The 55,730-nt window shown below is 72.6% G+C and carries 52 protein-coding genes and 1 riboswitch (2 of these 53 running past the window's edge); of the genes, 22 read left to right on the top strand and 30 right to left on the bottom strand.

What is annotated here, in order from left to right; genetic code table 11:
• Together IE207_RS06755 and IE207_RS06750 are read right to left on the bottom strand one after the other, a co-directional pair.
• On the bottom strand, positions 1–839 hold the 5' portion of the coding sequence (locus IE207_RS06755; RefSeq protein WP_190183103.1) for a hypothetical protein. It extends 187 nt beyond the left edge of the window; 839 of the gene's 1,026 nt are visible here — the first part of the coding sequence; the start codon lies at positions 837–839; the stop codon falls past the left edge of the window.
• A complete protein-coding gene (locus tag IE207_RS06750; RefSeq protein WP_190183599.1) occupies positions 839–1,606 on the bottom strand; it encodes an RNA polymerase sigma factor in 768 nt (255 codons plus the stop codon). Before IE207_RS06750 ends, IE207_RS06755 begins: the two co-directional genes overlap by 1 nt.
• A 410-nt stretch (positions 1,607–2,016) precedes the next feature.
• Between IE207_RS06750 and IE207_RS06745 the strand changes: the two genes are divergently transcribed.
• The 6 genes from IE207_RS06745 to IE207_RS06720 all read left to right on the top strand — a co-directional run bounded on the left by IE207_RS06745 (position 2,017) and on the right by IE207_RS06720 (position 7,041).
• Positions 2,017–2,631 carry a 2-oxo-4-hydroxy-4-carboxy-5-ureidoimidazoline decarboxylase gene (locus IE207_RS06745; RefSeq protein ID WP_268250177.1) on the top strand — a complete coding sequence of 205 codons (615 nt, stop codon included), beginning with the start codon at positions 2,017–2,019 and terminating at the stop codon, positions 2,629–2,631.
• Positions 2,632–2,783: 152 nt separating this feature from the next.
• Positions 2,784–3,164 carry a succinate dehydrogenase, cytochrome b556 subunit gene (gene sdhC, locus IE207_RS06740; RefSeq protein ID WP_190183101.1) on the top strand — a complete coding sequence of 127 codons (381 nt, stop codon included), beginning with the start codon at positions 2,784–2,786 and terminating at the stop codon, positions 3,162–3,164.
• Between the two features lie 5 nt (positions 3,165–3,169).
• Entirely contained in the window at positions 3,170–3,652 is a 483-nt protein-coding gene (locus tag IE207_RS06735; RefSeq protein WP_190183100.1) for a succinate dehydrogenase hydrophobic membrane anchor subunit, read from the top strand.
• A 24-nt stretch (positions 3,653–3,676) separates the two neighbouring features.
• A complete protein-coding gene (gene sdhA, locus IE207_RS06730; RefSeq protein WP_190183099.1) occupies positions 3,677–5,431 on the top strand; it encodes a succinate dehydrogenase flavoprotein subunit in 1,755 nt (584 codons plus the stop codon).
• The gene (locus IE207_RS06725) at positions 5,431–6,198 is read left to right on the top strand and encodes a succinate dehydrogenase iron-sulfur subunit (protein WP_190183098.1); all 768 of its coding nucleotides are present in this window, start codon (positions 5,431–5,433) and stop codon (positions 6,196–6,198) included. The genes sdhA and IE207_RS06725 overlap by 1 nt, the downstream gene beginning before the upstream one ends.
• A 237-nt stretch (positions 6,199–6,435) precedes the next feature.
• On the top strand, positions 6,436–7,041 hold the full coding sequence (locus IE207_RS06720; protein ID WP_190183097.1) for a Uma2 family endonuclease: 606 nt from the start codon (positions 6,436–6,438) through the stop codon (positions 7,039–7,041).
• Positions 7,042–7,346: 305 nt separating this feature from the next.
• On the opposite strand, the gene IE207_RS06715 is transcribed toward IE207_RS06720, so the two are convergent.
• Positions 7,347–7,586 carry a DUF397 domain-containing protein gene (locus tag IE207_RS06715; RefSeq protein WP_190183096.1) on the bottom strand — a complete coding sequence of 80 codons (240 nt, stop codon included), beginning with the start codon at positions 7,584–7,586 and terminating at the stop codon, positions 7,347–7,349.
• Entirely contained in the window at positions 7,583–8,410 is an 828-nt protein-coding gene (locus IE207_RS06710; RefSeq protein WP_190183095.1) for a helix-turn-helix domain-containing protein, read from the bottom strand. Before IE207_RS06710 ends, IE207_RS06715 begins: the two co-directional genes overlap by 4 nt.
• Positions 8,411–8,493: 83 nt before the next feature.
• Between IE207_RS06710 and IE207_RS06705 the strand changes: the two genes are divergently transcribed.
• The 4 genes from IE207_RS06705 (at position 8,494) to IE207_RS06690 (ending at position 10,564) form a co-directional block, all read left to right on the top strand.
• On the top strand, positions 8,494–8,907 hold the full coding sequence (locus IE207_RS06705) for a hypothetical protein (RefSeq protein WP_190183094.1): 414 nt from the start codon (positions 8,494–8,496) through the stop codon (positions 8,905–8,907).
• An 80-nt stretch (positions 8,908–8,987) separates the two neighbouring features.
• Positions 8,988–9,392, top strand: a complete 405-nt coding sequence (locus IE207_RS06700) for a hypothetical protein (protein WP_190183093.1) — start codon at positions 8,988–8,990, stop codon at positions 9,390–9,392.
• 6 nt (positions 9,393–9,398) lie between these two features.
• On the top strand, positions 9,399–9,818 hold the full coding sequence (locus IE207_RS06695; RefSeq protein ID WP_190183092.1) for a thiol-disulfide oxidoreductase DCC family protein: 420 nt from the start codon (positions 9,399–9,401) through the stop codon (positions 9,816–9,818).
• An 11-nt stretch (positions 9,819–9,829) separates the two neighbouring features.
• Positions 9,830–10,564, top strand: coding sequence for a TetR family transcriptional regulator (locus tag IE207_RS06690; RefSeq protein ID WP_190183091.1), 735 nt, complete (start codon positions 9,830–9,832; stop codon positions 10,562–10,564).
• Positions 10,565–10,583: 19 nt separating this feature from the next.
• Here the strand turns inward: IE207_RS06690 and IE207_RS06685 are convergent, their stop codons facing one another.
• The 3 genes from IE207_RS06685 to IE207_RS32965 form a co-directional block, all read right to left on the bottom strand.
• Positions 10,584–12,140, bottom strand: coding sequence for an ABC transporter substrate-binding protein (locus IE207_RS06685; protein ID WP_190183090.1), 1,557 nt, complete (start codon positions 12,138–12,140; stop codon positions 10,584–10,586).
• Positions 12,141–12,228: 88 nt separating this feature from the next.
• Positions 12,229–13,506, bottom strand: coding sequence for a metallophosphoesterase (locus tag IE207_RS06680; RefSeq protein WP_190183089.1), 1,278 nt, complete (start codon positions 13,504–13,506; stop codon positions 12,229–12,231).
• Positions 13,503–13,748 carry an SCO4848 family membrane protein gene (locus tag IE207_RS32965; protein ID WP_229873412.1) on the bottom strand — a complete coding sequence of 82 codons (246 nt, stop codon included), beginning with the start codon at positions 13,746–13,748 and terminating at the stop codon, positions 13,503–13,505. Before IE207_RS32965 ends, IE207_RS06680 begins: the two co-directional genes overlap by 4 nt.
• A 121-nt stretch (positions 13,749–13,869) precedes the next feature.
• Between IE207_RS32965 and IE207_RS06675 the strand changes: the two genes are divergently transcribed.
• On the top strand, positions 13,870–15,126 hold the full coding sequence (locus tag IE207_RS06675) for a D-alanyl-D-alanine carboxypeptidase family protein (protein ID WP_308433561.1): 1,257 nt from the start codon (positions 13,870–13,872) through the stop codon (positions 15,124–15,126).
• Positions 15,127–15,141: 15 nt separating this feature from the next.
• Here IE207_RS06675 and IE207_RS06670 read toward each other — a convergent pair whose 3' ends face one another.
• The 4 genes from IE207_RS06670 to glyA form a co-directional block, all read right to left on the bottom strand.
• Positions 15,142–16,047, bottom strand: a complete 906-nt coding sequence (locus IE207_RS06670) for a YihY/virulence factor BrkB family protein (RefSeq protein WP_190183088.1) — start codon at positions 16,045–16,047, stop codon at positions 15,142–15,144.
• 166 nt (positions 16,048–16,213) lie between these two features.
• The gene (locus tag IE207_RS06665) at positions 16,214–16,810 is read right to left on the bottom strand and encodes a 2'-5' RNA ligase family protein (RefSeq protein ID WP_190183087.1); all 597 of its coding nucleotides are present in this window, start codon (positions 16,808–16,810) and stop codon (positions 16,214–16,216) included.
• A 125-nt stretch (positions 16,811–16,935) separates the two neighbouring features.
• Positions 16,936–17,949 carry a tryptophan--tRNA ligase gene (gene trpS / locus IE207_RS06660; protein WP_190183086.1) on the bottom strand — a complete coding sequence of 338 codons (1,014 nt, stop codon included), beginning with the start codon at positions 17,947–17,949 and terminating at the stop codon, positions 16,936–16,938.
• Positions 17,950–18,304: 355 nt separating this feature from the next.
• Positions 18,305–19,573, bottom strand: coding sequence for a serine hydroxymethyltransferase (gene glyA, locus IE207_RS06655; RefSeq protein WP_190183085.1), 1,269 nt, complete (start codon positions 19,571–19,573; stop codon positions 18,305–18,307).
• Between the two features lie 34 nt (positions 19,574–19,607).
• Positions 19,608–19,698, bottom strand: a riboswitch (ZMP/ZTP riboswitch).
• A gap of 109 nt (positions 19,699–19,807) precedes the next feature.
• Here glyA and rocD point away from each other — a divergent pair.
• Positions 19,808–21,013 carry an ornithine--oxo-acid transaminase gene (rocD, locus tag IE207_RS06650; protein ID WP_190183084.1) on the top strand — a complete coding sequence of 402 codons (1,206 nt, stop codon included), beginning with the start codon at positions 19,808–19,810 and terminating at the stop codon, positions 21,011–21,013.
• 11 nt (positions 21,014–21,024) lie between these two features.
• Here the strand turns inward: rocD and IE207_RS06645 are convergent, their stop codons facing one another.
• A complete protein-coding gene (locus tag IE207_RS06645; protein WP_190183083.1) occupies positions 21,025–22,215 on the bottom strand; it encodes a glutathionylspermidine synthase family protein in 1,191 nt (396 codons plus the stop codon).
• A 14-nt stretch (positions 22,216–22,229) separates the two neighbouring features.
• Positions 22,230–22,529 (bottom strand): hypothetical protein, encoded by a 300-nt coding sequence (locus IE207_RS06640; protein ID WP_190183082.1) that lies wholly within the window; start codon positions 22,527–22,529, stop codon positions 22,230–22,232.
• 126 nt (positions 22,530–22,655) lie between these two features.
• Between IE207_RS06640 and IE207_RS06635 the strand changes: the two genes are divergently transcribed.
• Positions 22,656–23,456, top strand: a complete 801-nt coding sequence (locus tag IE207_RS06635; protein WP_190183597.1) for a DMT family protein — start codon at positions 22,656–22,658, stop codon at positions 23,454–23,456.
• A 1,223-nt stretch (positions 23,457–24,679) separates the two neighbouring features.
• Here IE207_RS06635 and pdxR read toward each other — a convergent pair.
• Complete coding sequence (pdxR, locus tag IE207_RS06630; RefSeq protein ID WP_190183081.1) at positions 24,680–26,092, bottom strand: MocR-like pyridoxine biosynthesis transcription factor PdxR; 1,413 nt, start codon at positions 26,090–26,092, stop codon at positions 24,680–24,682.
• Between the two features lie 46 nt (positions 26,093–26,138).
• On the opposite strand from pdxR, the gene IE207_RS06625 reads away from it, so the two are divergent.
• Positions 26,139–26,642 carry a carboxymuconolactone decarboxylase family protein gene (locus IE207_RS06625; protein WP_190183080.1) on the top strand — a complete coding sequence of 168 codons (504 nt, stop codon included), beginning with the start codon at positions 26,139–26,141 and terminating at the stop codon, positions 26,640–26,642.
• 1 nt (position 26,643) lies between these two features.
• On the opposite strand, the gene IE207_RS06620 is transcribed toward IE207_RS06625, so the two are convergent.
• The 6 genes from IE207_RS06620 to IE207_RS06595 form a co-directional block, all read right to left on the bottom strand.
• Positions 26,644–27,600 (bottom strand): serine/threonine kinase C-terminal domain-containing protein, encoded by a 957-nt coding sequence (locus IE207_RS06620; RefSeq protein ID WP_190183079.1) that lies wholly within the window; start codon positions 27,598–27,600, stop codon positions 26,644–26,646.
• Positions 27,601–27,603: 3 nt separating this feature from the next.
• On the bottom strand, positions 27,604–28,005 hold the full coding sequence (locus IE207_RS06615) for a hypothetical protein (RefSeq protein WP_190183078.1): 402 nt from the start codon (positions 28,003–28,005) through the stop codon (positions 27,604–27,606).
• Positions 27,995–29,725, bottom strand: a complete 1,731-nt coding sequence (locus IE207_RS06610; protein WP_190183077.1) for an AbeC-like domain-containing protein — start codon at positions 29,723–29,725, stop codon at positions 27,995–27,997. Before IE207_RS06610 ends, IE207_RS06615 begins: the two co-directional genes overlap by 11 nt.
• Positions 29,726–29,862: 137 nt before the next feature.
• Positions 29,863–30,852 carry a malate dehydrogenase gene (locus IE207_RS06605; protein WP_190183076.1) on the bottom strand — a complete coding sequence of 330 codons (990 nt, stop codon included), beginning with the start codon at positions 30,850–30,852 and terminating at the stop codon, positions 29,863–29,865.
• Positions 30,853–31,127: 275 nt separating this feature from the next.
• Positions 31,128–31,586, bottom strand: coding sequence for a DUF3017 domain-containing protein (locus IE207_RS06600; protein ID WP_308433559.1), 459 nt, complete (start codon positions 31,584–31,586; stop codon positions 31,128–31,130).
• A 4-nt stretch (positions 31,587–31,590) separates the two neighbouring features.
• Positions 31,591–32,451, bottom strand: a complete 861-nt coding sequence (locus IE207_RS06595; RefSeq protein ID WP_190183074.1) for a bifunctional methylenetetrahydrofolate dehydrogenase/methenyltetrahydrofolate cyclohydrolase — start codon at positions 32,449–32,451, stop codon at positions 31,591–31,593.
• A gap of 269 nt (positions 32,452–32,720) precedes the next feature.
• Between IE207_RS06595 and IE207_RS06590 the strand changes: the two genes are divergently transcribed.
• Positions 32,721–33,467, top strand: coding sequence for an RDD family protein (locus IE207_RS06590; RefSeq protein WP_190183073.1), 747 nt, complete (start codon positions 32,721–32,723; stop codon positions 33,465–33,467).
• A 79-nt stretch (positions 33,468–33,546) separates the two neighbouring features.
• On the opposite strand, the gene purH is transcribed toward IE207_RS06590, so the two are convergent.
• On the bottom strand, positions 33,547–35,142 hold the full coding sequence (gene purH, locus IE207_RS06585) for a bifunctional phosphoribosylaminoimidazolecarboxamide formyltransferase/IMP cyclohydrolase (RefSeq protein WP_190183072.1): 1,596 nt from the start codon (positions 35,140–35,142) through the stop codon (positions 33,547–33,549).
• Entirely contained in the window at positions 35,139–35,762 is a 624-nt protein-coding gene (gene purN / locus IE207_RS06580; protein ID WP_190183071.1) for a phosphoribosylglycinamide formyltransferase, read from the bottom strand. Before purN ends, purH begins: the two co-directional genes overlap by 4 nt.
• Before the next feature lie 231 nt (positions 35,763–35,993).
• Between purN and IE207_RS06575 the strand changes: the two genes are divergently transcribed.
• Positions 35,994–36,533: a hypothetical protein gene (locus IE207_RS06575; protein WP_190183070.1), complete on the top strand. Its 540-nt coding sequence runs from the start codon at positions 35,994–35,996 to the stop codon at positions 36,531–36,533.
• A 289-nt stretch (positions 36,534–36,822) separates the two neighbouring features.
• Here IE207_RS06575 and IE207_RS06570 read toward each other — a convergent pair whose 3' ends face one another.
• On the bottom strand, positions 36,823–38,427 hold the full coding sequence (locus IE207_RS06570) for a cell division protein PerM (protein WP_190183069.1): 1,605 nt from the start codon (positions 38,425–38,427) through the stop codon (positions 36,823–36,825).
• A 119-nt stretch (positions 38,428–38,546) separates the two neighbouring features.
• On the opposite strand from IE207_RS06570, the gene IE207_RS06565 reads away from it, so the two are divergent.
• Positions 38,547–40,103, top strand: a complete 1,557-nt coding sequence (locus IE207_RS06565; protein ID WP_190183068.1) for a helix-turn-helix domain-containing protein — start codon at positions 38,547–38,549, stop codon at positions 40,101–40,103.
• Between the two features lie 85 nt (positions 40,104–40,188).
• Here the strand turns inward: IE207_RS06565 and sucD are convergent, their stop codons facing one another.
• The 5 genes from sucD to IE207_RS06540 form a co-directional block, all read right to left on the bottom strand.
• The gene (sucD, locus tag IE207_RS06560; RefSeq protein WP_190183067.1) at positions 40,189–41,079 is read right to left on the bottom strand and encodes a succinate--CoA ligase subunit alpha; all 891 of its coding nucleotides are present in this window, start codon (positions 41,077–41,079) and stop codon (positions 40,189–40,191) included.
• 21 nt (positions 41,080–41,100) lie between these two features.
• Entirely contained in the window at positions 41,101–42,279 is a 1,179-nt protein-coding gene (gene sucC / locus IE207_RS06555; protein WP_190183066.1) for an ADP-forming succinate--CoA ligase subunit beta, read from the bottom strand.
• A gap of 276 nt (positions 42,280–42,555) precedes the next feature.
• Positions 42,556–43,722, bottom strand: coding sequence for a VWA domain-containing protein (locus tag IE207_RS06550; protein ID WP_190183065.1), 1,167 nt, complete (start codon positions 43,720–43,722; stop codon positions 42,556–42,558).
• 115 nt (positions 43,723–43,837) lie between these two features.
• Positions 43,838–46,120: a DUF5682 family protein gene (locus IE207_RS06545; protein ID WP_190183064.1), complete on the bottom strand. Its 2,283-nt coding sequence runs from the start codon at positions 46,118–46,120 to the stop codon at positions 43,838–43,840.
• Positions 46,117–47,223 (bottom strand): ATP-binding protein, encoded by a 1,107-nt coding sequence (locus IE207_RS06540; protein ID WP_190183063.1) that lies wholly within the window; start codon positions 47,221–47,223, stop codon positions 46,117–46,119. The genes IE207_RS06545 and IE207_RS06540 overlap by 4 nt, the downstream gene beginning before the upstream one ends.
• 134 nt (positions 47,224–47,357) lie before the next feature.
• Here IE207_RS06540 and IE207_RS06535 point away from each other — a divergent pair, with 134 nt between their 5' ends.
• A complete protein-coding gene (locus IE207_RS06535; protein ID WP_190183062.1) occupies positions 47,358–48,695 on the top strand; it encodes an SWIM zinc finger family protein in 1,338 nt (445 codons plus the stop codon).
• 250 nt (positions 48,696–48,945) lie between these two features.
• Positions 48,946–50,565, top strand: coding sequence for a DUF5691 domain-containing protein (locus IE207_RS06530; protein WP_229873406.1), 1,620 nt, complete (start codon positions 48,946–48,948; stop codon positions 50,563–50,565).
• Positions 50,566–50,604: 39 nt separating this feature from the next.
• On the opposite strand, the gene icmB is transcribed toward IE207_RS06530, so the two are convergent.
• Positions 50,605–51,009, bottom strand: coding sequence for a coenzyme B12-dependent isobutyryl CoA mutase small subunit (icmB, locus tag IE207_RS06525; protein WP_190183061.1), 405 nt, complete (start codon positions 51,007–51,009; stop codon positions 50,605–50,607).
• Between the two features lie 245 nt (positions 51,010–51,254).
• Between icmB and IE207_RS06520 the strand changes: the two genes are divergently transcribed.
• The 3 genes from IE207_RS06520 to IE207_RS06510 all read left to right on the top strand — a co-directional run bounded on the left by IE207_RS06520 (position 51,255) and on the right by IE207_RS06510 (position 55,042).
• Positions 51,255–52,082: an alpha/beta fold hydrolase gene (locus IE207_RS06520; RefSeq protein ID WP_190183060.1), complete on the top strand. Its 828-nt coding sequence runs from the start codon at positions 51,255–51,257 to the stop codon at positions 52,080–52,082.
• Positions 52,083–52,205: 123 nt separating this feature from the next.
• Entirely contained in the window at positions 52,206–53,876 is a 1,671-nt protein-coding gene (locus IE207_RS06515; RefSeq protein ID WP_190183059.1) for a M23 family metallopeptidase, read from the top strand.
• Between the two features lie 83 nt (positions 53,877–53,959).
• Positions 53,960–55,042, top strand: a complete 1,083-nt coding sequence (locus IE207_RS06510; protein WP_190183058.1) for a DNA polymerase III subunit beta family protein — start codon at positions 53,960–53,962, stop codon at positions 55,040–55,042.
• 65 nt (positions 55,043–55,107) lie between these two features.
• On the opposite strand, the gene pcrA is transcribed toward IE207_RS06510, so the two are convergent.
• Positions 55,108–55,730, bottom strand: partial view of a DNA helicase PcrA gene (gene pcrA / locus IE207_RS06505; RefSeq protein WP_190183057.1) — the 3' portion only. The gene runs 1,873 nt beyond the window's last position; only the last 623 of its 2,496 coding nucleotides appear in the window; its start codon lies beyond the right edge, outside the window; its stop codon occupies positions 55,108–55,110.

The raw sequence follows: 55,730 nt of genomic DNA, 5'->3' as shown, positions 1-55,730 counted from the left end.
ATCAGCCTCTCCCGGCGGTCGCCGGTGAGCCGGCCCGCGCGGTAGTCGCCGCACAGGTCCTTCCCCTGGAGCCGCAGCTCCCGGTCCTTCTTGTCCTTGTCCTTGTCACCGCCGTCGGCGGAGCCCCCGTCGGGGGCCCCGGACGTGCCGCCGGTGAAGTCGTTCTGGCTGCCGGAGCCGTCCGTGCCCGTGCCCGAGGTGCCGGTGCCCGCCGGCCCCGGGGTGGACGCGGGGACGCCGGGGTCCTTGCGCCCGTCCGTGCCGGGGAACCGCGAGGCGCCCGGGGAGGGCGAGACGCCGCCCTGGTCCCGTAGCGGGGTCGGCTGCGGCTGCGGGCCGAGCGTGGGGTCCGAGACGTCGCCGGACGGTGTCGGATCCGCGTCGGCGCTGACCGAGACGGCCGGGCCCGGAGCGGCGGAATCGTGCGTGGACCCGTCCAGCAGGCCGCTGGCCGCCGCCGCCAGGCCGCCGACCGCGACGCTCGCCAAAGCGGCCGCGAGGCCGAGGCGCACCGGGGCGGACCGCCGCCGCTGCGCGGGTATCCGCACCAGCGGCGCGGGCGAGAGGTCGACCAGGGGTTCGCGGGCGTCGGCCGCCCGCACGTCCGGCTCCGCGGGCCGCACCGGGGTGGCGCGGGCCGTGCGGAAGGCGGCCAGCGCGGCGGCCTCGCCGGGCAGCTCCTGCCGGGCGGGCGACGGGGCCAGCGCCGCGAGGGCAGCGCGCAGCCGTGCGGCGTCGGCCCCGGCCTGCTGGTCGGCGTCCGGCCCGACCGGCCGTTCGCCGCGCAGCAGTCGCTCCGCCGCGGCTCTGTCCAGCCACCTGTTGCGCTCGTCGGCCATCACATGTCCTTCTGCGTCCGCCAACGTGAATGCGTCACACCGGTTTGTTCCACGAGGCCCGCGCCCCGGCCGCGCTGCGCCGGTACGGCGTCGAGATCGCGCACGCCCGCGCCGCCCCGTGGCGGGCTCCCGGCATTATGACCGACGGGCAGGGCCTCCTCGGTGTCCGCCGCACCCCGGCCGGCCCCGCCGCCGTTCCCGTCGGCGGTGGCGGCGAGCTCCGTGCCCAGCAGTTCCGCCAGTTTCTTGAGCCCCCGGTGCGCTGCGGTGCGGACGGCCCCGGGGCGCTTGCCGAGCGTCTCGGCGGCGCTCTTCGCGTCCAGGCCGACGACGACGCGCAGGACGACGGCCTCGGCCTGGTCCTGCGGGAGCTGGGCTATCAGCGCCATGGTCGAGCTGGTGGACAGGGACTCCATCGCCGCGACCGCGGTGTCGCTGTCGGCGGCGTGGCCGGTGAGTTCGCTGTCGTCCCCGCCGATCGCGGGGCGGCGGCCGCGCATGCGGATGTGGTCGAGTGCCCGGTTGCGGGCGATCCGGGCGGCCCAGCCGCGGAACCGGTCGGCGTCGCCGGTGAAGGAGTCGAGGTCGCGGGCGATCTGCAGCCAGGCCTCGGAGGTGACGTCCTCCGCGTCGCCGTCCCCGACGAGCGTGCGTACGTATCCGAGCAGGCGCGGGTGCACGGCGCGGTACACAGTACGGAACGCGTTCTCGTCGCCGTCTTGTGCCGCGAGCACCGCGGCGGTCAGCTCCGCGTCGTCCCCCAGCAAAGTCCCCAACCCGTTCACTGTCCTGTACGTGTGGCGCAAATCCGCACGTTACGGCTTTCGAGCACGTCTCGTCCACGCGTTGTACAACCAGCAACCATCCCTGCGCGGAGCGGGGTGTGACAGAAAACGCATCCAGGGCGCTGACATGAGTACGGGCTTGTCGCACGAGCCCGTGTCGGACGGCGACCGGGGCCTCTCCTGTGGGGGGTGGCGGCCTCGGTCGTCTTCCCCTCTTCCTCCTGGTCATGCATGCCCGGCGTCATCCTTTCGGCTCACTTCCGGGTGAAATCCGCGAATCGGTACGCCACACGCTGCCCCGCATCGCTAGCGTTGCGGTACACCCGCGCCGCGCCCCGAGGAGCCCCCCGCTGTCCAGCCACTTTCCGGCACAGGCCAAAGGGAGCACCTCCTTGGGGGCCCCTCCCGGAGGGAGCCCGGGGGAGAAGTCTCGGGGAAGCTCCGGCGTTGCGGTACCCGGCGGCGACCACGGCTCGGGTCTCGCGCGGTTCAACTCCCTGGCGCACGACACGGCCCAGGCCGCCCTGCTGCACTGCTGCGGCAGCGGGCGCTGGGCGCACCGGCTGGCCACCCACCGCCCCTACCCGGACCGCGCCGCGCTGCTGGCCGCGGCCGACGAGGCCTCGTACGACCTCTCCCAGAGCGACCTGACGGGTGCGTTGGCGCGCGAGTGCTCGGCGGAACTGGCGCACGGCGCCCCGTACGCCGCGCTCCTCGCACTGGACGCGGCGCGGGCGGAGTACGAGCGGACCTTCGGCCACGCCTTCGTGATCTGTCTGGACGGACATCCGCCGGAGGAGCGGGCGGACGTGCTGCTGGCGGCGATCCGGCGGCGGATGGCCCACGAGACGGACGAGGAGCGCGCGATCTCCGCGGACGAGCTGCGGCGTCTCGCGCAGGCCCGGCTGGTGCGGCTGCTGGACCGGTTGCCCGCCCTGATGAGCCGGCCGGTCCCGCCCGAGGGCCTGTCGGCGGACGATTTCGGGCTATTTGCCCCTGTGGGATAGCCCGTCCGTGCCTGTTTGATCACACCGATGGACCCGGCGCAAGGGAACCGACAAAGCGTCGCTACGATGTCCGGGGCCGGTGGACCGTACCCGGCCGGGCCCGACCGACAAAGAAGCCGGCTGGCCCCCGCCCCGCTTCCGGAGGGTTTTCCGTGCCGGCTGGAACGTTGTACCGCGGCCGGGAAGGAATGTGGTCCTGGGTGGCTCATCGAGTCACCGGCGTCCTCATCTTCTTCTTCCTGTTCGTACACGTCCTCGACACCGCTCTCGTCCGCGTCTCCCCCGAGGCGTACGACGATGTCGTGGCTACCTACAAGACTCCGATCGTCGCGCTGCTGGAGTACGGCCTCGTGGCCGCAATCCTCTTCCACGCGCTCAACGGTCTGCGTGTGATCGCCGTGGACTTCTGGTCCAAGGGCCCCCGTTACCAGAAGACGATGTTCTGGTGGGTCGGCGGCATCTGGATCGTGCTGATGGGCGGGGCCGTTTACCCGGTCCTGCACCACGCCTACCTTGAACTGTTCGGGAAGTGACACGCATGTCTTCTGACACTTCTTCCGCCCAGGCCATCGGCGCCGTAGAGGGCGTCTCCCTCTACGACGTCGAGAACCCGGCGCCGTACATCGAGGCCCCGCGCAAGCGCACCGGCAAGACGCCGCGCTCGACCCGCGGCAACTTCGAGATGGCCGCGTGGCTCTTCATGCGCCTGTCGGGCATCGTCCTGGTGGTGCTGGTCATCGGCCACCTGCTCATCCAGCTGGTGCTGGACGGCGGCGTCACCAAGATCGGCTTCGCCTTCGTGGCGGGCCGCTGGGCGTCCCCGTTCTGGCAGGTCTGGGACCTGCTGATGCTGTGGCTGGCCATGCTGCACGGCTCCAACGGTCTGCGTACGGTCATCAACGACTACGCGGAACGCCCGGGCACGCGGCTGTGGCTGAAGGGCCTGCTCTACACCGCCACGGTGTTCACCATCCTTCTGGGCACGCTGGTGATCTTCACCTTCGACCCGAACATCCGCTAGGCACGGGCTGAGGCGAATCGACTCATGAAGATCCACAAGTACGACACCGTCATCGTCGGCGCCGGTGGCGCCGGCATGCGCGCCGCCATCGAGGCGACGAAGCTCAGCCGCACCGCCGTGCTGACGAAGCTCTACCCCACCCGCTCCCACACGGGCGCCGCGCAGGGCGGCATGGCCGCCGCGCTCGCCAACGTGGAGGACGACAACTGGGAGTGGCACACCTTCGACACGGTCAAGGGCGGTGACTACCTGGTCGACCAGGACGCCGCCGAGATCCTGGCGAAGGAGGCCATCGACGCGGTCCTCGACCTGGAGAAGATGGGCCTGCCGTTCAACCGGACCCCGGACGGCACCATCGACCAGCGCCGCTTCGGCGGGCACTCCCGCAACCACGGCGAGGCGCCGGTCCGCCGGTCCTGCTACGCCGCGGACCGCACCGGTCACATGATCCTCCAGACGCTCTACCAGAACTGCGTCAAGGAGGGCGTGGAGTTCTTCAACGAGTTCTACGTCCTGGACCAGCTCCTGGTCGAGGAGGACGGCGTCAAGAAGTCGGCCGGCGTGGTCGCGTACGAGCTCGCAACCGGCGAGATCCACGTGTTCCAGGCGAAGTCCGTCATCTACGCCTCCGGCGGCACCGGCAAGTTCTTCAAGGTGACCTCCAACGCGCACACCCTCACGGGTGACGGCCAGGCGGCCTGCTACCGCCGCGGCCTGCCGCTGGAGGACATGGAGTTCTTCCAGTTCCACCCGACGGGCATCTGGCGCATGGGCATCCTGCTGACGGAGGGCGCCCGCGGTGAGGGCGGCATCCTCCGCAACAAGGACGGCGAGCGCTTCATGGAGAAGTACGCGCCGGTCATGAAGGACCTCGCGTCCCGTGACGTCGTCTCGCGCTCCATCTACACCGAGATCCGTGAGGGCCGCGGCTGCGGTCCGGCCGGTGACCACGTGTACCTGGACCTGACGCACCTGCCGCCGGAGCAGCTCGACGCGAAGCTCCCGGACATCACCGAGTTCGCGCGCACCTACCTCGGCATCGAGCCGTACACGGACCCGATCCCGATCCAGCCCACCGCGCACTACGCCATGGGCGGCATCCCGACCAACGTCGAGGGTGAGGTCCTCGCGGACAACACCACCGTCGTCCCGGGCCTGTACGCGGCCGGCGAGGTCGCCTGTGTCTCCGTGCACGGCGCGAACCGTCTGGGCACCAACTCGCTGCTGGACATCAACGTCTTCGGCAAGCGCTCGGGCATCGCCGCGGCCAAGTACGCGCACGCGAACGACTACGTCGCGCTGCCCGAGAACCCGGCGCAGCAAGTCATCGACCTGGTCGAGCGGCTGCGCGACTCCACGGGCAACGAGCGGGTCGCGGACCTGCGCCTGGAGCTCCAGGAGACGATGGACGCGTGCGTGATGGTGTTCCGTACGGAGCAGACCATCAAGACCGCGGTCGAGAAGATCGCGGAGCTGCGCGAGCGCTACAAGAACGTGTCCGTCCAGGACAAGGGCAAGCGCTTCAACACGGACCTGCTGGAAGCCATCGAGCTGGGCAACCTGCTCGACCTGGCCGAGGTCATGGCCGTGTCCGCGCTGGCGCGCAAGGAGTCCCGCGGCGGCCACTACCGCGAGGACTACCCGAACCGCGACGACGTCAACTTCATGCGCCACACCATGGCGTACCGCGAGGTCGGCGACGACGGCAAGGACTCCGTCCGGCTGGACTACAAGCCCGTCGTCGTCACCCGCTACCAGCCGATGGAGCGTAAGTACTGATGGCCACCCCGACCCTGTCCAAGACGGACGCGATGGAGGCCGCGGCCGCGGCCTCGCCCTTCATCACGGTCACGTTCCGGATCCGCCGCTTCAACCCCGAGATCTCGGACGAGGCGCAGTGGCAGGACTTCCAGATCGAGATCGACCCGAAGGAGCGCGTGCTCGACGGTCTCCACAAGATCAAGTGGGACCTCGACGGCACGCTGACCTTCCGCCGCTCGTGCGCGCACGGCATCTGCGGCTCCGACGCGATGCGGATCAACGGCAAGAACAGGCTCGCCTGCAAGACGCTGATCAAGGACATCAACCCGGAGAAGCCGATCACCATCGAGGCCATCAAGGGCCTCACGGTGATGAAGGACCTCGTCGTCGACATGGAGCCCTTCTTCCAGGCCTACCGCGACGTGATGCCGTTCCTGGTGACGACGGGCAACGAGCCGACGCGCGAGCGCCTGCAGTCCGCCGAGGACCGCGAGCGCTTCGACGACACCACCAAGTGCATCCTGTGCGCCGCGTGCACGTCCTCGTGCCCGGTGTTCTGGAACGACGGCCAGTACTTCGGCCCGGCGGCGATCGTCAACGCGCACCGCTTCATCTTCGACTCGCGTGACGAGGCCGGCGAGCAGCGGCTGGAGATCCTGAACGACAAGGACGGCGTGTGGCGCTGCCGCACCACGTTCAACTGCACCGACGCGTGCCCGCGTGGCATCGAGGTCACGAAGGCGATCCAGGAAGTCAAGCGGGCCCTCATCACCCGCCGCTTCTGATCCTTTGACGCGCCGGACTCCGTCCGGCGGTCTCGGCTGAGGCCCGTACCCCTTGGGGTGCGGGCCTCAGCCGTGTTCCGGGGCATCCACGTTCACCCCCGTTCACCCCCGGGGGTGAACGGGCGGCCGGAAGAACCTTTCATCAGACGGATGGCGCCCCGGACGGCGGTACCGTCACCGGCGTCGCTTGAACCGGAGCGCCGTCCGCACCCACACTGAGCGAAGGAGGTGCTTTCCATGTCCGCTCTCGCCCATGAGGCGCCGTGCGACCCAGGTCTCGACGAAGTCCTCTGGCAGGCCTGGAAGGCGATGGACCTTCCGGAGGGCTACCGGGCCGAGATCATCGAAGGGTCCATCGAGGTGTCTCCCACCGGCCGTCGCCGCCACGGCGTACTCACCAACCGTCTGCGCTGGCTCCTGGAGGCCCACATGACGGGCAGTGAGCTCAAGGTCTTCCAGGACATCAACATCATCCACGGCCGGAAGGTCTGCATCCCCGACCTCTTCGTGGGCCCCGAGGACCTGGACGAGATCGCCGACGAGGAGGGCCTCGGCGTGGACGCCACCCGTGTCTCCTTGGTTGCCGAGATCGTCTCCCCCGGCAAGGAGGCCCACCGGCGTGACCACATCCGCAAGCGCCGGTGGTACGCCCAGGCCGGGATCCCCGTCTATGTCGTCATCGACGACTTCGACGGCCTGGGCACGGTGACGGTCTTCAGCGGACCGGACGCCGACGGGGGCACGTACGCCACCAAGACCACCGTCTCCTACGGCACGCCGGTCACGATCCCCGAGGGACCGGCGAAGGGTGTGGAGCTCGACGGCACCCTGACGCGCCCGTAGGCACCGGGAGTAGTGCACGATGCCGGAGCTTGCCGGGCCCGGTGCCGTTCACGGCCTACGATGATGCCCTCGACCCAGCCCACGGGAGGCCCGGAATGTCCGCCGGGGTTCTGCTCCGTGAGCCGGGCGGCCTCTTCGAGGGAGCACGGGCCTGACTGCAAGAGCCACCGTATCCACGCCGCAGGAGAGCTGGCGACCCTGCCCGACACGCTGGGCGCCAAGGTCACCCTCGACGTGGCCGACCTCTTGGACGCGGGCCGGCCGGCCAAGAGGCGGCCCGCGCCGTCCGAGGGGAAGACGGACGCTCAGGCCGCCGCGAAGTCGGTGAACGCCGCCCAGGCCGAGGGGGTGAGCGTGAGGGCGGGGCGGGCGGTGTCCTTGGAGTCGCGGACATGCACGGCGGACGGGCAGGCCGCGACCTCCACACACTGACCGCCGTCACCACCGCTGTAGCTGCTCTTCTGCCAGGCCATGGCCACCTCGACGCACTCGCCGCCGGAGCCGCCGCTGTAACTGCTCTTGAACCAGGCCAGTTCCGTGTTCATCGCTCTCCTAGCAGCCGCTGGATCCGCCGGGCCGAGTCCTTCGGGCTCAGCGCCATCCCACGAATGTTCGCATGGCGTTGGACCATTTCGCTGACCACTGCCCGGTCGGAGATCACCCAGCTCTGGCCCTGCCCCTCGACATAGCCCAGCATCCGGTGCTGCGAAGTCTCCGCGACTGTCATCGACCCCTCGGATCCCAGTGCCTCCTCGCATTCAAGCGGGATCAGTTGGATGCTCACATGCGGTAGGCGACCGCATTCCAGCAAGTGGTGCAGTTGTTCCCGCCAGATCAGGTCGCCACCAACCTTGCGCCGCAGGAAGGTCTCCTCCAGTACGAAGCACAGCACCGGCGGCGGGTCCCGGTACAGAAGCGCTTGGCGGTCCAAGCGGGCAGTCAGCCGATTCTCTATCTCCTCGGCAGCGACGGGCGGCCAGTGGTCCACGAACACCTGGCGCGCGTACGCCTCCGTCTGGAGCAGGCCATGCAGCACGTGCGTGGAGTAGACCCACAGGCTCACCGCCTTCGCCTCGATCGGCGCAAAGTTCCGGAACTGCGGCGCGTACCGCTCCTCCTCCAGGTACGGCACCGTCGCCTTCAGCAGGCCCTCGCCGCCCAGGACGTCGTCCACCTTCTCGATCGTCTCGGCGTCCATCGCCCGCTCGCCCCGCTCGAACGCCCCGATGGTCGACGGCGAGAAGTTCGTGTCCCCGCCCAACTGCTGTCGCGAGACCCCCCGTTTCTCACGGAGCGTGCGCATCTGGGCGCCCAGGCCGCGCCGGAGCGCCGACGGGAGGGGTTCACTCGGGTTCACAGGCTCGGTCATCCGCTTCACTGCCCTTCACAGATCGCCGTCTGTGACGGCACGACCACTGTTCAGGCTAGCTCCGGGCCGTCACCCTCTGTGGTGTGAACGACGAAATCTCCCCCCGCGCGTGGGCCCCGGACTGGGTCCCCGAGTCCGGCTTCCGCCTCCGGCTCGCCGGCGTGCACTTCGATGCCGTCCGCATTCAGGGCCAGCTCGGCGAGGACATCGCCAAGCAGCTCAGCCGGCTCACCGACCACGACCCCGGACCCATCGTCTACGAGCTCAACGGCTTCCGCTGGATGTACTTCCTGCTCCCGCCCGGGGCCGCGCGGGAGCGGAGCTGGCCCTCGTACGCCCAGCGGTACAGCTCGCGCACCCGGTCCGCCGCCGCCTACGTCGGGGTGCCCGCGCTGTACGGGGCGACATGGCCACTGGCCTGGCGGTCGCTGCCGACGCCCGACGCTCCGCACGTCGATCCGGAGTTGCTGGAGAAGGCGATCGGGATGACACCTTGAACCGAACGCTTGAACCTGTTCAAAAAGAGGTCTACAGTCAGCCCTGTCAGCAGTTGAACACGTTCAAAGGGGGCTGGGGCATGGACCTCACCGTGGTCGCGTACGTCATCTACCTGGTCATCAGCATCGGGCTCACCGTCTGGGTCGCCCGCACCCTCACCCGCAACGGCCGCGTCTTCATCGCCGACGTCCTCCAGGGCAACGAGAAGCTCGCGGACGCCGTCAACCACCTCCTGGTCGTCGGCTTCTACCTGGTGAACATCGGCTTCGTGACCCTCTACCTGCGCTCGGCCGAGACCATCACCGCAGCCCGCGGGCTCTTCGAGGCGCTCTCGGTGAAGCTCGGCGTCGTCCTGCTCGTCCTCGGCGTGATGCACCTCGGCAACGTGTGGGTGCTCAACAAGATGCGCCGCCGCGGCATCATGGAGCGCCAGCAGATCCCGCCGGTCGCCCCCCAGGGGTGGACCGCCCCGGCCGGGGCCTGAACCCCGATGGCCGCGGCGGCCCTCCGGCACCTGACCGTCCTCTACGACGCGAACTGCCCGCTCTGCGTGCACATCCGGCACTGGCTCCTCGGACAGCGGTGGCTCGTACCGCTGCGGCTGGTCCCCGCCGGATCGTACGAGGCGCAGCAGCGGTTCCCGGGCCTGGACCACGCGGCGACGCTGCGCCGGATCACCGTGGTCGGGAACGCGGGCCAGGTCTGGACCGACACCGATGCCTTCATCGTGTGCCTGTGGGCCCTGGCCGAGCACCGGCCGAGGGCCAACTGGCTCGCCACCCCGGCGGGCCGGCCCTTCGCCCGGGCCGCCATGTACACCGCCTCCGCCTGGCGGGCCGCGGTCCGTACCGACGGCGCGGCGGGGGCGGAAGAACCGGCCTGTGGCGACCAGTGCGCAGCACCCCGATAGGGTCGTACACCGTGACCGATCAGAAGGCTCCGAAGAGCGAACAGACCCGCACCCTCATCCTCGAAACCGCCCTCCGCCTGTTCCAGGAGCGCGGGTTCGACAAGACGACCATGCGGGCCATCGCCAAGGAGGCCGGGGTTTCGGTCGGGAACGCGTACTACTACTTCGCTTCGAAGGAACACCTGGTCCAGGGGTTCTACGACCGGATCGGCGCCGCTCACCAGGCGGCGGTCCGGCCGATCCTGGACAGCGAGACCGACTTGCAGAAGCGCCTCGCGGGCGTGCTGACGAGCTGGCTGGACATCGCGGCGCCGTACCACGAGTTCGCGTCGCAGTTCTTCAAGAACGCGGCCGACCCGGAGAGCCCGCTGAGCCCCTTCTCGCCCGAGTCGGAACCCGCCCGCAAGGCGGCGATCGACATGCACCGCGAGGTGCTGGCCGGTGCGAAGACGAAGGTGCCGGAGGAACTGGCCGACGTGCTGCCCGAGCTGATGTGGCTCTCGCAGATGGGACTCGTCCTGTACTGGGTCTTCGACCGCTCGCCCGACAGCGAGAAGACCCGCCGGCTCGCCGAGCGCGGCGCGCAGCTCACGACGCGGGGCATCGTCCTCGCCCGGTTCCGGGTGCTGCGGCCGCTGGTGCGGGAGGTCCACGAACTGTTCGCGGACTTCCTGCCGGGCATGGCGCAGACCGCGGTCTCCCGCCGGAAGCGCGCCTCCGACCCGCACCCCGGGGAGGGGGCGTAGGCGCAGGCGGGCCGCTGCGTCAGAGCCAGTTGAGCTCCGACAGCCGCCAGACGCCCGTACCGTCGGAGAGGTACTGCGCTCCGCCGACGGCCTCGCGGGACATCACGTAGTCCTTCTTCTGCCAGATCGGCAGGATCGGGATCTGCTGGGCGACCAGCTTCTGGAGCTCGCGGAAGTCGGCGGCCGCCTCGCCGCGGGCCGAGTGGCCACGGGTGCGGGCGATCAGGTCGTCGACCGTCTTGTCGGAGTAGCCGTTGTTCATGCTGGAGCCGGTGGCCACGAGCGGGGCGATGAAGTTGTCCGCGTCCGGGAAGTCGGCGATCCAGCCCAGGGTGTAGGCGTCGAACTCGCCGGCCGCGTACCGCTTCTGGTAGTCCTGGAACGTGGCGACCGTCTTGATCTTCACCTGGAACAGGCCGCTGGCGGTGAGCTGCTTGGCGATGGCGTCGGCTTCCTCGACGTTGGCGCCCCGCTCGTTGACCCCCAGGGTCAGCGACACCGGAGCATCGATCCCGGCGTCCTTGAGGATCTTCTTGGCCGTCGCCCCGTCGGGCTTGGGGTAGGTGTCGAAGAACGGCGTGCTGTGTCCGGCGACCCCGGCCGGGACGAGGGAGTAGAGCGGGGTGACCGTGCCCTTGTGGATCTCGGCGGCCAGCTTGGAGCGGTCCAGGACGGCGGCCACGGCCTGGCGCACGGCGGGCTTGGCGACGGTCGATCCGGGCCGGACGTTGAAGATCATGATGCGGGTCTCGGTGCCGCCGGAGACCTGGTAGTGGGTGTCCGTCAGGCCCGGGCCGAGGCCCGCGAGCACCCCGGGCGGCATGTCGCGGTGGGCGACGTCGATCTTCCGGTCCGTCCAGGCCTTGTTGAGTTCGTCCGAGCCCTTGAAGTACTTGACGGTGACGGGGGCGAGGGCGGGCTTGGCCTGCCCCTTGTACGCCGGGTTGGGTTTGAGCTCGGCGCTCGCGCCGGCCTCGTACCCGGCCAGGGTGAAGGGTCCCGAGCCGTCGGCCTTGGTGCCCTCGCGCAGCGCCTTGGCCGGGTACACGCCCTTGTCGACGATCGAGGCCGCGCCGGTCGCGATCTTGAAGGGGAAGGTGGCGTCGGGGGCCTTGAGGTTGAAGGTGACCGTACCGGCGTCGGCCTTGACCGACTCCAGGGTGTCGAAGAGCGAGGCCGGACCCTGGTCGGCGTTGATCGCCTTGATCCGGTCGAAGGAGTACTTCACGTCGTCGGCGGTGACGGCGCGCCCGCCCGAGAACTTCACGTCCGGGCGGAGTCGGCACTGGTACGTGGTGAGCTTCTGCCCGACGAACGCGCACTCGGAGGCGGCGTCCGGCACCGGCGTGTCCGAGCCGGGCTTGATGGTCAGCAGCGACTGGTAGACGTTGCTGAACAGCGCCCAGGAGCCCGCGTCGTACGCCCCGGCCGGGTCGAGGCTGGAGACGGAGTCGCTCGTGCCGACCCTGATGGCGCCGCGGCCCTCGCCGTCGGGCAGCAACTGCCACGCCGCGACACCACCGGCCGCCGCGAGGACGAGACCGGCCGCGATGATCTTAGGTCTGACAGACCCCATCCCCTGACCCCGCTATTCACATGAGGAGCTCCGATTATCGGTCAGCCAATCACGGAATATCAGCCACCGGAAGGCCCGCGATGCCTGCTCAGGCCTGGTATGAGGCGAGTTCGACCACAGTGATGTCCGACGGAGCGCCCACCCGCACGGGCGGCCCCCACGCGCCCGCACCGCGCGACACGTACAGCTGTGTGTCCCCGTAGCGCTCGAGTCCGGCGACGGTGGGGTTGGCGAGTTCGGCGATGTAATTTCCCGGCCAGAGCTGGCCGCCGTGGGTGTGGCCGGAGAGCTGGAGGTCGACGCCGTGCCGGACGGCGTCGTGGATGACGATCGGCTGGTGGGCGAGGAGCACGGCGGTACGGGTACGGTCGCGGTCGCCGAGGGCCGCCTGGAAGTCGGGGCCGTGGCCCTCGCTCCGCCCCTGGACGTCGTTGACCCCGGCGAGGTCGAAGTACGGCAGGGCGCGGCGGGCGTTCTCCAGGGGCTGGAGTCCGAGTTCGCGTACGTGGTCGATCCACTGCTGCGCGCCCGAGAAGTACTCGTGGTTACCGGTGACGAAGAAGGAACCGTGCCGGGCCCTGAGTCCGCGCAGCGGTTCGGCGGCCGGGCCGAGATCGTGCACGCTGCCGTCGACGAGGTCGCCGACGATGGCGATGAGGTCGGGCTGGGTGCGGTTGACGGTCTCGACGATGCGGGCGGTGTGGGCCCGGCCGAGGATCGGACCGAGGTGGACGTCGCTGACGACCGCGATCCGGAAACCGTGCGCTGCGCGGGGCAGCCGGGCGAGCGGCACCTGCACGCGCTTGACGCGCGGGCCGCGCAGCACCCCGTACGTCCCGAGCCCGACCGTCCCGAGCGCCGCGGCGGCCGCGGTCCCGCCGACGGTACGGGCGACGAACCGACGCCGGGTGGGGCCGGCGGCCGCCGGCCCGTCGGCCCGCCCCGGCTCCGAAGGCACGGGGGCGGCCGGCTGCGGCTCGGGCCCCGCCGGCGCGGCGGCCGGTGCGGGCGCCGCGGCCGGTACGGGTACGGGCGCCGGCTCGGGGGCCGCGGTCCGGCGCAGCCACAGCCGGCGCACCGGCTCGGCCACCAGCATCGCCATCGTCAGGTACAGCAGCACCGCCAGCCACATGAACCCCGGCCAGGCCACCGCCCGCTGGAGCCAGAACGGCGCCCCCGCGTGCCCCGCCACCAGCGCCGCGAGCGCCAGCAACGGCAGGGCGAACGCGAGCACGGTCCCCGCCGTGCGCGCCGGTCCACCCGGCCGGGTGGTGTCACGGACGAGCCGGGCCCACAGCCACCGGTGCACCAGGGCCAACAGGAGCAGTACCGCGAGCGCGACCACCGCGAGGACCAATACGGTCATCGTGACTCACGCCGCAGCGCCCGCAGACCGCGCAGCCCGATCACCCCAACGGCCGTCCCCAGGAGAAAGGACGTGACCGCGAGGAGAAGGTGGACCCAGAAGTACGCAGTAGGGTCGCCGGCCGCGTCGAAGGACAGGCCGCTTCCGTTCTTCCACAAATTCCGGACGAAGGTCACCCAGATGAACCAGCTCCACACTCCGAAGGCGAGCAGGAACCAGGAGACGGCGCGGCTGAGTTTCATGCCCTCAGTATCGGTTTCGTCGCCAGGACGGACCCGCCGGGGTGGGCTGTACCGGCGGCGGCTGCGGCGGGTTGACCTTTCCGGGGCTGCGGTCGGCCCATCGGGATGTACTTTCACCTGCGTGTCTGCCAAGAAGACCGCGCTGACGGTCCTTTCCGCCGCGCTCATGGTTCCCGCGATGCTCGGGGTCCCCGCGTACGCCCGTCCGGTGGTGCCCTCGCCGCCGCCGGCGGACGGGAAGGGCAGGCTTCCCAGGTCCGCCGCGCCCCCCTCGTCGATGTCCAGCGTGGGCGGCGCCGCACTGGGGCAGCCCGGCACCCAGGTGAACCTGCTGCCCGGGGCCCCGGCCCTGCCGGCGAACCTCACGGGGCGGTCGTGGATCGTGGCGGACGCCGATACGGGTGAGGTGCTGGCCGCGCACAACGCGCACTGGCGGCTCCCGCCGGCCTCGACGATGAAGATGCTGTTCGCGGACACGGTGCTGCCGACCCTGCCCAAGGACCAGGTGCACAAGGTGACCGAGGAGGAGATGGCCGACGTCGGGGCGGGCAGCAGTCTGGTCGGGGTCAAGGAGGACGCCGAGTACACCGTCCACGACCTGTGGCTCGGGGTCTTCCTGCGTTCGGGCAACGACGCCGTGCACGTGCTGTCGGCCATGAACGGCGGCATCGAGAAGACCGTCAAGGACATGCAGGCGCACGCCGAGGAGCTCCAGGCCCTCGACACCCACGTGGTCTCCCCTGACGGGTACGACGCCCCCGGTCAGGTGTCGAGCGCCTACGACCTCACCCTCATCGCCCGCTCCGGCCTCCAGAAGCAGGACTTCCGGGAGTACTGCGGCACGGCGAGCGCACAGTTCCCCGGCGGGCACCAGACGGGCAAGCCGCGCGATTCCTTCGAGATCCAGAACACCAACCGGCTGATGACGGGCGCGGGCGGGATCTCCCCGTACAAGGGGATCGCCGGAGTGAAGAACGGCAACACCAGCATGGCCGGTGCCACCTTCACCGGCGCGGCGCAGCGCGGCAACAGGAAGCTGCTGGTCACGGTGATGGACCCGGGCGCCGGCGGGATCAACTCGGTGTACGAGGAGACCGCCGAGCTCTTCGACTGGGGTTTCGCGGCGGCCGGAAAGGTCAAGCCGGTCGGTGAGCTGGTTCCGCCGAAGAGCGCGGACACCAAGTCGAAGGGCGCACCCGCCCAGTCGCACGAGCAGAGCCGGGCGGCGGCCGGCGGTGATCCCGGCGACAGCGGACTGGGTACCGCGCTGGGCATCGCGGGCGGGGTGCTGGCCGCGCTGGCGGGCGGCACCTTCGCCTTCAACCGTCGGTGGCCCGGCCGGCGCGGGCGCCGCCCGGCGGACGAGGACCTCGTGTGAGGCGGTCGGCGGCCGTCAGAGCTGCTTCGCCGCGGGCCCGTCGTGCTCGTCGCCCGGCTGCCCGGCGCGGTCGTCGCCCCGGGCGGCCGTCCACGCGGCGCAGAACAGCAGCAGCTTGGCCGTGAAGTTGATCCAGAGCAGCAGGGCGATGGGCACGCCGAAGGCCCCGTACATGCTCTTCCCGGCGACCTCCCGTATGTAGCCGCTGAGCAGCAGTTTCAGCAGCTCGAAGCCGGCCGCGCCGATCAGGGCCGCCTGGATCAGGCGGCCGCGCGGCGGCTGGACCCCGGGGAGCAGCGTCAGGAGGTAGAGCAGCAGCAGGAAGGCGGCGAGGACGCCGACGAGGAAGGCGCCCGTCCGCAGGACAGCGCCGCCCGCGCCGTGCTGCGGGACGCCGAGCAGGTTGCCGAACTTGCCGACCGCGCTGGAGCCGACGATCGAGGCGGCGGCCGAGGCCAGGACCGCGCCGCCGAGGCCGAGCAGTACCAGCGCGTCCTTGCCCTTGCGGACGACGGGGTTGCCCTGGTCCTCGTCGTCCTTGCGCCACACGGCGCGCAGGCAGTCCCGCATCGAGCCGACCCACCCGATGCCGGTGAAGAGCAGCAGGCCGCCCGCCACGAGTCCGACGGTGCCCGCGTTCGCGACGAGTGCGTTGAGGTCGAGCTGGTCGGAGATGCCGGGGACCTGCTGGGCGAGGGTCTTCTGGAGCCGGTCCAGCTGCTCCTGGCTGAGGAGCGCCGCGCCGACGGCGGCGGCCACCGTGATCAGCGGGAACAGCGCGAGGAAGCTGATGAAGGTGATCGCGGCGCCGAGCCGGGTCCAGTGGACGCGGTCGAGCCGTTCGTACGAGTGCCAGGCGTGCGTCCGCATCAGGACGGCCACCAGCGGCCCGATCACCGGGATCTTCGTCAGCCAGTCCATGGGGTCACCGTAATTGGGATGCCGTAAATGGCCGGAATTGCACCACTTTGGTACTACGGTCGTCGATTGTGACTTTTCGCCAAGCGCACTCGATGGGGCGTCCGTTTCACGCCCTTGTCCTACGGAGGCTCAGGTTCCGCACGTTCCAGGCCCTGCGGCCCCTCCGTCAGGAGCGCCGTATGACCGCCTCGGCCGCCTCGTTCGCCGGGGAACCCGACTGCGTGGGGAGGCCCGCCGGGCCGGGCCCGAAAGGGTACTCGCGCAGCTTCCGCCAGACGCCGTCCGAGCCCTGCTCGTAGAGCGCGAACCCCTCGCACAGCCACTCGGCGCAGTAGTCGGCCAGCGCGGCGAACGCCAGGTCCATCGCTTCCTCGGAGATCCCGTGGGCGACGGTGACGTGGGGGTGGTACGGGAACGCCAGCTCGCGCTCCAGCGGCCCCTCGGGGTCGCGGAGCCGGCCCTGGAGGAGGGTGCAGCCGTAGCCACCCTCCACGACCTTGACGAAGACGACCGGCGAGAGCGGGCGGAAGGTTCCCGTGCCCTCCAGCCGCATCGCGAAGGCGCGGAAGCCCGCCGCGACCTCGGCGAGGTGGGCCCGGATGGCCGGGAGCCGGGCGGCGTCGACCTCGGTGGGCGGGACGAGGGTGACGTGCGTGGGGATGCCGTGCGCGGCGGCGTCCCCGAAGCCCGCGCGCAGCTCCTGGAGGCGGCTGCCGTACGGCTCCGGGACCGCGATCGAAACGCCGAGCGTTACGGTCCCCACGTTTGTCTCCTCCGTCTGTCGCTTGCGTCCGTCGCTTGCGTCCGCCGCTTGCGTCTGTCCCCCGATGGGGTGCTGCCGCCTCAGTGTGGCGGCACCACCCCCCGGACCGCCAGCGCTCTCGTCGGTCAGTGCTTGGCGGGCAGGAAACCGAGCCGGTCGTACGCCTGGGCCAGGGTCTCGGCGGCGACCGCGCGGGCCTTCTCCGCGCCCTTGGCCAGGATGGAGTCCAGCGTCTCCGGGTCGTCCAGGTATTCCTGCGTCCGCTGGCGGAACGGTGTGACGAAGTCGACCATCACGGCGGCGAGGTCCGTCTTGAGGGCGCCGTACCCCTTGCCCTCGTACGAGGCTTCCAGGGCCGGGATCGACTCGCCCGTGAGGGTGGAGTAGATCGTGAGCAGGTTGCTGACGCCGGGCTTTTCCGCCGTGTCGAAGCGGATCTCGGCCTCGGTGTCGGTGACCGCGCTCTTGATCTTCTTCTCGGTGACCTTGGGCTCGTCGAGGAGGTTGATCAGGCCCTTGGGGGACGACGCGGACTTCGACATCTTGCTGGCCGGGTCCTGGAGGTCGTAGATCTTCGCGACCTCCTTGACGATGTGCGCGGCGGGCAGCGTGAAGGTCGGGCCGAACCGCTGGTTGAAGCGCTCGGCCAGGTCGCGGGTGAGCTCGATGTGCTGGCGCTGGTCCTCGCCGACGGGGACGGCGTTCGCCTGGTAGAGCAGGATGTCAGCGACCTGGAGGATCGGGTACGTGAACAGGCCGACGGTGGCGTTGTTGACGCCGCCCTTGGCGGACTTGTCCTTGAACTGGGTCATCCGGCTGGCCTCGCCGAAGCCGGTGATGCAGTTCATGACCCAGCCGAGCTGCGCGTGCTCGGGCACGTGGCTCTGGATGAAGAGCGTGCAGCGCTCGGGGTCCAGGCCGGCGGCGAGCAGCTGCGCGGCGGAGAGCCGGGTGTTCGCGCGGAGGTCCTTCGGATCCTGGGGCATGGTGATCGCGTGCAGGTCGACGACCATGTAGAAGGCGTCGTGCGTTTCCTGCAGGGCGACGTACTGGCGGATGGCTCCGAGGTAGTTCCCGAGGTGGAACGAACCGGAGGTGGGCTGGATGCCGGAGAGCGCGCGAGGACGATCAGAAGCCATGGGTCCATTCTCTCAGGTGCGGGGGCGGGCTCGGGCCCGCCGCTGGCCGGAACCTTCCGGGGCCGCACCCCCGCCGCTGCGGGCCCGCCCCGGTACCGGGCAGTAGCGCCCCGGCCGAATCCCGCCCCGTCCGAGCGACCGCTTTTCCTGCCTCGCCGGCACAGCCCAGCCTCGTGGGGGCACCTCCCAGCGGTAGCCGGGGGCGTTTGAGGCGCGGGTCCGGGCAGAGCCCGGTGCGCGGCGGAGCCGGGTTCCCTGGGGCTCCGCCCCGGACCCCGCGCCTCAAACGCCGGCGAGGCCGAGAGGTGGCGGACGCCGTCCGGCAGGCCGGGGCGCACCCGCCGGGACGGGGGGGTCAGGAGAGGGGCAGGCCCGGGGCCGGGAAGGTGGAGAGGAGGGACGAGACCTCGCCGCGGATCGCGGTCAGCGTCCGCTCGTCCGCGGAGCCGGCCGCGGCCACCGCGCGGGAGATCCAGTCCGCCACCACCGGCATGTGCTCCACCGACAGCCCCCGCGAGGTCAGCGACGGCGTCCCGAGCCGGATCCCCGACGGGTCGAACGGCTTGCGCGGATCGAACGGCACCGTGTTGTAGTTCACCACGATCCCCGCCCGGTCCAGTGCCTTCGCCGCCACCTTCCCGGGCACCCCCCGCGAGGTCAGGTCCACCAGGATCAGGTGGTTGTCCGTACCCCCCGACACCAGGTCGAACCCGCGCTCCAGCAACGCCGCGGCCAGCGCCTTCGCATTGGCGACGACCGCGTGCGCGTACGTGACGAACGCCGGCTGCGCCGCCTCGTGCAGGGCCACCGCGATGCCCGCCGTCGTCTGGTTGTGCGGGCCGCCCTGGAGACCCGGGAAGACCGCCTTGTCAATCGCCTTCGCGTGCTCCTCCCGGCACATCAGCATCGCGCCGCGCGGTCCGCGCAGGGTCTTGTGGGTGGTCGTGGAGATGACGTCCACGTGGCCCGCCGGGCTGGGGTGCGCCCCGCCCGCGATCAGGCCCGCGATGTGCGCCACGTCCGCGACCAGGATCGAGCCCGCCTCCTTGGCGATCGACGCGAAGGCCCCGAAGTCGATCGTGCGCGGCAGCGCGGTACCACCACAGAAGATGATCTTCGGCCGCTCGGCGAGGGCGAGCTCGCGGACCGCGTCGTAGTCGATGCGCCCGGAGTCGGCGCGGACCCCGTACTGCACGCCCCGGAACCAGGATCCCGTCGCCGAGACGCCCCAGCCGTGCGTGAGGTGCCCGCCCATCGGCAGGGCCATGCCCATCACCGTGTCGCCCGGCTCCGCGAAGGCCAGGTACACGGCGAGGTTCGCCGGGGAGCCGGAGTACGGCTGCACGTTCGCGTGGTCCACGCCGAACAGGCCCTTGGCCCGCTCTACGGCGAGGGCCTCGACGCGGTCGATGTTCTGCTGGCCCTCGTAGTAACGGCGGCCCGGGTAGCCCTCGCTGTACTTGTTCTGCAGGACGGTGCCGGAAGCCTCCAGCACTGCCGCGGACACGTAGTTCTCGCTCGGGATGAGGCGGAGCGTCTCCGCCTGGAGGGTTTCCTCGGCCGCGACGAACGACGCCAGCTCGGGGTCGGTCGCGGAAAGGGCGGGATGGCGGCGCGCTGTCATGGCGGTCCTCCGGGGTCGATGTCTGGTCTCGTCCCCGCGAGGCCCAGGCGAGCGGCCCTGTGTGCGGTCCTGCCCGCACGACTCCCCCGGAGTCGTTTCCCCGTGCGCCAGTCGCCGTGCGTGCGGCCCACCTTAGCGGGCGCGCCACGAGAAAGGTTTCTCCGTCCGGTATACGAGCGAACATGGAAAGTGACGCCACCCTCGTCGACTGCCTGACGGACGATCGGAGACCCCGTGTCGAAGACTGCTGATGCCATCCGCACCGCCGACGCGCACAGCGCGCACAACTACCACCCGCTCCCCATCGTCGTCTCGTCGGCGGAGGGCGCGTGGATGACCGACGTGGAGGGCCGCAGGTACCTCGACATGCTCGCCGGCTACTCGGCGCTCAACTTCGGTCACGGCAACCGCCGTCTGATCGACGCCGCCCGCGCCCAGCTGGAGCGGGTCACGCTCACCTCCCGCGCCTTCCACCACGACCGCTTCGCGGACTTCTGCACCGAACTCGCCGCCCTGTGCGGCAAGGAGATGGTGCTGCCGATGAACACGGGCGCGGAGGCGGTGGAGACGGCGGTCAAGACCGCCCGCAAGTGGGGCTACGAGGTCAAGGGCGTCCCGGACGGTCACGCCAAGATCGTCGTCGCGGCCGACAACTTCCACGGCCGGACCACCACCATCGTGTCCTTCTCGACGGACCACGAAGCCCGCGACCACTTCGGGCCCTACACCCCCGGCTTCGAGATCGTCCCGTACGGGGACCTCACCGCGCTCTCCCACGCCCTGACCCCGAACACCGTGGCCGTCCTGCTGGAGCCGATCCAGGGCGAGGCGGGCGTCCTCGTACCCCCGGCCGGCTACCTCCAGGGCGTACGGGAACTCACGCGCGAGCGGAACGTCCTGTTCATGGCGGACGAGATCCAGTCGGGCCTCGGCCGTACCGGCGAGACCTTCGCGTGCGCGCACGAGGGGGTCGTGCCGGACGTGTACGTCCTCGGCAAGGCGCTGGGCGGCGGCGTCGTCCCCGTCTCCGCCGTCGTCGCCGACCGGGACGTGCTCGGGGTGTTCCGGCCCGGCGAGCACGGGTCCACCTTCGGCGGGAACCCGCTGGCCTGCGCCGTCGCACTGGAGGTGATCGCGATGCTGCGGACCGGCGAGTTCCAGCAGCGCGCCACCGAGCTCGGCGACCACCTGCACCGGGAACTGAACCTGCTGGTGGGCGGCGGCGCCGTGACCGCCGTACGGGGGCGCGGCCTGTGGGCGGGCGTCGACATCGACCCGGCGCACGGCACGGGCCGGGAGATCTCCGAGAAGCTGATGGAGCTCGGGGTGCTGGTGAAGGACACCCACGGCTCGACCATCCGGATCGCCCCGCCCCTGGTGATCAGCAAGGAGGACCTGGACTGGGGCCTGGACCAGCTCCGCACGGTGCTGGCGGTCTGACGGCCCGGCCGCTACAGGATGACGTGGGGCAGGAAGCGGGCGTACTCGTCCGTGACCGGCCCCGCCGATTCCCTGATGCCCAGCCCCGCCGCCTCCTCCTCGACGACCCACGCGCCGAGCACCACCCGGTTGCCGTCGAAGTCCGGCAGCGGGGCCAGGCCCTGGAAGACGTACGTCTCGCCCTCCTCCGGCGCGAACGGTGCCCCGCCCACCGGGTGCAGGGTGACCCCCGCGCCCTCGCGGCCCAGCAGCGGCTTGGCCGCGTACCCGGTGGTGTCCGCGAGCTCGCGCGGCCCGACGAGGTAGGCGGGCAGCAGGTTCGGGTGCTCGGGGAACAGCTCCCACAAGATCGCCAGCAGCGCCTTGTTGGCGAGGAGCATCTTCCACAGCGGCTCGATCCAGCAGGTGCTGCCGGAGCCGCCGCCGTGGTCGTACGTGTCGAGGACCTGCGGGCCGAATGCGTCCCCGGCCAGCCACTCCCACGGGTAGAGCTTGAAGCAGCTGCGGATGAAGCGCAGCCTGTCGTCCACGAACCGGCCGGACAGGCTGTCCCAGCCGATCTGTTCCACCGACAGGGCGTGCGTGGCCAGTCCCGCCTGCTCGGCGGTCTCCTTGAGGTAGGCGACCGTCATCAGGTCCTCGCCCAGCTCGTCGGTCTCGGAGTGCGCGAAGTGGACGGGCCCGGGCGGCAGCAGCTCCGCCTGCCGGCGCCACGCTTCGACGAGGCGCTCGTGCAGGGAGTTCCACTGGTCGGCGCCGGGGAAGCGTTCCTCCATCCAGAACCACTGCGGGCTCGCCGCCTCGACCAGGGAGGTGGGGGTGTCTGCGTTGTACTCCAGCAGCTTGGCGGGCGCTCCGGAGTCGTCGTAGCGCAGGTCGAAACGGCCGTACAGGGACGGCTGTTCCGCGCGGCGCCGCCAGGACTCGGCGATACGGGCGGCGAGCCGGGGGTCCTTGATGCCGAGGTCCGCGAAGCGTTCGTGCTCGACGATGTGGGCGGCCGCGGCGAGGCACATGGCGTGCAGTTCCTCGACGACGTTCTCCAGCGCCTCGACCTCGGGGAGGGAGAAGGAGTAGTACGCGCTCTCGTCCCAGTAGGGGCGCAGGGAGTCGTCGGGGTAGCGGGTCAGGGGGTAGATCAGGCCCTGTTCCTCGACGGTCTTCTGCCAGTCGGGGCGGGGCTCGATGGTGTGCCGCTTCACGTGGCCGCCTTTCCTCAGCCGCCGCTGGAGCCGCTGTGGCCGCCGATGCCGCCGCGGGTGACGGCGGACTTGTCGAAGCTGCCGCCCTTGACCTTGCCGCTGCTGGTGCTGCCGCCGTAGTAGTACGCGCCGTGGCCGCCGCTCCTGCACTCCTTCTCGTTCAGCTTCTGCAAGGTGGCGCGGTCGGCGCAGCGCTTGTCGGGCTCGCTGCTGCCGCAGGCCACGAGGGTGGCGGCGAGCAGGCCCATGCCGCCGAGGGCGACGGCGCCGGAACGCATGCGGCGCCGGGTGGTGGTGGTGTCGGTGGTGTCCATGTACGGGTTCGCTCCCCCTGGGTGGCGTTGGCCGACAGCCTAGAGCGGGGTGGCGGGGGGACGGAATCCGGCCGTCGTCACGCCCTCGTCACGACGCTGGCCTACAGTCTGTTCGTGCTGATTGGGATGGTTTGCGCGCTGGGTGCGGCGGTCTGTTTCGGGACGGCGTCGGTCCTGCAGGCGGTGGCCGCGCGGGCGGCGGAGCCGGGGACGGGGTCCGGGGTGGATGCGGCCCTCCTGCTGCGGGCGGTGCGGCAGTGGCGGTACGTTGCGGGGCTGGGCCTGGACGCGATGGGGTTCGTCCTCCAGATCGTGGCGCTGCGGCACATCCCCATCTACGTGGTGGGCGCGGCGCTCGCGGCCAGCCTGGCGGTGACGGCGGTGGTCGCGGCGCGGCTGATGCGGGTCCGGCTGAGCCGGGCGGAGTGGGGGGCCGTCGCGGTGGTGTGCGGGGGGCTGGTGATGCTGGGGCTGTCCTCGGGCGAGGAGGGCACGGAGACGGGGCCGCCCGCGCTGCGGGCGGCGCTGCTGGGGGTGGCGGCGCTGGTGCTGGTCGCCGGGGCGGCGGCGGGCCGGCTCCCGGGCCGCGCCCGGGCCCTGGCGCTGGGCCTGGCGGCGGGGACCGGCTTCGGGGTGGTGGAGGTGGCGGTCCGCCTCATCGACGGCCCGGACCTCGGCAACCCGGCGGTGTACGCGCTGCTGTTGGGCGGGGGCGCGGCGTTCTTGCTGCTCACGTCGGCGCTCCAGCGGGGGTCGGTGACGGCGGCGACGGCGGGGATGGTGCTGGGCGAGACGCTCGGCCCGGCGGCGGTGGGCGTGGCCTGGCTCGGGGACAGCACCCGCGAGGGCCTGACGTGGCTGGCCGTCCTCGGCTTCGCGGTGGCGGTCGCGGGCTCCCTCGCCCTTGCGCGCTTCGGCGAACCGTAGCCCTGGCCGGGCGTTTCACCCGCCCCCGCGGGGGCGGCCGAGCCGCCGGGCGGGGTCGCTGCGCGGTCCCCCGCGGGGGTGGCCGGCCCGCGGGGCGGGGTCGGTGCGCGTTCCCCCGCGGGGCTGCCCGGCCCGCGGGGCGGGATCGCTGCCCGGCCCCCCGCGGGGCTGCCCGAGCCGCCGGGCGGGATCGCTGCCCGGCCCCCCGCGGGGCTGCCCGAGCCGCCGGGCGGGATCGCTGCCCGGCCCCCCGCAGGGGCTGCCCGAGCCGCCGGGCGGGGTCAGGGTTCGCCTCAAACGCCGGCGGGGCTGGAGGTGGGGGCCGGGGCCGGGCGTGCGGTGGGGTGTTGTCCGGGGCGGGCATGATTTATGGCGCCCGTTCGGCGTAGGCGAAGTGGAGCCCCCCGGCGGCCACAAATCACGTTTTAGCCCCGGTCAACACCCCACCACACCCCCGACCCCGGCCCGGTGAGTGGGAATCTGATCGTCACGACCGGTGGGCCGGGGGTGGGGGCGGCTTGTCTCCCCGGCGGGGCAGACATGTCGGCCGGGGGTGGGGACTGGTCGTCTCCCCGGCGGGGTTGGACGTGTTGGTCGGGGGTGGGGGCGGGGTGGGGGGTTGGACGGGGCTAAAACGTGATTTGTGGCGCGTAGGGCCCGCGCTTCTCGGACTCGGGGTCGGCGCCATAAATCATGCCCGCCCCGGACGACCCCCCACCCCGCCCGCGCCCCCGGCACCCCGCCCAGGCGCAGCCACTCCCAGCCTCGCCGGCGTTTGAGGCGAAAACCCACCCCGCCCGGCGAGCCGGGCCACCCCCGCGGGGGACCGCACAGCGACCCCGCCCGGCGAGCCGGGCTACCCCCGCGGGGGACCGCGCAGCCACTCCGCCCGGCGGGCCGGGCCACCCCCGCGGGGGACCGCACACCCACCCGGCCAGGGCACCGGCCTCGCCGGCGTTTGAGGCGAAACCCACCCCGCCCGGCGGGCCGGGCCACCCCCGCGGGGGACCGCGCAGCCACTCCGCCCGGCGGGCCGGGCCACCCCCGCGGGGGACCGCACAGCGACCCCGCCCGGCGAGCCGGGCTACCCCCGCGGGGGACCGCGCAGCCACCCCGCCCGGCGGGCCGGGCCACCCCCGCGGGGGACCGCACAGCGACCCGGCCAGGGCACCGGCCCCGGCACCGGCCCCGGCACCGGCCACCCGCAAAGCACCCGGCCAGGGTCACGGCAATGCCGACAAGAGCGCCGAGAGCGTCGGTGACCACGCGCTGTCCGGGGGGTTGCCGTAGCCGACCACCACCGCCTCCCGCGGTGGCAGGTCCGAACCGGGGTGGCGGAAGGCCGACAGGCCCTCCAGGGCCAGGCCCTGCCCGGCCGCCGCCTGGAGCACCGGCCGTTCCATGCCCCGCGCGAGGTCCAGGACCACGTGCAGCCCCGCCGCGATACCCGCGACCCCCGTCACCGACGCCCGGTCGGACACCGCCCCGACGACCGCGTCCCGGCGCCTGCGGTACCGCGTCCGCATCCCCCGCACGTGCCGGTCGTACGCCCCCGACCGGATGAACTCGGCCAGCGTCAGCTGCTCCACCGCGCCGGAGGTCCAGTCGGTGTGCCCCTTCGCCGCGAGCACTTCCTCCAGCAGCGCGTCCGGCACCACCATCCAGCCCATCCGCAGCCCCGGCGCCAGGGACTTGCTCGCCGTACCCAGGTACACCACCCGGTCCGGGTCCAGCCCCTGGAGCGCGCCGACGGGCTGGCGGTCGTAGCGGAACTCCCCGTCGTAGTCGTCCTCCAGGATCAGGCCGCCCGTGGTCCTGGCCCAGTCGACCGCGGCCGTCCGCCGCTCCGGCGTCAGCGCGACCCCCGTCGGGAACTGGTGCGCGGGGGTGAGCAGTACCGCGCCCACCGCCTTGCCCGGCAGCTCGTCGGTCCGCGCCCCGGCCCCGTCCAGCCGCAGCGGGCGCGTCCTCAGGCCGGCCCCCGTGAGCAGCTCCCGGTGCACGCCGAGGCCGTACCCCTCCACCGCCACGTCCCGTACCCGCCGCCCCCGCAGCACCTTCGACAGCAGCATCAGCCCGTGCGCGAACCCCGCGCACAGCACGATCCGTTCGGCGTCCGCGTACACGCCGCGCGCCCGCGCCAGGTACCCGGCCAGCGCCTCGCGCAGCTCCACCCGGCCCCGTGCGTCCGCCGCGTAGCCGAGCGCCTCGTTCGGGGCGTCCGTGAGCGCCCGCCTGGTCGCCGCCGCCCATGCCGCGCGCGGGAAGCCGCCCAGGTCCGGCGAGCCGGAGACCAGGCTGTACGCGGGCCCCCGGCGCGCGGGATGGCGTACTCGGGCGGCGGGCGCCGGCGCGGTGCGGCGCGCCCTGGCCCGCTCCGCCACCCGGGTGCCCGACCCCTGGCGGGCCGTCAGCCAGCCCTCGGCGACGAGTTCCGCGTACGCCTCCGCGACCGTGTTCCGGGCGACGGCCAGGTCCGCGGCGAGGGACCGCGAGGACGGCAGCCGGGTCCCGGGAGCCAGCCGCCCGCTGCGCGCCGCCTCGCGCAGGGCCTCCGTCAGCCCGGCCCGCAGGCCCCTTCCGGCTGCGAGGTCGAGGTGCAGGTCGGCGCCGAAAGTGGCCCAGGATTCCGTCATGGATGTGGACCATATCGGCGGGCTGCCCTCGCCCTACGGTGGGGACATGACGACGACGAACGAAGCCACGGGTTACGCCCCCGAAGAGCCCGCCCGCCTGAACTGGTACAAGCACGCCCCCGAGGTCTACAAGGCCATGGTCGCCCTGGAGATCGCCTCCAAGAAGGGCCTGGACCCGGTTCTGACCGAGCTGGTCAAGACCCGCGCCTCGCAGCTCAACGGCTGTGCGTTCTGCCTGGACATGCACACCAAGGACGCCCTGGCGGCCGGTGAGCGCGTCGAGCGCCTCGTCCAGCTCTCCGCCTGGCGCGAGTCCCGGCACTTCTACACCGGGAAGGAGCTGGCGGCGCTCGAACTGACGGAGTCGGTGACGGTCCTGACGAACGGTTTCGTTCCCGACGAGGTCTACGCGACCGCTGCCAGGCAGTTCGAGGAGCCCGAGCTGGTCCAGCTGATCGCCGTGATCACGACGATCAACGCCTGGAACCGGTTCGGCGTCACCTGCCGGCTGGTCCCGGGGCACTACAAGCCGGGCTCGCTCGCGCACTGAATCACCCGGGCCGGAAGGCCTCCAGCGCCGCCGTGTGGTGCCTGAGGGTGACCGTCCAGTCGGCGGCCGGGCCGGCGGTCAGGACGGCCCACTTGGCGCCGTCCTGGGTGCGCGAGACCCGTTCCACGCCCCGGCGCCGGCCGTGCGACTCCACGCTGTCGTACTCGTAGACCAGCTCCGCGGCGTCCCCGGACCCGGGGACCCGGCCGACCCGGATCTCCTCGTAGCCCGAGGTACGGGCGCGCAGGTCGGCGGAGGCGCCTTGGACGGCTGCGAGCGGGGTGAGTTCCGCTTCGCTGACGCGGAAGATCTGGAGCAGCGACGTCCGGTCGGGTGAGCGGTAGAAGACGCCGCTCTCGGCGTCCTCCCGGACCCAGCCGACGGGCACGGCGATGGTGAACCCCTTGGGATCCCGGACGCTCTCGTGGGCGCCGTCCGTACTGGGGCCGGTGCTCGCGGACGGGCTCCCCGCGGGGCTCCCGGACGACGGGCCGGGCGGCGGCTGCGATCCGGATGCGCCGCCGTCCACCGGGGCGCTCGACGCCGACGCCCCCGCGTGCGGGGCGGGCTGCCCGGAGCCGCGCTCGACGAACCAGACGGCGGCCGCTCCGATCGCGAGGGCGGCCACCGCGATGCCGGCCGTGGTCGGCGTCAGCCACCGCCCGCCCGGCCCCTCGGGGCGCGGGGGCCCCGGCGGTACGGGCGGCGGTGGCGGCGGGCCGGGCAGCAGGTGCGGGTCGTACGGCGGCGGCACCGGCGGCAGGCCCCCCTCGTACACCGGCGGCCGGCTCCCGTCGTAGGCCTGCGGCGCGGCCGGCGCCAGCGGGTCGTACGCCGGCGGTGCCTGCGGCGGCGGGGCGGCGGACGGGCCCGCGGCCGGGGTATCGGCTGGGGCGTCCCACACCCAGCGCTGGGTGCGCGCGTCCCAGCGGGGTGCGCCCTGCGGCTGCGGGGCCACGGCTCAGCCCCCCAGCGAGATCAGCAGCTCGCCCAGCGCGGTCGCCGCACTGACCGACTCCACCAGCGGGGCCCAGCGCTCCAGCGCCCCGCGCAGCCGGGCGGCGAGCCCGGGCCGGATCTCCCGTGCCGTCTCCAGTTCCTCGGCTGCGCCGTCCAGTTCGGCGTCCAGCGCCGACCGGTCCTCGCCCCGCGGCAGCCGTACGAGGGCCGCGCGCAGCTCCAGTACCGCGTCGAGCAGCACCTGCGGTGTGGGGGCTTCGGCGGCCGCGCCCCCGTGCCGGACCGTGTTGGTGTTGTTGCTGCCACCGATGCTGAACGCGCTGCCGGTGATGTCGCCGAGCGTTACGGACGGCTCCGCCGGGCCGCCACCCGTGGTTCCCGCGTTGCTCCCGTCAGTTGCCACCGCTGCTCCCCTTGCCCTTGCCGCTGTTGTGGTGACCGGTGTTGGTGTTGTTGCTGCCGCCGACGCTGAACGCGCTGCCGTTCACCGACTGGATGAACACCCCGCCTTCGGCGACGTTGACGGCGCGTTGCGCGAACTCCTCGGTGTGCCAGCCCGCTTCGTGCAAGGCGACGATAATGCCGCCGACGACCCGGTCCTGAACGGTTTTCAGGAAGCGGTCCAAGTCCATGAGGTGGAACAGCGACCCGTTGTCCTCGGAGGCGAGTTCGCGCACCGACAGGCGCGGCCCCTCGGTCCGGGCGCCGCCGTGGCCGCCGGTCACGATCCGCCACCAGCTCGCCAGTCCCCGGCCCAGGGTGGTGACGGAGGCCGCGATGGAGCCGGGGGTCTGCCGCAGCGCCCCGACCGCTTTCCCGAAGCCGTTGTTGTTGCGGTAGCGCTGGGCGTCGGCGTCCGCGTTGTGGAAGGCGACGTCCACGGGGAGCAGCACGTGCGGTGCCACTTCCAGCATCATCATGCCGCCCTGGGTGTGGACCCGTACGAAGACGGTGACGACGAGGTTCTCGTCCCAGCCGCCCACCCGGACGCGCAGGAAGTGCCTGCGGCGCTCGCCGCCCTCCTCGACGGCGGCGGCCCGCTGCTGCGCGTACTGGGCGTGGATGGCCTGGGCGGCGTCACGGTGGGGCAGCCCGTTGGCGGGCAGGAACACGCACTCGTCGACGACGAGTTCCCGCAGCCGGTCGCCGACGGCGGCCTCGGCGTCCGGGGAGCCGTGCGGCGAGGGCACCCGCAGCCGCTCCAGCAGGGGCACGATCTCGGATACGAGGTGGGCGTTGGTGACCGGCGTCGGTTTGCGGTCGGGGCCCAGGTCCTCGCGCGGGCGCAGTTCGACGGAGAGCTGCCAGGGCCGGTAGGGGTCGCCCGCACCGCAGAACGGGTCGTTGACGTCGTACATGATCACCGGCGCGTGCTGCTCGGCCCGGATGCGGGCGCGCACGCGCTGGAAGCGCACACCGGGGGCCGCTTCGGCGGGGTCGCCGGCGTGGTCGGCGTAGCGGCGCTCGTTGAGGTCGGTGGCGATGGTCCGGAAGACGTGGCCGCGCTGGAGGCCCACGACGACGACCACGGCGGCGAAGACCACGGGCACCCACCACAAGACGGCGGTGGCCGCCGCGGTGTCCCCGAAGGACGGCGTGAAGAACAGGGCGCCGGGGCCGCCCGAGTCGCCGATCAGGCTCATCAGGGCGAATCCGCCGAAGGCGAGGAAGAGCAGGGTGAAGGCGAGCATCACGAAGACGTAGACGCGCAGGATCACGGCCAGCACCCGCAGCAGCGGGGTGTTCCGGCCGCGCAGCCAGTCGGCGAGGCTCAGCAGGAGGAAGGGGACGAGCAGCAGCATGAGGGCGCCGCCGGTGAGGAGGGAGCCGACGAACCAGGCTCCGAGCACCCCGGCCGCCCAGCCGAGTTCGGCGCGGCGGGCGCGCAGCGCGTGGGCGAGCACCCGGGAGGCGTCGAAGCCGTAGGAGGGGGCGACGATGCGCTCCTCGTGGACGTAGAGCTCGTCGATGACCCGGTCGCGGAATCCGGCGTCGAGGTAGGTACCCGCGCACAGGAACCGGCCGGCCTCGCTGAGCGAGGGGTGCACCGGCGGGCGGCCGGCGCGGGGATCGCCCCAGCCGGCCTGACCGGTCGGCTGGCGGGGAATCGGGGTCTCGGTCACCGACCGACCTTAGGTTCCCCCTACATCGCGCGACAGGCCGAATCGCGCCAAAACGCCCCGACCAGGTTTGGCCGGGGCGCTTCGTCGTTCGTACTGGTTCGAACGGGCCGGGCCGCTCGGCGGCCGGGCCCGGCCGGTCAGATCAGGCCGAGCTCGCGCACCGCGTCGCGCTCCTCGACCAGCTCCGCCACGGACGCGTCGATGCGCGCACGGGAGAACTCGTTGATGTCCAGGCCCTGGACGATCTCGTACTTGCCGTCCTTGGTGGTGACGGGGAACGAGGAGATGATGCCCTCGGGGACCCCGTAGGAGCCGTCGGAGGGGACACCCATCGAGGTCCAGTCGCCGGCGGCGGTGCCGTTGACCCACGTGTGGACGTGGTCGAGGGCCGCGTTGGCGGCGGAGGCGGCCGAGGACGCGCCACGGGCCTCGATGATCGCGGCGCCGCGCTTGGCGACGGTCGGGATGAAGGTCTCGGCGAGCCACTGCTCGTCGTTGACGACCTCGGCGGCGTTCTTGCCGGCGATCTCCGCGTGGAAGATGTCCGGGTACTGGGTCGCCGAGTGGTTGCCCCAGATGGTGAGGCGCTTGATGTCGGTGACGGCGGCGCCGGTACGGGCGGCCAGCTGCGAGATCGCGCGGTTGTGGTCCAGGCGGGTCATCGCGGTGAACCGCTCGGCCGGTACGTCCGGGGCGGCGGCCTGCGCGATGAGCGCGTTGGTGTTGGCCGGGTTGCCCACGACCAGGACCTTGATGTCGTCCGCGGCGTGCGCGTTGATCGCGGCGCCCTGCGGCTTGAAGATGCCGCCGTTGGCGGAGAGCAGGTCACCGCGCTCCATGCCCTTGGTGCGCGGGCGGGCGCCCACGAGCAGCGCGACGTTGGCACCCTCGAAGCCCTTGTTCGGGTCGTCGAAGATGTCGATGCCGCGGAGCAGCGGGAAGGCGCAGTCGTCGAGCTCCATGGCGGTTCCCTCGGCGGCCTTCATGCCCTGGGGGATCTCGAGGAGCCGGAGCTTGACCGGCACGTCCGCGCCGAGGAGGTGACCGGACGCGATGCGGAAGAGCAGCGCGTAGCCGATCTGGCCGGCGGCGCCGGTGACGGTGACATTCACGGGAGTGCGGGTCATGGCCTTCTCCGTTAGACAGCTGGCGGTGGGGCGTCCCCGCCCCATGTGCTGGAGGACGCCGCTTCCCTGTCCTTGCGAATCTTGACGTGAAGAGACATCCGCGGTCAGGCTATCCGACCCCGGAGGCGGCTAACCCACAGGCCCGTGTGGTGCGTGGCACACGGACCCGGATGTTCGAAGGCCGGACGCCCGCCCGAGCCCCGATTTCCGCGCGGCACGCGCGGCCGACGGACCGGCGCGGCTGGCGGACCGGCGCGGCTGAGCGACCGGCGCGCCTAACGGACCGTGAAGCGGACCGCCGTCTCCAGGAACGGGATGTTCAGCCCATGGGGCGGCATCATCAGCGCGCACAGCGTGATGGCCACGCCGAGCACCCCGTACGTCAGCAGGTCCGTGAACCGGGAGCGGACGGCGAGCATCCCCACCGACGGCAGCACGCGCCGCATCACGGCGGCCGCGATCAGCGCGATCCCGATGATCAGGCAGCCCACCCGTGGGTGACCCGTCGCCGTCGCCAGCAGCCCGGCCGCGGTGGCGGCGAGGACGCTGAGCATCGGCCACTGCCGGGCGGGCGCCGGGGCGTCCCCGGGAGCGGCCCGGCCCCCGCCCTCGGGGCGGGCGGTGTCCCGGGTGACGGAGGGGAACCGGCGGGACTTGGGGGCCTCGGCAGACGCCCCTTCGCCCCCGCCTCCGGCAGGCGCCCCTTCGTCCTCGCCCTCGGCGGGGCCGGTCACGTGCTCAACCCGCACTGGTGGTCCGTTCCGCCGCCTCGACGACATTGACGAGCAGCTGGGCGCGGGTCATCGGGCCGACGCCGCCGGGGTTGGGCGACAGCCAGCCCGCCACCTCCGCGACGCCCGGGTGCACGTCGCCGACGATCTTCCCGTTCTCGTCGCGGCTGACGCCGACGTCGAGCACCGCCGCGCCCGGCTTCACGTCTTCCGGCTTGACCAGGTGCGGGACCCCGGCGGCCGCGACGATGATGTCCGCCTGCCGCAGCAGGCGCGGCAGGTCGCGGGTGCCGGTGTGGCACAGCGTGACGGTGGCGTTCTCGGACTTGCGGGTCAGGAGCAGCCCGATGGAGCGCCCGACGGTGACGCCGCGGCCCAGGACCACGACGTGCGCGCCGTTGATCTCCACGCCGTGGTGACGCAGCAGCGCCACGATCCCGTACGGGGTGCAGGGCAGCGGGCCAGGCTCGTTGAGCACCAGCCGGCCGAGGGACATGGGGTGCAGTCCGTCGGCGTCCTTGAGCGGATCCATCAGCTCCAGGACGCGGTTGGTGTCGATGCCCTTGGGGAGGGGGAGTTGCACGATGTAACCCGTGCACTCCGGGTTCTCGTTGAGTTCCCGGACGACCGCCTCGATGTCCTCCTGGGAGGCGGTGGCCGGGAGTTCGCGCTGGATGGAGGCGATGCCGACCTCCGCGCAGTCCTTGTGCTTGCCGTTGACGTACCAGCGGCTGCCCGGATCGTCGCCGACCAGCAGGGTGCCGAGGCCGGGGGTGACACCCCGGTCTTTCAGCGCCGACACGCGGGCGGTCAGCTCGGACTTGATCGCGGCTGCGGTGGCCTTGCCATCGAGAATCTGGGCGGTCATGCTCCCATCCTCCCGGATGGAGCGGTCCCGGTTCCACTCAAGGCGCCCGGCGGGTGCCTCGCGGCCCCCCGTACCGTCTTGGTCATTTCATTGCACTTGCACAACAAGTCCCGGCCCGTGTGCGAACCGGCTGGACAATCCCCCTGCGCCGGGACCACGATGACGGACAATGAGTGCCGCGGGCAGTGCCGGGGGGTGGACCGCAAAACGCAGTGTTTCCTCCGAAAGTGCCGTGCGTCCCCGCACTTCCACGGAGGAACAACCCCAAGATGAGCTTCGGCGACCCGAACAACCCGTACGGACAGCAGCAGCCCCCGCAGCCCCCTCAGGGCCAGCCCGGCTACGGCTACCCGCAGCAGGCGCCCCAGGGCATCCCCCCGCAGGGCCAGCCCGGCTACGGCTACCCGCAGCAGCCCGGGCAGCCGCCGTACGGTGCGATGCCCCCGGCCCCCGGCACGCTCCAGGCGAACAACGGCTACATCAACGTGGCCGGGCTCGGCACCGTCGAGGTCGCCACGATGGGCCGCCGCTTCGGCGCCCGTCTGATCGACGGCCTGGTCATCGGTGTCCTGTACTCGATCCTCAGCGCGATCGGTGTCGCGAGCGCCTTCGGTGCGTCGAAGAGCATCAAGGACTGCACCGGCATGGACTACGCGTCGTCCGCGTACCAGAGCTGCGTCAACGAACAGGCCCAGGCCGCCGGCGGCGTGATCGCCACCTTCTTCGGCGTCATCCTCGTCTTCTTCGTCGCCACCCTGCTCTACGAATGGCTGATGATCGCGTTCGTGGGCGCGACGGTCGGCAAGCTGGCGCTGGGCCTGAAGGTCGTCAAGGAGAACACGGGCCAGGTTCCGGGTGTCGGCGGCGGCTTCATCCGCTGGATCATCCCCATGGTCGGTGCGTTCCTCTGCGGCATCGGCCAGCTCCTGGTCTACCTCTCCCCCTTCTTCGACAACTCCGGCAAGCTGCAGGGCTGGCACGACCGTGCCGCCGGCACGATCGTCGTGAAGAAGTAGGCAGCGGTACCGCTCAGAACACGGCGAAGGCCGCGCTCCCCGGACGGGGGGCGCGGCCTTCGCCGTGTGCGGGATCCGCTCAGTGGAAGAAGTGCCGGGTACCGGTGAAGTACATCGTCACGCCGGCCTTCTGCGCGGCCTCGATGACCAGCTCGTCACGGACCGAACCGCCCGGCTGCACGACGGCCTTGATCCCGGCCGCCGTCAGGATCTCCAGCCCGTCCGGGAACGGGAAGAAGGCGTCGGAGGCCGCGTACGAGCCCTGCGCGCGCTCGGCGCCGGCCCGCTCGACCGCGAGCTTCGCGGAGTCGACCCGGTTGACCTGGCCCATGCCGACACCCACCGAGGCGCCGTCCTTGGCCAGCAGGATCGCGTTGGACTTGACGGCCCGGCAGGCCTTCCAGGCGAAGGCGAGCTCGGCCAGCTCGTCGGCGGAGAGGGCCTCGCCGGTGGCCAGCGTCCAGTTCGCGGGGTCGTCGCCCTCGGCCTGGAACACGTCCGACTGCTGGAGCAGCGCGCCGCCGGAGACGGGCTTGAGGTCACCCGGCTGGTGCGGGGTGCCGTCGACCTTCAGGACGCGGATGTTCTTCTTCTTGGCCAGGATCTCGACCGCGCCGTCCTCGTAGCCGGGGGCGGCGATGACCTCGGTGAAGATCTCCGCGACCTGCTCGGCGAGCTCGACGGTCACCGGGCGGTTGACGGCGATGACACCACCGAACGCCGAGAGCGGGTCACAGGCGTGCGCCTTGCGGTGGGCGGCGGCGACGTCCGCGCCCACGGCGATCCCGCACGGGTTGGCGTGCTTGATGATCGCGACGCACGGCTCGTCGTGGTCGTAGGCGGCGCGGCGGGCCGCCTCGGTGTCCACGTAGTTGTTGAAGGACATCTCCTTGCCGTGCAGCTGCTCGGCGTTGGCGATCCCGCCCGGCTGCCCGTCCGTGTAGAGGGCGGCGGCCTGGTGGGGGTTCTCGCCGTAGCGGAGGGTGGACTTGCGCTGCCAGGCGCCGGCCAGGAACTCGGGCAGGACGGCCTCGGGCTCGGGGGCGTAGTCGCCCGTGAACCAGGAGGCGACGGCCACGTCGTAGGCGGCGGTGTGCTGGAAGGCCTCGGCGGCGAGCCGCTTGCGGGCGGTCAGGTCGAAGCCGCCGCCCCGGGCCGCGGTGAGGACGTCGGCGTACCGCTCGGGGCTCGTCACGACGGCGACCGAGGGGTGGTTCTTGGCGGCGGCGCGGACCATCGAGGGGCCGCCGATGTCGATCTGCTCGACGCACTCGTCGGGGGTGGCACCGGACAGGACGGTGGCGAGGAAGGGGTAGAGGTTGACGACCACGAGGTCGAACGGCTCCACGCCCAGCTCGGCCAGCTGGCGCCGGTGGTCCTCCAGGCGCAGGTCGGCCAGGATCCCCGCGTGCACGCGGGGGTGCAGGGTCTTGACGCGGCCGTCCAGGCACTCGGGGAAGCCGGTGAGCTCCTCGACCTTGGTAACGGGCACGCCGGCCGCGGCGATCTTGGAAGCGGTGGAGCCGGTGGAGACGAGCGCGACGCCCGCCTCGTGCAGGCCGCGGGCCAGCTCTTCCAGTCCCGTCTTGTCGTAGACGCTGATGAGCGCACGACGGATCGGCCGCTGGGTCGTGGTCGGGTCGTTGCTGCTGTCTGCGGTCTCTACGGCGGTCACTGGATTGTTACCTTTCGTCCCTCAATGCGGTAGCCGTGCCGGGCCAGGCGCCCCACGACGTCGACGAGCAGCGTGCGCTCGACTTCCTTGATGCGCTCGTGAAGAGCGGCTTCCTCTTCCCCGTCCCGGATCTCGACGACACCCTGGGCGATGATGGGGCCGGTGTCCACGCCGCCGTCCACGAAGTGGACCGTGCAGCCGGTGACCTTGGCGCCGTAGGCGAGGGCGTCGCGGACGCCGTGCGCGCCCGGGAAGGCGGGCAGCAGGGCGGGGTGGGTGTTGATGAACCGGCCGCCGAAACGGTCCAGGAACTCCGGTCCGACGATCTTCATGAACCCGGCGGAGACCACCAGGTCCGGCTCGTGGGCGGCGGTGGCCGCGGTGAGCGCGGCGTCCCACTCCGCGCGGGTGGCGTACGCCTTGACCGGGCACACGAAGGTGGGGATCCCGGCCTTCTCGGCGCGCTCCAGGCCGACGATGCCGTCGCGGTCGGCGCCGACCGCGACGACCCGGGCGCCGAAGCCCTCGGGGCCTTCGGGGTGGGCGTCGATGGCGTCGAGCAGGGCCTGGAGGTTCGTGCCGGAACCGGAAACCAGCACGACCAGGCGAGAGGCGGCCATGGGAGGCCCTTTCTTGGGGGGCATCGCTTGCACTTGTACGGTCATACGAAACTCCGGGTCCCCGATATACGGGGAACCATACGAAGCGGCGGACCGCCTGCAACGATACCGGCACACGGGACCGCCCCCGGGGGACGGGGGCACGGCCGGGGGGTAGCGTGAGGCGGCGCGACGTGTCTCACACCGACGCGCCGACGCCACGCCCACGACACAGGGGAAGTAACGCACTCGATGCCGGACCGCCGTCAGCCCGACTCCTCGACCGACGACAACCCCTTCGCGGCGCCCCCCGAGGGCAGGCCCGACGAGCCGTGGCAGCCGCGCGGCGTCACCGGCGCGGGTGGCCCCGGCGGCCCCGGCCAGGACCCGTCCCCCGAGGGCCCGGCCCGCTGGGACCCGACGGACCCGCTCCAGCGCCGGGCCCGCTACGCGGTGTTCGCGGGCATGTGGGGGTTCTTCTTCGGCTTCTTCGGAATCCCGTCGGTGGGCCTGCTGCTGGGCGCGCTCGCGCTGTACTGGGGCGTCAGCGCCCTGCGCGCCGGCGTCGACAACCTCGGCCCGGCGGCCCGGCCCCAGCGCACGGCGGCGATCAGCGGCCTGGTGACGGCGACGCTCGCGCTGCTGCTGGCGGCGAGCTCGTACGCGGTCCAGCTGGCGTACAAGGACTTCTACGTCTGCCGCGACGACGCCCTGACGCGCACGGCCGAACTCAAATGCAACACGCTCCTCCCGGACAACCCGATCGGCAAGATCCTCAAGGTCCGCCAGTAACGGGCGTCCAGCCGCGCACTCCAGCCCCGGGGGCGCACCTTCCAGCCCCGCCGGCGTTTGAGGCGTCTCCCAGCCCCGGCGCCGCACCTTCCTGCCCCGGGGGCCGCACTTTCCAGCCCCGGGGGCGCACCTTCCAGCCCCGCCGGCGTTTGAGGCGCGGGGGTCCGGGGGCTGGCCCCCGGCAGCGGCGCCGCACCCGCCCAGCCCGGGGGGGGGCCGCACTTCCAGCCCCGCCGGCGATTGAGGCGCGGGAGCCCGGGGGCGGGCCCCCGGCAGCGGCGCCGCAGCCTCAGACCGTCGGCCGCCGCGACAGCACCCGCGCCCCGGACACCCCCGGCACCAACTCCGCCGCCGCAACCGGCGCACCGCCCACCGCTCCCGACGGCACGTCAGCACCCTCACCCGGCTCCGCCGCAGCCGCAGACGCAACCGCCACCACAGCTCCCGGCTCCGCCGCAGGCGCCACCGCCACCGCAGCCGCAGCCGCAGCCGCAGCCGCCACCCCCGGCGCCACCATCGGCACGGCCGCCTCCCGCAACGCCGCCCACCGCAACTCCCGCACCCCCGAGTCGTGCCACTCGTCCGCCGCTTCCACCGCCCCCGCCCCCCTCACCGGCCGCACCCGCCACCCGTGCACCGCCACAGCCACCGGCACGGCCAGCACCACCGCCCACGCCACCGCCGCGCCCCCCACCTGCCACCACACCGGCCCGAACCGCACCAGCTCCCGCGACCCCAGCGGCCCCGCCGCCACTGCCGCGAGTCCCGCCATCAGCACCCCGCACACCACCGCCCCCAGCACCGCCGTCCACGCGGTCTCCCCGTACGAGACCTCCCGCGCCCTCCGCACCGCGAACCACCCCACCGCCAGCCCCGCCACCACCGGCACGGCGAACGCCGCCCACGTCAGCGGCGTCCCCGCCCCCACCCCCGGCAGCGCCGCCAGCAGCGGGAACCTCGGCAGCGCCGCATGCGATCCGACGGAGCCGAACGGTGTCGCCGTCGCCCCCGCGCCCAGCGCGAAGCCCGGCCCCAGACCGTAGGCCGCACCCCACACCATCGCGTTCGGGATCAGCGTCACCGCCAGCAGCAGCACCGCGAACCGCCCCGACCACACCCCGGTCAGCCCCAGGAACGACCCCCGCACCTCCGCCCCGTGCCACACCAGCGACGCCCCGACCAGCAGCACGCCACCGCCCACCAGCACCAGCGCCCCCGCCGCGCCCGAACGCAGCGCCAGCTCGTAACGGGGGCGCGCGATGACCCTCCGTACGCCCCCCGCCACCCAGCCCGGCACCCACTGCGGGAACTCGCCGAGCGGCCTCCCCCGCGCCGCCCACACCCCGCTCGCCGCGGCCAGTACGGCCACCAGCGGCACGTGCCACGCCGCGCTCAGCGGGTCGGCCGGCATGGGACCGACCGAGGCGTAGACCGTCGCCAGCGCCCCGACGCCGAGGTACCCGCAGGTCACCGCCGAGAACACGACGCCGGCCGGCAGCACCTCGTCGTCGCCCGGACCGTCCACCGGGCCGCCGCCCGAGGCACTGCCCAGCCGCGCGGCCCGCCGCATGAGCAGCACCGGCAGTGCCACCAGCAGCAACGGCGTCACCCCGACGGGTGCGGGCACCCCCGACAGGGTTTCGTAGCGGACGAGTTCGGTCCCGTGGGCGAGCAGCCACAGCCCGGCCGCGAGGTGCAGCGCGCCGCCGGGGCCGCTGTCGGGATAGGGGGAGCTGATCCACAGCACGATCACGAGCACGGCCAGGAAGCCGAGCCCCAGTCCTGCGGCCACGGCGCCGCCCAGCACGCACGCGGCGGCCGCCGGCGAACGGCGCCGCACGGCGGCCTGCGGGGCCGCAGGCAACGAGGTACCGCGTTCGGTCACTTGGGTCACCCCGCCATGGTGCCAACGACACGCGCTATGGGTGGGTAACAGGCGAATGTCCGTGGTGTCGCCCAATATACGTTTATGTACTTTTTCGCGCAGAGCTACCGGGTCGCGGGGAGAGTGGCATGACACAAGGCGTCGGAACGACCTCCGCCTCGGGGGAGGCCGACCTCCCTTCCCCCCAGGAACGCCGAAGGCTGCGCGAATCCGCCGAACTGACGCACGGTGAGGTGGCGGCGGCCGTCGGGGTCAGCCCTTCCACGGTCCGCTCGTGGGAGACCGGACGGACGCACCCGCGCGGCCGCAAGCGCAAGGCCTACGCCCGTTTCCTCACCCGGCTCGCGGCGTCCACCGCCCCCGCCGAGCCCGAGGCCCCGCCCCCCACCGCCGAGGGCCCCGCCCCGCAGACCTCCACCCCACAAACCCCCGCCAAACGAACCCCGGCCGCGCAAACCCCCGCCGCGCAGACCCCCGACCCCGCAGGCCCTGGGGCCCCGACCCCCACCGCCTCCGAAGGCGCCGCCACCCAGACCCGGTCCCCCGCCGGGGTCTCCAACGCCGCAGCCCCGAACGCCGACTTCCCCGGAGCCGCGAAAACCGCCGGCTCCGGTGCCGTACGGGTCTCCCCGGCCCCGGCGCGGCCCATCAGCTCCCGCAAACGGCCCAAGGCGGCGCCGAAGCGGGCCCCCAAGCCACCGGCCGGCTCTTCGCGCCACGAGGCCAAGACCCCCGTCAAGCGCGCCGGAGGCAACCACACCCCCCTACCCCCGGAGTCCCGGCCCGAGCCCGAACCCGACACCCCCACGGCCGAGGCCGGGGCCGAACCCGGCGCCGCTGCCGAGCCGCAAGCCCCCGTCGATCCCGGCCCCCTGAGTCCCGCTCAGGTGTTCGATGCCCTGCACGCCTACGCCGCCCCGGCGCTCGTCCGCCAGGCGTACCTGCTCACCGGCCGCCGCTCCCTCGCCCTGGAGGCCGTGGACAAGGCGTTCCTCCAGGCCTGGGCGCGCTGGCCCGAGGTCGCCACCGACCCGGACCCGGTGGGCTGGGTGCGCGCGGCCACGTACGAGTACGCCCTCTCCCCCTGGCACCGGTTCCGCCGGGCCTTCCGCCACCCCGACAAGGCCCCGGCCGAAGCCGCCGACCGGATCACGATGGACGCCCTGCTCGCGCTGCCGACCGCGTACCGCCGCGCGGTCCTGCTCTACGACGGCGTCGGCCTCGACCTCCCCGACACGGCCGCCGAGATCGAGGCGTCGACGCCCACCGCGGGCCTGCGCCTCCTGAACGCGCACGCGGCGCTCGTCGCCCGTATCCCCGAGCTGGCCGGCCTGCCGCCCGGGCAGCGGTCCGCCCGGCTGCGCGAACGCATGGGCTCGGTCCGTCCGGCCGTCTCCCTCGAACCGCGCCCGGCGGCCGCCGTACGCACCTCCTGCGAGCGCCGCTCCCGCGCGCTGAGCCGGGCGGCGCTCGGGCTGACGGCGGTGATCGCGGTGGCGACGGCGTACACGGCGACCACGTCGCCGACCCACTACATCCCGCCGCTCGCGCCGGGTTCGAGCGTCTCCGGGGTCCCGCCGCTCAGCGGTCCCCAGCGGTTCACCGAACAGAGCAAGGAGCTGCACGACAGGCTCCGCTCCGATCCGGCGGCCGGCCCGGCCCGCCTCGCACCGAAGGTCGAGTGAGCCGGGGCGCTCACACGGCGAAAACGGGCGTGGCCCGCACCCGAGAGGGGTGCGGGCCACGCCCGTAGGCACGTACGGTGACTGCTTACTGAGCGGCGTTCAGGATCTCGCGCGCCAGCTTGGCGGTCTCGGTCGGCGTCTTGCCGACCTTCACGCCCGCGGCCTCGAGGGCCTCCTTCTTGGCCTGTGCGGTGCCGGAAGAACCGGAGACGATGGCGCCGGCGTGACCCATGGTCTTGCCCTCGGGGGCGGTGAAGCCCGCGACGTAGCCGACGACCGGCTTGGTGACGTTCTTCGCGATGAAGTCCGCCGCACGCTCCTCGGCGTCGCCGCCGATCTCGCCGATCATGACGATGAGGTCGGTCTCGGGGTCCGCCTCGAACGCCGCGAGGGCGTCGATGTGCGTGGTGCCGATGACCGGGTCGCCACCGATGCCGACGGCGGAGGAGAAGCCGATGTCACGGAGCTCGTACATCATCTGGTAGGTCAGCGTGCCGGACTTCGACACGAGACCGATGCGGCCGGGCTTGGTGATGTCGCCCGGGATGATGCCGGCGTTGGACTGGCCGGGGGTGATCAGACCCGGGCAGTTCGGGCCGATGATCCGGGTCTTGTTGCCCTTGGCGGTCGCGTACGCCCAGAAGGCGGCGGAGTCGTGCACCGCGATGCCCTCGGTGATGACGACGGCCAGCGGGATCTCGGCGTCGATGGCCTCGACGACGGCGGCCTTGGCGAAGGCCGGCGGGACGAAGAGGACGGAGACGTTGGCGCCCGTCTTCTCCATCGCCTCGGCGACGGAGCCGAAGACCGGGACCTCGGTGCCGTCGAAGTCGACGCTGGTGCCGGCCTTGCGCGGGTTCACGCCGCCGACGATGTTGGTGCCGTCAGCCAGCATCAGCTTGGTGTGCTTCATGCCCGTGGCACCGGTCATGCCCTGGACGATGACCTTGCTGTCCTTGTTGAGGAAGATAGCCATGTGAGTCTGTGACCTCTGCCCTTACTTCGCAGCCGCGAGCTCGGCGGCCTTGTCGGCCGCGCCGTCCATGGTGTCCACGCGCTGCACCAGCGGGTGGTTGGCGTCCGAGAGGATCTTGCGACCCAGCTCGGCGTTGTTGCCGTCGAGACGGACGACGAGCGGCTTGGTGACCGCCTCGCCCTTCTCCTCCAGCAGTGCCAGCGCCTGGACGATGCCGTTGGCGACCTCGTCGCAGGCGGTGATGCCACCGAAGACGTTGACGAAGACGGACTTGACGTCCGGGTCGCCGAGGATGATCTCAAGGCCGTTGGCCATGACGGCGGCGGAGGCGCCACCGCCGATGTCCAGGAAGTTGGCGGGCTTGACGCCGCCGTGGTTCTCACCGGCGTAGGCGACGACGTCGAGGGTGCTCATGACGAGGCCCGCGCCGTTGCCGATGATGCCGACTTCACCGTCGAGCTTGACGTAGTTGAGGTTCTTCGCCTTGGCGGCGGCCTCGAGCGGGTTCGCGGCCGCGTGGTCCACGAACTCCTCGTGGCCCGGCTGACGGAACTCGGCGTTCTCGTCGAGCGAGACCTTGCCGTCGAGCGCGATGACGTCGCCGTTGGCGACCTTCGCGAGCGGGTTGACCTCGACGAGGAGAGCGTCCTCGGCGATGAAGGTCTGCCACAGGGTCACGAGGACCTCGGCGACCTTCTCGGCGACTTCGGCCGGGAACTTCGCCTGCGCGACGATCTCGCGGGCCTTCTCGATGGTCACGCCCTCGTTGGCGTTGACGGGGACCTTCGCGAGGGCCTCGGGGGTCTTCTCCGCGACCTCCTCGATGTCCATGCCGCCCTGCACCGAGGCCATGGCCAGGAAGGTGCGGTTGGTGCGGTCGAGGAGGTACGAGACGTAGTACTCCTCGAGGATCTCGGGAGCGGTCTCGGCGATCATCACCTTGTGGACCGTGTGGCCCTTGATGTCCATGCCGAGGATGTCCGTCGCCCGGGCGACGGCCTCGTCCGGGGTGGCGGCGAGCTTGACGCCGCCGGCCTTGCCTCGGCCTCCGACCTTCACCTGCGCCTTGACGACCGACTTGCCGCCCAGCCGCTCGGTGGCCTCGCGAGCCGCCTCAGGCGTGTCGATCACTTCACCGGCCAGCACCGGTACACCGTGCTTGGCGAAGAGGTCCCTCGCCTGGTACTCGAACAGGTCCACGCGCGTCCGTCCCTTGTCTTCAAAGATTCGCAGTGATTCGCGGTTGTCTGCTATCTGCGTGGGCGTGCCGCGGAGGGCAACGTGACGGCGCTGTCACAAGGAAGGCGCACACGGTGACCGTGAACGCGGCATGTCCGTCTCGCAGGTTATCCCCGTGGGACGTGCGTCCCTAAATCGCAGGTCGCACCAGAGCGGTGATACCTGTCACAGATCGCCTCACGGTTGAGCTGCACGTTCGTAGGATCCGCCGAGTCACGGACGGGGCCGGCGGGCCGCTCACGGGACGGGCAGCGGCCGCCTCTCCAGCGCGGCGGCCATCACGTCGGGGAAGAGGTCGGGGGTGCAGGCGAAGGCGGGCGCGCCGAGTGCGGCGAGGGCCGCCGCGTGCTCGCGGTCGTAGGCGGGGGCGCCTTCGTCGGACAGGGCGAGCAGGGTCACGAATTCCACCCCGGCGGCCTTCATCGCGGCGACCCGCTTGAGCATCCCGTCGCGTATGCCGCCCTCGTAGAGATCACTGATCAGGACCACGACGGTGTCGGCCGGCCGGGTGATCTTGGACTCGCAGTAGGCGAGGGCGCGGTTGATGTCGGTGCCGCCGCCGAGCTGGGTGCCGAAGAGCACGTCGACGGGATCGTCGAGCTGGTCCGTGAGGTCCACGACGGCGGTGTCGAACACCACCAGCCGGGTGGCGATCGCCCGCATGGAGGCGAGCACCGCCCCGAAGACGGAGGCGTAGACGACGGAGGCCGCCATCGAACCCGACTGGTCGATGCAGAGGATGACCTCCTTCTTCACGGACTGCGCCGCCCGGCCGTATCCGACCAGCCGTTCCGGGACGACGGTGCGGTACTCGGGGAGGTAGTTCTTGAGGTTGGCGCGGATCGTCCGGTCCCAGTCGATGTCCCGGTGACGGGGGCGGCTGATGCGGGCGGAGCGGTCGAGGGCGCCGGTGAGGGTGGCGCGGGTACGGGTCGCGAGGCGCTTCTCCAACTGCTGGACGACCTTGGCGACCACCGCGCGGGCACTCTCGCGGGTCGTCTCCGGCATGGCCTTGTTGAGGGAGAGCAGGGTGCCGACGAGGTGAACGTCCGGTTCCACGGCCTCCAGCATCTCCGGCTCCAGCAGCAGGGAGGACAGGCCGAGCCGTTCGATGGCGTCCCGCTGCATGACCTGCACCACGGAGCTGGGGAAGTAGGTCCTGATGTCCCCGAGCCAGCGGGCCACCTGCGGCGCGGACCCTCCGAGTCCGGCCGACCGCTCCCCCGGCCTCTTGCGCGAGCCGGCGCCGCTCTGGCCGTACAGGGCCGTGAGCGCGGCGTCCATCTGCGCGTCGCGGCCGGAGAGCGAGCAGCCGGTGCCCTCCCCCTCGCCTCCTCCGAGCACCATCCGCCACCGCCGCAGCCGCTCCCCCGCGTCCGCCGGCCGTCCCGTACCGATCTCCATCTGTCGTCCCCCTGTCGTGTCGTCACCGGCGGCCATCGCCGCCGCCGTCCTGCCATTCCCTGCGGGTGCCGGTGCGGTGGCCGGCCCCGCCCGGCCGGGCGGTTTCGGGCCGCGCCTACGCCGCCGCGGCTCCGGCCGCCCCGGCGAGCAGCATGCGGACCACGTCCGCCACCGCGTCCGCGCGGACGGGGTTCAGCTCCGGGCCGAAGCCCTCGGGGGCCCGGCCGGGGCCGGCGCCGCGCTGCCGGGCGGCCGGTGGCCGCCGGACCAGTTCGCCCAGGGCCCGCTTCACGCCCGGCTCGTACGCCCCGAACGTCCGCCGCAGCAGGGGCAGTACGTCGACGAAGGCACCCGCGGGCACCGACACCAGCCAGGTGTCGATCAGGCCGAGCAGCCGCTCGTCGTGGACCAGCAGGGTGCCGCCGCCCGCGCTGCCGCCGGCGAAGCCCTCGATCCAGCCCGCGGCGTCGGCCGGGGTGGCCGCCGGGGACAGTGCGAGCCCCATCAGCCGCGCCGTCTCCTCGGGCGGGAGCCGGCCGTCGTCCAGGAGCAGCCGCGCGGCCCGGCCGCGGATCAGCCCGGGCACGGTGTCCCGGCCGGCCAGCGTCCGCAGCACCGCCGCCCAGCGCTCGCGCAGCCCCTCGTCGGCGTCTGCCAGCAGGGCGATCGCCCCGTGGACGGCGTCGACGTGCCCGCGCAGCTCCGCCGCGCCGTCGGCGTCCAGCCCGGCCGCGCAGGCGGGTGGCAGGGCCACGCATATCCGCTCCGCGAGCCCGGCGGCCACGGTGGCGAGCGCCTGCGCGTCGGTGCCCCGTACGTCCCCGTACCGCAGGGAGCGGGCCAGCGCGGGCAGTGCCTTGGCGAGGCGTGCCACATCGGTGTCGAGCGCGGCCCGGTCCGCGAGGGCCCGCAGCACGGCGGGCAGTGCCTCGGCAAGCCCGGCCAGCAGGCACCGTTCGGCCAGGGCGGTGACCTCGCCCAGTTCGGCGGCGTCCGCCGCGAGCGCCTCGGCCCGGGCGGTGGCCGCCCCCAGGACGGTCGTGCCCCAGATCCCCGCCTCGGCGACCCGCACCGACAGCTCGGGCTCCCAGCGCAGCCGCCACGTCTCCCGGAAGGTGCCGGTGCTGCCCCGGGAGGCGGTGGGTGTCCCCCAGTCGATGCCGAGCAGCTGCAGCCGGTGCAGCAGAAGGGACTTGGCCGCGTCGGTGTCCTTGCGCAGGTCCAGTTCCAGCTCGCGGTCCTGCGCCTCCGCCTTGAGGCGCAGGGAGCGCTGTCTGCGGGTCAGGTCCCGCTGGAGCGGTACGACGGGCGCCGCGTCCGGGACTTCGCCCAGCACGTCCCCGACCACCAGGCGGTCCTGGATCAGGGCGAGTGGCATGTCGGAGCCGTCGCACATGACCGCCCGTACCGCTTCGAGGGTTTCGGTGAGACCGGGTACCGGCCGCCCCCGCACGGCGGCGAGGGTCTGGGCGAGCCGGACCGCCTCTATGACATGGGCGGAGGAGACCTGCCGGTCCTCCTCCCGGAGCAGGCCCGCGACCTTGGTCAGCCAGCGCTCGACGGGCCGGTCGCGGGCGGTGAAGAGGTGCGCGTACCAACCGGGCGAGGTGATGCCGGCGCCGTAGCCCCCGGCGCGGGCGAGCCGGCGGTGGGTCCAGGGCACCCAGGTGGTCTCGACCTTGATCTTCGGCAGTCCGGTCAGCAGGGCCTTGTCGGCGGCGGCTGTGGCCGGGGCGCGCAGTGCCGGGACGTGCCACGCCCCGCAGACCACGGCGTAGGTGTCGCCGAACTCGCGGCGCGCGGCACGCATCCGTTGGCGCATGTACGCCTCCCGCACCAGGTCGCGCGGGTTGCCGCCGCAGCCGTACGCCTCGCGCAGCGCGCCCATGGCTTCGCCGAGGGCCTCGAACGCGGCCAGCGGGTCTTCCCGTACGGCGTCCCTGTGCTCGACGACGTCCTCCCACCAGCGCTCGGGGTCGTCGTACCCGGCGCTTTCGGCCAGGACCGCGAGCGGGTCGATCCGTACGGAGTCGGCCTGCTCCTCCTGGTCGTCCTTCACGGCCAGCGAATGCGCCGCGGGGAGGTCGATGAACCGGACTGGTACGTCCCGCGCCTGGGCCCAGCGGATGGCGGCCCACTCCGGGGAGAAGCCGGCCAGCGGCCAGAACGCGGCCCGCCCGGGATCGTCCGCGGCGTGGGCGAGCAGGGCGACGGGCGGCCGCATCTGTGGGTCGGCGGCGAGCGGCAGCAGCGCGTCCCCTTCCGGCGGGCCCTCTATGAGCACCGCCGTCGGCCGGGCTTCGTCCAGCGCGGCCCGCACCGCGCGGGCGGAGCCCGGTCCGTGGTGGCGGACCCCCAGCAGGAGGGGGCCGCCGGTCTGCGGGCTGCGCGGGTTCATGCCGTCACCTCCCGGCAGGCGCGGTAGAAGTCCTTCCAGCCGTCCCGCTCGCGGACGACGGCTTCGAGGTACTCCTGCCACACCACCCGGTCGGCGGCGGGGTCGCGGACGACGGCGCCGAGGATTCCGGCCGCCACGTCGGAGGGGCGCAGGACGCCGTCCCCGAAGTGGGCGGCCAGGGCGAGGCCGCCGGTGACCACGGAGATGGCCTCGGCGGTGGACAGGGTGCCGCTGGGTGACTTGACCTTGGTGCGGCCGTCGCCGGTGACCCCGTCGCGCAGCTCGCGGAAGACGGTGACGACGCGGCGGATCTCCTCCAGGCCCTCGGGCACCGCCGGCAGGTCCAGGGCGCGGCCCATCTGGTCGACGCGGCGGGCGACGATGTCGACTTCGGCGTCGGCGGTGGCGGGCAGGGGCAGCACCACGGTGTTGAAGCGGCGGCGCAGCGCGCTGGAGAGCTCGTTGACGCCGCGGTCGCGGTCGTTGGCGGTGGCGATGAGGTTGAAGCCGCGCACGGCCTGCACCTCCTGCCCGAGCTCCGGTATGGGGAGCGTCTTCTCGGACAGGACGGTGATGAGGGTGTCCTGGACGTCGGCGGGGATGCGGGTGAGTTCCTCGACGCGGGCGGTCATGCCGTCGGCCATGGCGCGCATGACGGGGCTGGGGACGAGGGCTTCGCGGCTGGGGCCGTGGGCCAGGAGGCGGGCGTAGTTCCAGCCGTAGCGGATGGCTTCCTCGGGGGTGCCTGCGGTGCCCTGCACGAGGAGGGTGGAGTCCCCGCTGACGGCGGCGGCGAGGTGTTCGGACACCCAGGTCTTGGCGGTGCCGGGCACGCCGAGCAGGAGCAGCGCGCGGTCGGTGGCCAGTGTGGTGACGGCGACTTCGACGATGCGGCGCGGTCCGACGTACTTGGGCGTGATCACGGTGCCGTCGTCCAGTGTGCCGCCGAGCAGGTACGTGGCGACGGCCCACGGGGAGAGCTTCCAGCGGGTCGGGCGGGGCCGGTCGTCGGCGGCCGCCAGGGCTTTCAGTTCGTGTGCGAAGGCGTCTTCGGCGTGCGGTCGCAGTGCCTCTGCGCGGTGTTCGGTCCCGGGCGTGCTCATGGTCCCCCTCCAATGCTCGGCAGCCGCTTCCGACTGCTGACACCACGGTGCACCACCCCACTGACAACGGCCCCTGTTCGAGCCGTCGTTGCAGGTCAGAGCGATTGTCAGTGGGGGTCTCTACGGTGGGACACATGACTGAGCAGGGGGTCCGCTGGACAGCGGAACAGGTACTGGCTCTGGCTCCTGACGATGCGTCGCGCAAGGCGGGGGGCAAGCTGGGTGGGGCGGGTCCGTGGTCGCAGACCGGAGGTTCCGCTTCCGGTGTGGTGTGGGGGTTGTGCAAGGGCAGCGGCAGGACGCCGTACCGGACGGTCGTGGACCTGACGGGCCCGGCGTACAAGTGCTCGTGTCCGAGCCGGAAGTTCCCGTGCAAGCACGCTCTGGGGCTGCTGCTGCTCTGGGCGGCGGAGGGGGTGGGTGTTCCGGCCGAGGCGCCGGAGTGGGCCGGCGAGTGGCTGGCGGAGCGGGCGGCGAGGGCGGCCCGGCCGGCGGCAGCCAAGCCGGTGGACGAGGAGGCGGCAAGGAAGCGGGCCGAGCGGCGGGCAGCCCGGATCGGGGCGGGGGTCACCGAGCTGGAGCAGCGGCTCGTGGATCTGCTGCGGGGCGGCCTGGCCGGCCAGGAGCAGGCGGGGTACGGGGCCTGGGAGGAGACGGCGGCCCGGATGGTCGACGCCCAGGCGCCCGGACTGGCCACCCGGGTAAGGGAGTTGGGGACAATACCCGGTTGCGGCCCCGGCTGGCCCGCCCGGATGCTTGAGGAGTTCGCGCTGCTGCACCTGCTCGACCAGGCCTGGCTGGGGGTGTCCGGGCTGCCGGAGCAGCTGGCCGCGACGGTGAGGACCCGGGTGGGGCTGGCGCCTTCGGCGGAGGGCGAAGCCGTACGGGACCACTGGCTCGTGCTGTCCCAGTACGACTCGGTGTCCCCGGACGGCCGGCTCACCACCCGCCGGATATGGCTGCGCGGGCTGGCGAGCGGGCGGCCGGCACTGGTGCTGGACTTCGGACCGCCCGGGCGGCCTCCGGGGCTGGCGCTGCCGGTCGGGCTGGTGCTGGAGGCGGAAGCCCGCTTCCGGCCCGGTTCGGCGGGGCTGCGGGCCGACCTGGGGGAACGGTGCGCGGCGGCGGTACCGGGCGGGCCGGCGCCGGCCGGGGTGAGTACGGAGGCGGCGCTGGAGGCGTACGGGGCCGCACTGCGGGAGGACCCCTGGCTGGAGTCGTGGCCGGTGGTGCTGGGCCCGGTCGTTCCCGTACCGGGTGAGCTGGGCTGGCAGTTGGCGGACCTGGAGGGGACGTCGGCCCTGCCGGTACCGCTCGCGGGGCCCGGCGGCGGATCCCGGTCGGGGCTGTGGCAGCTCGCCGCGGTTTCCGGTGGGGGCCCGGTGACGGTGTTCGGGGAGGTCGGCCACCGGGGGTTCACGCCCCTGACGGCCTGGCAGCCGGATTCTCCGGAACCGGTGGCTCTGGTCTGACGGGCCGGCGCGACCGGCCGGCGCGGAAGGAACGGCAAGAGGCGATCGACGCGGGGGAGCGTCGGCGCTGGGGAGGGACCGGCGGCGCGGGGGCGCCGTCGTGCGGGACCGAGAAAAGCCGGGGGGCTTTGATGAACGACAACCACGCCAGCTGACGCAGGATTTGAGCCGACATTTCACCATACTGCTCTGGTCCCGTGGAGGGGGCGGGACCGGAGCGCGGCACGGCACACCACGAGGGAGGGGTCCGATGGAGACGGCTGGGGCGGAGCGCGCCGGACGTACGGCGCACGCGGGGCACGCGGGGCACGCGGGGCACGCGGGGCACGCGGGGCACGCCGACTGGGACGGGCTGGTCGGTGCGGCGCTGCTCGGCACCGAGCGGCGCCGGGGCGGCTCGCCCCGGGCGCTGCTGGACGAAGCGGCCGTCCAGACACTGCGGCGTCGGGCCGGGCTGCGGCCCGCGCAGGCGGGGGAGCGCCCCGAGCCGGCGCCGCGCGATCCGCGCCCCGAGCCGCCGGAAGCGGCCCGGCGGCGGCTCGCGCAACTGCTGGCCGGCCGCAGCTCGGGCGGGCGGCGGGGGGCCGCCCCGGATCTGACGGAGCTGCTGCCGCAGTGGCTGGCCGCCGCCGTGCGGCACGGCTACCGCGCTCCGGCGGCGCTGGTCCCGGCGCTGCTGGACGCGGCCAGGGCCCGCACCGACCTGCGGCCGCACGCGCTGGCCCTGGCCGGCAGCCGGGGGCTGTGGCTGGCCCGGCTGAATCCGGACTGGCGGTTCGCGTTGCGCGGCGGCGCGGCCGGCATGCCGGAGCTGCCCGGCCCGCAGGACCGCGAGGGGGTCGAACGGCTCTGGCAGGAGGGGTTGTTCGCCGAGCGGGTGGCCCTCCTGGGCGCCGTACGGGCCCACGACCCGGCCGCCGCGACCGCGCTGCTCGCCACCACCTGGACCGCCGAACGGGCCGAGGACCGGCTGATGTTCCTGGACTCGCTGAGGGTGGGGCTGTCCGGCCTGGACGAGCCGTTCCTGGAGGCGGCCCTGGGCGACCGCAGCCGCAACGTCCGGGCGACCGCCGCCGAGCTGCTGTCGGCACTGACGGGTTCCGCGCTGGCAGGGCGGATGGCGGAGCGGGCGCTGGCCTGCGTGGGCCCGGAGGGGATCGATCCGCCGGCGGAGTGCGACGCGGGGATGCTGCGGGACGGCGTGGTCAAGCGGCCGCCCGCGGGACGCGGGGAGCGGGCCTGGTGGCTGGGCCAGCTGGTGGAGGCGGCTCCGCTGTCCCGCTGGCGGGAGCGGTTCGGGGGGCTCGACCCGGCGGCGATAGTGGCCCTGCCCGTGGGCGACGGCTGGGCGGAGGAACTGCATGCGGCCTGGTGCCGGGCGGCGGTGCGCCAGCGTGATCCGCAGTGGTCGAAGGCGCTGCTCGGCTCACCCTCCGCCCCGCCCGCGGCCGGCCCGGGCACGGCATCGCTCGCGGAACGGGCGAAGCTGCTGTCGGTCCTGCCGGAAGGGGAGCGGGCCGACTGGGTGGCGGAGTTCGTACGGGCGCACGGGCTGTCGGAGGCGTTCCAGTTGCTCGGGGTGTGCGTGGTTCCGTGGGCGGGGCCGCTGGGCCGGGCCGTCGTGGACGCGCTGGACGCGGCCCGGGAGGCGGGCGGCTACCCGTGGAGCTTCAGCGGGGTGATGGGCCTGGCGGAACGCTGCCTCGACCCGGCGGACGCCGCCCGGCTGGAAGCCCTGACCAGGGCCCCCGCGGACACCACGGAAACCTCCCCGGGCGCGGCGGCGTACTGGGAGGAGGCCTTCCAGCGCCTGGCCTCCACCCTCCACCTCCGCGCGAGCATGCTGGCGGAGCTCATACCGCCGTCCTGAGCCGGGGCGGTGACGGCCGCCGGGTCCACGGCTTCCGAATCAGTGCTGGCGGACGTTCGCGTTGACCCAGTCCACGATCGCGGTGGTGGTGGCGCCCGGAGTGAAGATCTCCGCCACGCCCTTCTCCTTGAGCGGGGCGATGTCGTCCTCGGGGATGATGCCGCCGCCGAAGACCTTGATGTCCTCCGCGTCCCGTTCCTTCAACAGTTCCAGCACCCGAACGAACAGGGTGTTGTGGGCGCCCGAAAGGATCGACAGGCCGATCGCGTCGGCGTCCTCCTGGATCGCGGTGTCCACGATCTGCTCGGGGGTCTGGTGCAGGCCCGTGTAAATGACTTCCATTCCCGCGTCCCGCAGCGCACGGGCGATCACCTTGGCCCCGCGGTCGTGGCCGTCGAGACCCGGCTTGGCCACCACCACACGGATCGGACCGGTCACACCCATCGCACTGCCTCCCGAGTGAACGAACGTTAAGTACAGCATCGCGCACCAGCCCGTTTCGCAGTCAAGCAGGAGGGGGAAATCACACGTGGGAGCGTGGAGCCACTGCCACTGGTTCACCGCCCCCGCCAACTGATTCGCGGTGGAGCCGCACCGAGTCGTCCCGCCACCGTGCCGCCAGCCGCACGGCACGGAGGCGGGGCACGTCGGCAGTACGGCACCAGTACCCAAGAGGCCAGGAGGCCGCCATGGGGCTGTCGATCACGCCGGTATCCGCACCCTTACCGCTCGCCGCCTTCCGGTCGGCGGCAGCCCTCCGGGCAGCCGTGCTGGAGGCGGTGGTGCTGAGCGGACACCTGCTCCTCTACCCCACTGGGGTTCTCGCGGAACGGCTCGCCGCCGACGCGGCCGCCGGGGGCGCCGGGCAGCGCCCCCCGGTGCTGCTGCTGCACGGCTTCACCGACAACCGCTCCGTCTTCGTCCTGCTGCGACGCGCCCTCGCGGCGGACGGCCTGCGGCGGGTGGAGACGTACAACTACTCTCCGTTCACACGGGACCTCCGCACCACCGCCGGGCAGCTGGCCCGCCGCGTCGAGGAGCTGTGCGAGCGCACCGGGCAGGAGCAGATCGACCTGGTCGGGCACAGCCTCGGCGGGCTGGTCGCCCGGTACTACATCCAGCGGCTCGGCGGCGACGCCCGGGTGCGCACGCTCGTCACGCTCGGCACCCCGCACGCCGGCACCAGCGTGGCGCCCTTCATGGACGCGCACCCGCTCGTCCGCCAGATGCGGCCCGGCTCCGAGGTCATGACGGAACTGGGCGCGCCCGCTCCGGGCTGCCGGACCCGCTGCGTGGCCTTCTGGAGCGAGTTCGACGGTCTGATGTCCCCGCCGGGGACCGCCCGCCTCGACCACCCCGACCTGATCACGGAGAACGTCCTGGTCACCGGCATCGGTCACCTGGCGCTCCCGGTCCACCCCACCGTCATCAACGCCATCCGCCGCACCCTGGACGGCCCGCTCCCCCATCCGTCGCCCGCCAGCGACAACGCCGAGGTGCGCCGCATCGCCATCTGAGCGCCGACCGGTACCGAGCGCCGGACCAGCGTCGCGGCAGGGGCAACAACACGCGGCCCGGAGTCGAACGAATATCGAACCCAAGGCCAAGGCTCGGTGTGCGGGCGACCGAAAGACAGCCGAATGCCCGGTTCCCATGAGGCTGAAACCCACCGAAGATTGTCGTCGCCAGTAACCGCCGGGTACAGTCGCGCCACTGCTCTCCTCCGGGGAACCTCTCATTCCCCGGCCACCCAGGCCCCCACTGCCGAGGCGAAAGAGAAGTTGGTGAACGACCGCCCCTCGTCGGGCCAGTACCCCGAAAACGGGTACGACGGCCTCTCCACCACCACTTTCGCTGGTGACCAGGCCTACGTTTCCTATGAAACGCAGGGCCAGGACTACAACTACGGTGCTTCCGCGGGCTACGACGCCTACGGCGCGTACCAGTCGACCGGCACCTACGACGCCACCGCGTGGACGGGGCAGGAGAGTTACCTCTCCACCGTTCCCGGCCAGGCCATGCCCGAGGACACCACGGGCCAGTGGGACGCCAACGCCTGGGCCGGCGCGAACACCGCCGAATACCAGCCGACTTCCTTCGGCTACGAGTCCACGGGCGCGGAGCAGTCCGCCGACCAGAGCGCGCAGTGGAACACGTTCACCGCGTACGGGCAGCAGGACACCGGCACGTACGACGCCACCGCCTGGAACACCGGGCACGGCGACGGCGGCTACGAGGCCTACGCGTACGAGGCGACCAGCGTCGTCCCGGTCGTCATGGCGCAGGACGTCCCCACGGATGCCGCCGACTTGCACGGCACCGACATCCACGGCACCGACATGCACGGCACCGACATCCACGCCGCCGAGACCGCCGTCTTCGAGGCCCTCTCCGACGAGGACGCACCGGAGCCGTCGGCCGCCGTACACGCCATGGCCACGCAGACGATGCCGGTCACGCCCGGTGCGACGACGGCGGAGCCGCGCGCCTCACGCCGAGCCGGCACCAAGACCGGCAACGCCAAAACCGGCAACGCCAAGTCCGGCAACACCAGGGCCGCGGGCGGCAGTAGCCGTCGCCGGACCCCGGCGAAGCGTTCCGCCCTCCTGACCGTCGCCGTGCCCTCGGCCTGCGTCATGGGGGTCGCGGGAGTCGCGGCGGCATCGGTCGGCGGGCTCACCGGCACCGACAAACCCGCCCAGGACACCACCACGATGGCGGCGCCCGACCCGGCTTCGGTGAAACCCGTCGCGGCGAACAACAAGCTCGACACCCAGCTGACCGCCCTCAGCGCGGACGCCGGTGACTTCGCGGACCGCGCGAGCCGCACCCAGGAACGCCTCGACCTGAGACAACGCCAGGAAGAGGAGAAGAAGAAGCGGGCGGAGGAAGCCGCGGCCAAGGAGGCCGCCCGCCCCAAGTTCGCCATCCCCGTCACCCAGCACGGCCTGAGCGCCGGGTTCGGACAGGCCGGCGGCATGTGGATGTCCGTGCACACCGGCATCGACTTCCCGGTCTCCTACGGCACCCCGGTCATGGCCGCCACCGACGGCACCGTGCGCACGCAGTGGAACAGCGCTTACGGGAACATGGCCATAGTGACCTCACCCGACGGCACCGAGACCTGGTACTGCCACCTCAGCAGCACCAAGATCCGGTCCGGCAAGGTCCAGGCCGGTGACGTCATCGCGTACTCCGGCAACTCCGGCAACTCCACCGGCCCGCACCTCCACTTCGAGGTGCGCCCCGGCGCCGGGTCCCCGATCGACCCCCAGGCGTGGCTGCGCAGCCACGGCCTCGACCCGACGTAGGTCCGGGTCTCGACCCGTCTCGCCGGCCCGCTGTTGACCCTCGACCTGGTGGAGGGCCCAGAGTTGCGGGTGTGGAGAGCGAGATGCGCAGTATCGGCGAGATGGCCCGGGACAGCGGACTGGGCGTGAGCGCCCTGCGGTTCTACGACGGTGCCGGCGTACTGGTCCCGGCCCGGGTGGATCCGGTCAGCGGCTACCGCTGGTACGGCCCGGAGCAGCTCGTGGAGGCCCGGTTGCTGGCCCGGCTGCGCCGTACCGGCATGCCGTTGGCCGACGTCCGGCTCGTCCTGGCCGGATCGTCCGGCAGGGACGCCGACCTGGTACGGCAGCTGCTCCAGGCACATCTGCGCCGTCTCGAACAGGGGTTGTCCGATGCCCGCAGCGAGTTCTCCTCGATCCGATCGCTAGTCGAGAACAGGGAGAACCCCATGGTTTCGCTCCGCACCGCGCCGGTCCGGCTGACCGTCTGCGCACCCGAACTCGCCGCCGCGCTGGACGCGGTCCGCTTCGCCGCAGGTACCGACCCGGAGCTGCCCGTGCTCGCCGGTGTCCTGTTCGACATCGAGGGCGACGAGCTCCGTGTCGTGGCCACCGACCGCTACCGGCTGGCCGTCGCGGGAGCCCGTACCGCCGGGCACGGCGGGCCCCGGGTGCAGGTCGTCGTGCCGTCCCCGCTGGCCGACGCGATGCGGGCGTTGCTGGGTGCCGGCGCCTCCGTCCGGCTCACCGTGGACGGTGACCGCGTGGCCCTGGAGACGGAGGGCCATGAGGCGGCCGGCCAGTGCCTCGGCCACGACTTCCCCGACTACCGCCGCCTCGTCCGGCTGCCCGCGGGGCGCCGGGCCGTCGTCGATGTCCCGGCCCTCCGCGAGGCGGTGGAAACCGGCCCCGTCCGCACGGGCGTGGTGCGGGAGCGGGACGGCGTGCCGTGTGAGCTCAGCGTGCTCAAGGTGGCTGCCGATGGCGTGGTCACCGTCTGCGAAGACGGTGACGACGACCGGGACCAGGTCGCCGTGAACCGCGAGTTCCTGCTGCACGCCCTGGCCGCCGGAGCCCGGGACCGGCTGGTCCTGGAGTTCGGCGCCCCCACGGCGCCGCTCGTGATCCGCCGGACCGACGGCGAGGACGCGTTCTCGCTGCTGATGCCTGTCCGCCTGGACGACTGACGACGAGGGACCGGGGGCCGGGGGGCCGGGGGGCGGGGGGCCGGGAAAACCGGCCCCTCCGCCCGCTACAGCTTCTGCACCGGCGCGTAGCGCAGCAGCAGTCGCTTCGGCTTGTCGTCCCCGAAGTCGATCGTCGCCTGCGCGTCGGCGCCCGCTCCGCGGACCTCCATGACGGTGCCCAGACCGAACTGGTCGTGCGTGACCCGGTCCCCGACGGTCAGCGCGATGACCGGCTTGTCGGCGGCGCGGCGCGTCGCGAACCCGGAGGGGCCCGCCTTCGTCCGCGACGAGGACAAGAACGCCTCGGGCGACGTGCCGAACGAGGCCTTCCCTCCGCCCGGACTGCGCATGGGACCCGCCGGCTTCTGGGAGGCGCCCGTCCGCTTCCACTGCAAGTACTCCGGCGGGATCTCCTCCAGGAAGCGCGACGGCGGGTTGTACGAGGGGGTGCCCCACGCGCTGCGCATCGAGGAGCGGGTCAGGTAGAGCCGCTCGCGCGCCCGGGTGATGCCCACGTACGCGAGGCGTCGCTCCTCTTCCAGTTCCTTGGTCTGGCCGAGCGCGCGCATGTGCGGGAAGACCCCGTCCTCCATGCCGGTCAGGAAGACCACGGGGAACTCCAGGCCCTTCGCGGTGTGGAGGGTCATCAGCGTGATGACGCCCGAACCGTCCTCGTCCTCGTCCGGGA

The organism is Streptomyces cirratus (assembly GCF_014650775.1).
GTDB lineage: Bacteria > Actinomycetota > Actinomycetes > Streptomycetales > Streptomycetaceae > Streptomyces > Streptomyces cirratus.
The sequence above is the reverse complement of the archived record's forward strand: the minus strand, read 5'-3'. Positions and strand labels throughout refer to the sequence as shown.

What these genes read in the sequence shown, in the direction of transcription:
- IE207_RS06735 (WP_190183100.1), top strand. Translation starts at nt 3,170, where the DNA reads ATGTCTTCTGACACTTCTTCCGCCCAGGCCATCGGCGCCGTAGAGGGC.
- sdhA (WP_190183099.1), top strand. Translation starts at nt 3,677, where the DNA reads ATGAAGATCCACAAGTACGACACCGTCATCGTCGGCGCCGGTGGCGCC.
- IE207_RS06725 (WP_190183098.1), top strand. Translation starts at nt 5,431, where the DNA reads ATGGCCACCCCGACCCTGTCCAAGACGGACGCGATGGAGGCCGCGGCC.
- IE207_RS06720 (WP_190183097.1), top strand. Translation starts at nt 6,436, where the DNA reads ATGTCCGCTCTCGCCCATGAGGCGCCGTGCGACCCAGGTCTCGACGAA.
- IE207_RS06715 (WP_190183096.1), bottom strand. Translation starts at nt 7,586, where the DNA reads ATGAACACGGAACTGGCCTGGTTCAAGAGCAGTTACAGCGGCGGCTCC.
- IE207_RS06710 (WP_190183095.1), bottom strand. Translation starts at nt 8,410, where the DNA reads ATGACCGAGCCTGTGAACCCGAGTGAACCCCTCCCGTCGGCGCTCCGG.
- IE207_RS06700 (WP_190183093.1), top strand. Translation starts at nt 8,988, where the DNA reads ATGGACCTCACCGTGGTCGCGTACGTCATCTACCTGGTCATCAGCATC.
- IE207_RS06695 (WP_190183092.1), top strand. Translation starts at nt 9,399, where the DNA reads ATGGCCGCGGCGGCCCTCCGGCACCTGACCGTCCTCTACGACGCGAAC.
- IE207_RS06685 (WP_190183090.1), bottom strand. Translation starts at nt 12,140, where the DNA reads ATGGGGTCTGTCAGACCTAAGATCATCGCGGCCGGTCTCGTCCTCGCG.
- IE207_RS06680 (WP_190183089.1), bottom strand. Translation starts at nt 13,506, where the DNA reads ATGACCGTATTGGTCCTCGCGGTGGTCGCGCTCGCGGTACTGCTCCTG.
- IE207_RS32965 (WP_229873412.1), bottom strand. Translation starts at nt 13,748, where the DNA reads ATGAAACTCAGCCGCGCCGTCTCCTGGTTCCTGCTCGCCTTCGGAGTG.
- IE207_RS06670 (WP_190183088.1), bottom strand. Translation starts at nt 16,047, where the DNA reads ATGGACTGGCTGACGAAGATCCCGGTGATCGGGCCGCTGGTGGCCGTC.
- trpS (WP_190183086.1), bottom strand. Translation starts at nt 17,949, where the DNA reads ATGGCTTCTGATCGTCCTCGCGCGCTCTCCGGCATCCAGCCCACCTCC.
- glyA (WP_190183085.1), bottom strand. Translation starts at nt 19,573, where the DNA reads ATGACAGCGCGCCGCCATCCCGCCCTTTCCGCGACCGACCCCGAGCTG.
- IE207_RS06640 (WP_190183082.1), bottom strand. Translation starts at nt 22,529, where the DNA reads ATGGACACCACCGACACCACCACCACCCGGCGCCGCATGCGTTCCGGC.
- IE207_RS06635 (WP_190183597.1), top strand. Translation starts at nt 22,656, where the DNA reads ATGGTTTGCGCGCTGGGTGCGGCGGTCTGTTTCGGGACGGCGTCGGTC.
- pdxR (WP_190183081.1), bottom strand. Translation starts at nt 26,092, where the DNA reads ATGACGGAATCCTGGGCCACTTTCGGCGCCGACCTGCACCTCGACCTC.
- IE207_RS06625 (WP_190183080.1), top strand. Translation starts at nt 26,139, where the DNA reads ATGACGACGACGAACGAAGCCACGGGTTACGCCCCCGAAGAGCCCGCC.
- IE207_RS06605 (WP_190183076.1), bottom strand. Translation starts at nt 30,852, where the DNA reads ATGACCCGCACTCCCGTGAATGTCACCGTCACCGGCGCCGCCGGCCAG.
- IE207_RS06595 (WP_190183074.1), bottom strand. Translation starts at nt 32,451, where the DNA reads ATGACCGCCCAGATTCTCGATGGCAAGGCCACCGCAGCCGCGATCAAG.
- IE207_RS06590 (WP_190183073.1), top strand. Translation starts at nt 32,721, where the DNA reads ATGAGCTTCGGCGACCCGAACAACCCGTACGGACAGCAGCAGCCCCCG.
- purN (WP_190183071.1), bottom strand. Translation starts at nt 35,762, where the DNA reads ATGGCCGCCTCTCGCCTGGTCGTGCTGGTTTCCGGTTCCGGCACGAAC.
- IE207_RS06575 (WP_190183070.1), top strand. Translation starts at nt 35,994, where the DNA reads ATGCCGGACCGCCGTCAGCCCGACTCCTCGACCGACGACAACCCCTTC.
- IE207_RS06565 (WP_190183068.1), top strand. Translation starts at nt 38,547, where the DNA reads ATGACACAAGGCGTCGGAACGACCTCCGCCTCGGGGGAGGCCGACCTC.
- sucD (WP_190183067.1), bottom strand. Translation starts at nt 41,079, where the DNA reads ATGGCTATCTTCCTCAACAAGGACAGCAAGGTCATCGTCCAGGGCATG.
- IE207_RS06550 (WP_190183065.1), bottom strand. Translation starts at nt 43,722, where the DNA reads ATGGAGATCGGTACGGGACGGCCGGCGGACGCGGGGGAGCGGCTGCGG.
- IE207_RS06545 (WP_190183064.1), bottom strand. Translation starts at nt 46,120, where the DNA reads ATGAACCCGCGCAGCCCGCAGACCGGCGGCCCCCTCCTGCTGGGGGTC.
- IE207_RS06540 (WP_190183063.1), bottom strand. Translation starts at nt 47,223, where the DNA reads ATGAGCACGCCCGGGACCGAACACCGCGCAGAGGCACTGCGACCGCAC.
- IE207_RS06535 (WP_190183062.1), top strand. Translation starts at nt 47,358, where the DNA reads ATGACTGAGCAGGGGGTCCGCTGGACAGCGGAACAGGTACTGGCTCTG.
- IE207_RS06530 (WP_229873406.1), top strand. Translation starts at nt 48,946, where the DNA reads ATGGAGACGGCTGGGGCGGAGCGCGCCGGACGTACGGCGCACGCGGGG.
- icmB (WP_190183061.1), bottom strand. Translation starts at nt 51,009, where the DNA reads ATGGGTGTGACCGGTCCGATCCGTGTGGTGGTGGCCAAGCCGGGTCTC.
- IE207_RS06520 (WP_190183060.1), top strand. Translation starts at nt 51,255, where the DNA reads ATGGGGCTGTCGATCACGCCGGTATCCGCACCCTTACCGCTCGCCGCC.
- IE207_RS06515 (WP_190183059.1), top strand. Translation starts at nt 52,206, where the DNA reads ATGCCCGGTTCCCATGAGGCTGAAACCCACCGAAGATTGTCGTCGCCA.
- IE207_RS06510 (WP_190183058.1), top strand. Translation starts at nt 53,960, where the DNA reads ATGCGCAGTATCGGCGAGATGGCCCGGGACAGCGGACTGGGCGTGAGC.